At 32.6% G+C, this 57,671-nt stretch carries 43 protein-coding genes and 1 pseudogene (1 of these 44 running past the window's edge); 3 read left to right on the top strand and 41 right to left on the bottom strand.

The window, feature by feature from the left end:
* Positions 1-90 precede the first annotated feature (90 nt).
* The 22 genes and pseudogenes from Q428_RS01505 to Q428_RS01605 form a co-directional block, all read right to left on the bottom strand.
* Positions 91-327, bottom strand: a complete 237-nt coding sequence (locus Q428_RS01505) for a hypothetical protein (RefSeq protein ID WP_035377543.1) — start codon at positions 325-327, stop codon at positions 91-93.
* A 29-nt stretch (positions 328-356) separates the two neighbouring features.
* Positions 357-2,159 (bottom strand): hypothetical protein, encoded by a 1,803-nt coding sequence (locus tag Q428_RS01510; protein ID WP_035377544.1) that lies wholly within the window; start codon positions 2,157-2,159, stop codon positions 357-359.
* 645 nt (positions 2,160-2,804) lie between these two features.
* Positions 2,805-3,776: a TIM barrel protein gene (locus tag Q428_RS01515; protein WP_035377545.1), complete on the bottom strand. Its 972-nt coding sequence runs from the start codon at positions 3,774-3,776 to the stop codon at positions 2,805-2,807.
* Between the two features lie 49 nt (positions 3,777-3,825).
* Positions 3,826-4,866: a DUF3048 domain-containing protein gene (locus tag Q428_RS01520; protein ID WP_051514802.1), complete on the bottom strand. Its 1,041-nt coding sequence runs from the start codon at positions 4,864-4,866 to the stop codon at positions 3,826-3,828.
* A gap of 271 nt (positions 4,867-5,137) precedes the next feature.
* A complete protein-coding gene (locus Q428_RS01525) occupies positions 5,138-5,644 on the bottom strand; it encodes a nitroreductase family protein (RefSeq protein WP_035377547.1) in 507 nt (168 codons plus the stop codon).
* A gap of 17 nt (positions 5,645-5,661) precedes the next feature.
* Entirely contained in the window at positions 5,662-5,787 is a 126-nt protein-coding gene (locus Q428_RS16225; protein ID WP_278244852.1) for a hypothetical protein, read from the bottom strand.
* 201 nt (positions 5,788-5,988) lie between these two features.
* Positions 5,989-6,210: a NifU family protein gene (locus Q428_RS01530; RefSeq protein WP_035377548.1), complete on the bottom strand. Its 222-nt coding sequence runs from the start codon at positions 6,208-6,210 to the stop codon at positions 5,989-5,991.
* Positions 6,211-6,296: 86 nt separating this feature from the next.
* Positions 6,297-6,857, bottom strand: a complete 561-nt coding sequence (locus Q428_RS01535) for a nitroreductase family protein (protein WP_035377549.1) — start codon at positions 6,855-6,857, stop codon at positions 6,297-6,299.
* An 82-nt stretch (positions 6,858-6,939) separates the two neighbouring features.
* On the bottom strand, positions 6,940-7,374 hold the full coding sequence (locus Q428_RS01540; protein WP_035377550.1) for a MarR family winged helix-turn-helix transcriptional regulator: 435 nt from the start codon (positions 7,372-7,374) through the stop codon (positions 6,940-6,942).
* 202 nt (positions 7,375-7,576) lie between these two features.
* Positions 7,577-9,108, bottom strand: a pseudogene (gene galT, locus Q428_RS01545) (UDP-glucose--hexose-1-phosphate uridylyltransferase).
* 20 nt (positions 9,109-9,128) lie between these two features.
* On the bottom strand, positions 9,129-10,577 hold the full coding sequence (locus tag Q428_RS01550; RefSeq protein WP_035377552.1) for a DUF6937 domain-containing protein: 1,449 nt from the start codon (positions 10,575-10,577) through the stop codon (positions 9,129-9,131).
* Between the two features lie 27 nt (positions 10,578-10,604).
* Positions 10,605-12,386: a glycoside hydrolase family 36 protein gene (locus tag Q428_RS01555; protein WP_084478030.1), complete on the bottom strand. Its 1,782-nt coding sequence runs from the start codon at positions 12,384-12,386 to the stop codon at positions 10,605-10,607.
* 38 nt (positions 12,387-12,424) lie between these two features.
* Positions 12,425-13,807, bottom strand: a complete 1,383-nt coding sequence (locus Q428_RS01560; RefSeq protein WP_051514804.1) for an MFS transporter — start codon at positions 13,805-13,807, stop codon at positions 12,425-12,427.
* Between the two features lie 27 nt (positions 13,808-13,834).
* Positions 13,835-14,494, bottom strand: coding sequence for a TetR/AcrR family transcriptional regulator (locus tag Q428_RS01565; protein WP_035377553.1), 660 nt, complete (start codon positions 14,492-14,494; stop codon positions 13,835-13,837).
* Between the two features lie 224 nt (positions 14,495-14,718).
* On the bottom strand, positions 14,719-15,336 hold the full coding sequence (locus Q428_RS01570) for a cyclodeaminase/cyclohydrolase family protein (protein WP_035377554.1): 618 nt from the start codon (positions 15,334-15,336) through the stop codon (positions 14,719-14,721).
* A gap of 54 nt (positions 15,337-15,390) precedes the next feature.
* Positions 15,391-16,650 (bottom strand): imidazolonepropionase, encoded by a 1,260-nt coding sequence (gene hutI, locus Q428_RS01575; protein ID WP_035377556.1) that lies wholly within the window; start codon positions 16,648-16,650, stop codon positions 15,391-15,393.
* Positions 16,651-16,653: 3 nt separating this feature from the next.
* Entirely contained in the window at positions 16,654-17,550 is an 897-nt protein-coding gene (gene ftcD / locus Q428_RS01580; protein ID WP_341348990.1) for a glutamate formimidoyltransferase, read from the bottom strand.
* Positions 17,551-17,686: 136 nt separating this feature from the next.
* Positions 17,687-19,717, bottom strand: coding sequence for a urocanate hydratase (locus Q428_RS01585; protein ID WP_035377560.1), 2,031 nt, complete (start codon positions 19,715-19,717; stop codon positions 17,687-17,689).
* A gap of 40 nt (positions 19,718-19,757) precedes the next feature.
* Positions 19,758-21,440 carry a formate--tetrahydrofolate ligase gene (locus tag Q428_RS01590; RefSeq protein ID WP_035377563.1) on the bottom strand — a complete coding sequence of 561 codons (1,683 nt, stop codon included), beginning with the start codon at positions 21,438-21,440 and terminating at the stop codon, positions 19,758-19,760.
* Between the two features lie 182 nt (positions 21,441-21,622).
* A complete protein-coding gene (locus Q428_RS01595) occupies positions 21,623-22,684 on the bottom strand; it encodes a TolB family protein (protein ID WP_035377565.1) in 1,062 nt (353 codons plus the stop codon).
* 57 nt (positions 22,685-22,741) lie between these two features.
* Positions 22,742-23,644, bottom strand: coding sequence for a polysaccharide deacetylase family protein (locus Q428_RS01600; protein ID WP_051514805.1), 903 nt, complete (start codon positions 23,642-23,644; stop codon positions 22,742-22,744).
* Between the two features lie 91 nt (positions 23,645-23,735).
* On the bottom strand, positions 23,736-24,872 hold the full coding sequence (locus Q428_RS01605) for a clostripain-related cysteine peptidase (protein ID WP_035377567.1): 1,137 nt from the start codon (positions 24,870-24,872) through the stop codon (positions 23,736-23,738).
* Between the two features lie 128 nt (positions 24,873-25,000).
* Here Q428_RS01605 and Q428_RS01610 point away from each other — a divergent pair, with 128 nt between their 5' ends.
* The gene (locus tag Q428_RS01610) at positions 25,001-32,233 is read left to right on the top strand and encodes a DUF11 domain-containing protein (RefSeq protein ID WP_035377569.1); all 7,233 of its coding nucleotides are present in this window, start codon (positions 25,001-25,003) and stop codon (positions 32,231-32,233) included.
* 60 nt (positions 32,234-32,293) lie between these two features.
* On the opposite strand, the gene Q428_RS01615 is transcribed toward Q428_RS01610, so the two are convergent.
* The 5 genes from Q428_RS01615 to Q428_RS01635 all read right to left on the bottom strand — a co-directional run bounded on the left by Q428_RS01615 (position 32,294) and on the right by Q428_RS01635 (position 39,324).
* Entirely contained in the window at positions 32,294-34,153 is a 1,860-nt protein-coding gene (locus Q428_RS01615; RefSeq protein ID WP_423219568.1) for an ABC transporter ATP-binding protein, read from the bottom strand.
* A gap of 1,436 nt (positions 34,154-35,589) precedes the next feature.
* A complete protein-coding gene (locus Q428_RS01620) occupies positions 35,590-37,317 on the bottom strand; it encodes an ABC transporter ATP-binding protein (RefSeq protein WP_035377571.1) in 1,728 nt (575 codons plus the stop codon).
* A 23-nt stretch (positions 37,318-37,340) separates the two neighbouring features.
* Positions 37,341-37,781 carry a MarR family winged helix-turn-helix transcriptional regulator gene (locus tag Q428_RS01625; RefSeq protein WP_035377573.1) on the bottom strand — a complete coding sequence of 147 codons (441 nt, stop codon included), beginning with the start codon at positions 37,779-37,781 and terminating at the stop codon, positions 37,341-37,343.
* A 94-nt stretch (positions 37,782-37,875) separates the two neighbouring features.
* Positions 37,876-38,052: a DUF192 domain-containing protein gene (locus Q428_RS16625; protein ID WP_242847742.1), complete on the bottom strand. Its 177-nt coding sequence runs from the start codon at positions 38,050-38,052 to the stop codon at positions 37,876-37,878.
* A 363-nt stretch (positions 38,053-38,415) separates the two neighbouring features.
* A complete protein-coding gene (locus Q428_RS01635; protein ID WP_035377574.1) occupies positions 38,416-39,324 on the bottom strand; it encodes a transposase in 909 nt (302 codons plus the stop codon).
* A gap of 220 nt (positions 39,325-39,544) precedes the next feature.
* Between Q428_RS01635 and mntA the strand changes: the two genes are divergently transcribed.
* Positions 39,545-39,991 carry a type VII toxin-antitoxin system MntA family adenylyltransferase antitoxin gene (gene mntA / locus Q428_RS01640; protein WP_051514807.1) on the top strand — a complete coding sequence of 149 codons (447 nt, stop codon included), beginning with the start codon at positions 39,545-39,547 and terminating at the stop codon, positions 39,989-39,991.
* A 5-nt stretch (positions 39,992-39,996) separates the two neighbouring features.
* Positions 39,997-40,428 carry a type VII toxin-antitoxin system HepT family RNase toxin gene (gene hepT / locus Q428_RS01645; protein ID WP_035377576.1) on the top strand — a complete coding sequence of 144 codons (432 nt, stop codon included), beginning with the start codon at positions 39,997-39,999 and terminating at the stop codon, positions 40,426-40,428.
* A gap of 246 nt (positions 40,429-40,674) precedes the next feature.
* Here the strand turns inward: hepT and Q428_RS01650 are convergent, their stop codons facing one another.
* The 14 genes from Q428_RS01650 to Q428_RS01705 all read right to left on the bottom strand — a co-directional run.
* Positions 40,675-41,583, bottom strand: a complete 909-nt coding sequence (locus Q428_RS01650; protein ID WP_035377578.1) for a transposase — start codon at positions 41,581-41,583, stop codon at positions 40,675-40,677.
* 371 nt (positions 41,584-41,954) lie between these two features.
* Positions 41,955-42,965, bottom strand: coding sequence for a DUF7309 domain-containing protein (locus tag Q428_RS01655; protein ID WP_035377580.1), 1,011 nt, complete (start codon positions 42,963-42,965; stop codon positions 41,955-41,957).
* Between the two features lie 120 nt (positions 42,966-43,085).
* Complete coding sequence (locus tag Q428_RS01660; RefSeq protein WP_035377582.1) at positions 43,086-43,907, bottom strand: hypothetical protein; 822 nt, start codon at positions 43,905-43,907, stop codon at positions 43,086-43,088.
* A gap of 12 nt (positions 43,908-43,919) precedes the next feature.
* A complete protein-coding gene (locus Q428_RS01665; protein ID WP_051514809.1) occupies positions 43,920-45,047 on the bottom strand; it encodes a restriction endonuclease subunit S in 1,128 nt (375 codons plus the stop codon).
* Position 45,048: 1 nt separating this feature from the next.
* Positions 45,049-46,599, bottom strand: a complete 1,551-nt coding sequence (locus Q428_RS01670; protein WP_035377584.1) for a class I SAM-dependent DNA methyltransferase — start codon at positions 46,597-46,599, stop codon at positions 45,049-45,051.
* A 19-nt stretch (positions 46,600-46,618) separates the two neighbouring features.
* Positions 46,619-49,927, bottom strand: coding sequence for a type I restriction endonuclease subunit R (locus tag Q428_RS01675; protein ID WP_035377586.1), 3,309 nt, complete (start codon positions 49,925-49,927; stop codon positions 46,619-46,621).
* A 577-nt stretch (positions 49,928-50,504) separates the two neighbouring features.
* Positions 50,505-51,566, bottom strand: coding sequence for a PDDEXK nuclease domain-containing protein (locus tag Q428_RS01680; protein ID WP_035377588.1), 1,062 nt, complete (start codon positions 51,564-51,566; stop codon positions 50,505-50,507).
* A gap of 30 nt (positions 51,567-51,596) precedes the next feature.
* Positions 51,597-51,968, bottom strand: a complete 372-nt coding sequence (locus tag Q428_RS01685; protein WP_242847743.1) for a 3'-5' exonuclease — start codon at positions 51,966-51,968, stop codon at positions 51,597-51,599.
* The gene (locus tag Q428_RS14765; RefSeq protein ID WP_242847744.1) at positions 51,940-52,110 is read right to left on the bottom strand and encodes an AAA family ATPase; all 171 of its coding nucleotides are present in this window, start codon (positions 52,108-52,110) and stop codon (positions 51,940-51,942) included. The genes Q428_RS01685 and Q428_RS14765 overlap by 29 nt, the downstream gene beginning before the upstream one ends.
* Before the next feature lie 200 nt (positions 52,111-52,310).
* Positions 52,311-55,382, bottom strand: coding sequence for a restriction endonuclease (locus Q428_RS01690; protein WP_242847745.1), 3,072 nt, complete (start codon positions 55,380-55,382; stop codon positions 52,311-52,313).
* Between the two features lie 20 nt (positions 55,383-55,402).
* Positions 55,403-55,774: a hypothetical protein gene (locus Q428_RS15840; protein WP_242847746.1), complete on the bottom strand. Its 372-nt coding sequence runs from the start codon at positions 55,772-55,774 to the stop codon at positions 55,403-55,405.
* Between the two features lie 116 nt (positions 55,775-55,890).
* A complete protein-coding gene (locus Q428_RS15845; RefSeq protein WP_242847747.1) occupies positions 55,891-56,214 on the bottom strand; it encodes a DNA methyltransferase in 324 nt (107 codons plus the stop codon).
* A gap of 29 nt (positions 56,215-56,243) precedes the next feature.
* A complete protein-coding gene (locus Q428_RS01700) occupies positions 56,244-56,729 on the bottom strand; it encodes a DUF4391 domain-containing protein (RefSeq protein ID WP_051514810.1) in 486 nt (161 codons plus the stop codon).
* 10 nt (positions 56,730-56,739) lie between these two features.
* On the bottom strand, positions 56,740-57,671 hold the 3' portion of the coding sequence (locus Q428_RS01705; protein WP_035377593.1) for a helicase-related protein. Its footprint extends 2,236 nt past the window's final position; only the last 932 of its 3,168 coding nucleotides appear in the window; its start codon lies off the right edge, out of view; it ends in the stop codon at positions 56,740-56,742.

Genomic DNA, 57,671 nt, shown 5'->3' on the forward strand with positions numbered 1-57,671 from the left:
CCCGCCAGAGTCTTGCCGTATACAAATTAAAACTACATAAGTATTATATACAGCTCCCTGCTTCATTCCGAGGTGGGGAGTTTTTGACGCTTACTTATCTACTAATGTTACTCTAAACCCGACTTGTGTACTAGACCATGTATATTGAGATCCAGAACTTACTCCCCCACTACCTCCTCCTCCATTATCTCCTCCAATTGGAGGAGTACCTACATTATTACTTCCTGCTAAAACTATTTGATTGAATTGAGTTAGGAGGAGTGATAGTATTATCAATATTGATAATACTATCCTCATCCTCCCCTCTAATTTATTCTTCAATGACATCTATTTTCACCACCCTCTAAATATAGTTATTACTTGTGATCCTGTAAACTTCCTCTGATGTAATCTGGGTCTAGTCCACCTATGACTATTTGATCATTTAAATACCACTCAAACCCAGCCCTGTCCGTGCGCATATTTAATGCCTTTATATCACTATGGGTGCACATATAAACTACTCCTTTGTATAATACTGGTATTTTTCCATGGTTTGAGAAGTTTACTTTATCCTTTGCTACATAATCATCAAACTCTTCCTTTGAAGTTATTACTCGTGCCCCATATGGAAGTTTTATATTTGAATATGGTGAATTTTTACTAGCCGTTACATTACTCTTCTTTGTATTTGTATTTGTTGTCCCTTTCTTAACTGTTTTTGGTGGTGTCTTTTTATTATTTGTGCTTTGTTTAATTTTACTTGTATCTGCCACCTTCTTAGCCTCTGCTAATATCTCTTTCTCTTCTTTTTCTTTTTGTACAAATTTCGCTATCTCTGAATCTGGTATAGCGTTTAATGTAGCTATATCTGTTCCTAAACCCTTTGCTATTTCTGATTTCAATGCATCTATCTCATGTAAACTCTTATTCTCTTTTTTCCACTTAGCCTCATATTCCTTTAACATTTGTTTCACTTCTACTAGTTTCATTCCATTATCCAATGTTTGATATGGGTCTATAATTCCTGTGGTTCCTTTAGGAAGTTCTACCCAGTTTTCTCCATATGCATATCCATCTTCTGTGTATCCTAATACTTTATCCTCTGAATATGCTACATCAAACTTAGACTCATTCATTTTTCCATATTCAATTGTAGTTTTATATCCCTGTATATCATTTACTGCTAGATGTGTGTCAATTACAAGCCTTATTGCCTCTTCCTTTGTTATTGCCTCATCCCATCTTGACTCGTCTCCTCTCATTAAATCAAGACTCTTTGATATTACCATTGCTTTATACATTTCTTCTTGTAAACCTTCATCTGGGTGCTTGAGCATATATGCCAAGGTGTAAAATTGCCACTTTTCCTTTGGTACCCCATTTTCCTTCAACCCTAATTTCTTTACTAAATCCCCTGCATTTTTTGTATCTTTATATCCCTTATCAAAGATTGTAACTTCTTTAAATAAGTCTGGTAAATATTTGTTTACTACTAAGTAAACTGCCTCTGCCCTTGACATTGTTCCTTTATATGATTTTGCATCTAAACTCTTTGTGGTTGTTTGTAACCAACCATAGTCTGCTACACTTTGTGCATAGATGCTTTTATCTGTTTTGCCTCCTATTGCTAATTCAAATAATTTGTCTGACTCTAGTTTCTGTACTGGTGTTTCTGCTTTAAATACCAATGTGTAAAAATCTTCTCTTGTTATTAATTGGTTACCTTTAAATTCTGTTGCTCCTGGTTCATCTAACAGGTTGTAATATGCGTTAATTGAAGCTATTAATGCTGATACGTCTTTTGTGTTTTTTATGTCTGTATATGCCTTTGGTGCTAACTCTTTTATTTTTAAATTATTTTCTGTGTGTAATAAGTATTGTTCCACAAAGACTGAATTTTTTAGTGCATCTGCTAAGGTTGTATTACCATTCCTATCCCCCTCACTATCTACATAAATACAACCAGATTTTCCATTTACCCCATTTTCAGTTACAATGTTTATGTTTAATAACTTGTCAAATTCCCTTCTAAACTCTGGATGTGTTTTTAACTGGTCTAATTGTATCCAGTTTTGAAGGGATTCTTTTTGAATGTCTTGTTTTGTTTTCATAACTCCATAGTTTGGATTTGCCACTTCCAGTGTTATTGTTTGACCTTTATTGATTAAATTAACCATTTCTTTTTGGCTAGCGTTGTACAACCTGTTAATTGTGATGTCATTACTACAAAGGTAATTATTGGTATAACTATTTTTTTAACTAGCATAAATTTACCTGACATGTATATCACTCTCCTCAAAACTCTATAAATTATAATTAAATTTTTATACTAAAATATCTTTAATGTATTTTTATATGCTAATTAGCCTATAAGTACAAAAACAGCCGACAGATTAAATCTAGGTTTTAAATCTAGGTTGACTGCCGTTATTTTATCTTGTCTACATCTGCGTTAATCATCACTAAACTCCAATAAACAAATTAATTTACTCACACAACTACACCTAAAAATTCAAAATCAATTTTACCCCCCCTAATTTCAATTTTGGACAACTTTTTATACTACCTAATATACCCGTAAAATTAATCTGCTTGAGTTTTAACCAGGTATATATTAATATTAAATTCTTTAAATAATATTAAAAAATTTAATATAATACGTTTAATTCCTTAATATGCTTTAACACAGGTTTGGAAAAGTATAAAAAGAAACCAAGACTAAATAAAAACTGGTTTATTGGTGATTTTTCTGATAAACTATTTTTATGAAACATATACTTCACTCCTGTTGTTAAAGTTTTTTCCAAAATAATTTACATACTCTATTTTAAAGCTTTATCTTGAATTGAAATATATTCTTCAAGCTGTGAAAGGCTGCTGCTTAAAAACTCATAGGTCAGATAATCCGGATTAATATACTCAACTAAAGTTCGTACCTTTGGACTGCTAAAAGGCAAATGCCTGTCTATATTGAATATATGATTAAATACCTCACCATAGGCATTGTAAAAATCGAAACTATTAAATTTAACACTTTTATCATTTAAATACTGAAGTATATAATCTCCTGATAAAGAACAATTTAAATGTAATCCTTTTATATGCTGTTTTAAGTCACCAATCTTTCTTATTGTATCAAGAATATACTCTATCCCTTCCTCTTGATTTTTTAAATATGGATTTGTATTCATAAGATGAGCTGTATCAAGCATAAATCCCTTATTAGGATATTCTATCCTGTTTAACAGTTCCTCAACTATTTTCTTATCTAAAAAAGTTAAGCCGGGCCACCATAGGTTTTCCAAAAGAAGAGTTATTTCCGTCTTTATTCCCCTGAAAATTTCGTTTATAAGTTCAATTGCTGCAGTAGCTACATCAAAATCAGAATAGGTAAATTTATGGGTATATGTATGCTCCAGCTGAACATGACTTACATGGAAAACCACATAGTGTGCCCCTGACATAGATGCTTTAGTTATTTCATCTCTGTAGTGTTCGATAATTGTATCCCTTGTCCTTCCACCGTAATATTTCTCAACGTTATCCATAGTCTTAAATTGATTTATTAACTCACAGTTATTTTCTTTCCAAAAATCTAACCATATTGGGAAATATCTAAGATGAACTCCTTTTATGGTGTTTTTAGGTGGTAGTGCCCCATTCCAATTATTAATATTAAGAACTTCAAAGCCATCTAGATTGTTTCTTTTTAAAAAAGCAGTCATTCTTTCAGAATCGTATTCAAATCTTTTCAAATCAGTTGCAAATGTAGATATGTTTATTAATTTTATCAATAGAGTACATCTCCTTTATTACAGTCAATTTCTTCTGCAGTTTGAATATCTATTTTATTTCTATCTTTGCTGAGTGATCCACTATACACCAATGGGTATTTCCTACATTAAAATATACTTGATTTCCCTTTTCATCTGTAATTTTTGTATTTGATTTTACACCTGCTCTGCTCCATTTTATTTTTATGTATTTACCATTGCTTATTAAAAATCCCTCTCCCTTACCTATCAAATCTATATCAATTCTTCCTTTTTCATCATTTCTATAATTAAGTTTTGCAATTTGTATTATTATATTTTTTGCTGTCAGGGGATTATTGTTGTTTTTATCTATTGCAATTTCACCATTCATATATTTTTTATATAAACCATTTTCAAAAATGTAACTTGTTGTATAAAATCCATTAAAAACTATTTTAATATCATTAGCGTTAGTTAAAGTTTCATTCTTCCAAAAATTTTCATCAAATTCCAATCCACTTTGTGGCTGTCTGATATAGTCATTTTTTTCTATTGCCTTTGTAATTCTGTGACTTGATGTATAAAGATTATGGGGTGCTCTTCTTGATCTATCTCTGTAATAATATGGACCATAAGCAAATTCATTTAAACTCATAAGTCCCTTATTTCGTATAGTTTCTAAAGCATCTGGACTTCCTCCGCAATGGGCAAAGGGAAGATTGTATTCTCTGGCAATATCTAAAAAATATGCTCTGATGCTTCTTATTGGTCCTATCTCATCTGCATTGTTCTTATGAAATAAAGCTATAAACCTTGGTATTCCACCCTCAGCCAGTGTTTCAAATAAAATATCAGCACTTGAAAGCCCAGACTGTGGTCTTGCCGCCCTATGATTTTCAACTACAGCCATAAAAGGAATGTTTTTATATGTATCCTCTTCAATTTCTTCACCAGTATATGGAGAAATCATCATCCTTTTTTGTTCTTTTACAACATTATCCTCTTTTACTTTCTGTTCCTCTGATATTGGATTATTTAATTCTGCACTTTCCTGTTTTTTACAAGAAGAAAAACTAAACACCATTAGCACTGTCACCATTATCCATAAGATTCTATGCCACCTTCTCATTATACATACCTCCAGTTTTATCTATAAAAACATTATTCTACAAAAACAGCTAATTTCCTTCTAACTAAATGGCATTCATACTGATGACATATATTTTGTATTCTTAGACTCCCAGGCATAAAAACATCTCCCTTTAAAGTCTACTTTTCAATTAGTATTCCTTTAAGGCAGATGTTAATCATTTGCTCTGAACAACACTTAAGTGTCCCTAGACTTCGAAATCTCATTTATTTGATCTTCTTTGGCAAAATTCTTTTCAACAACTTTTTCCTCAAAACTTTTCAAAATGCACTCTTGTTTCGTCATATCTATCAATAAATTTATTTTCTTCTCCTTCTGCTGGATAACCTAAAGCTATTACACAATAAGGCTTTAAAGTATCTTGTAAATTAAACATTTTTTTCACATAGTTTACCCTGTCTTCTAATGGAGCTACTCCTAACCATACTGCTCCTAATCCTAATTCTACAGCTTCTAATAAAATATTTTGTGCTGCTGCTCCCATATCCTGTTGCCAATTTTCAGGGAATTTCATTCTATCCTCATTTGCTAATAATACAAATGCTACGGGAGCATCTGCGATAAGCTTTGAGTAAGGACTCATTCCCGAAAGCTTTTTTAAATTATCTTTTTCTTGAACAACTATAAACTCCCATGGTTGTTGATTACCTGCTGATGGAGCCTGCATAGCCGCTCTTAGAAGTTTATCAACCTTTTCATTTTCTACTGGTCTATCTTTATATTTTCTTATACTTCTTCTGTTAAATATTACTTTCATAATGTATCACCCCAAACTTATTTTTCCATCTTTCTTTTCATTTCTTCTACTGTTTCTCCTGCAAAACCTAAATTTTCGTCTTCAAGTTCCTTAATTGTTACTGCTGTAGGGTATAATCCAACTACTGATCCAATATTTTTCATTATTTCTCACTCCATTATCCAGTTATTTTTTTACTAGTATTCTACTTTTTTTAAATAACTTTCTCCCCTTTTAATACTTTCCACATCATTTAAAATTTCCTAATAATTTTTCATTCTCATTCTAAATTGAATTTTAAAAAGAGCCTTATATCTAAACAAATTTGTAGATATAAAGCTACTAAAATAAACTGTTTATATTTTTTATACTCCTATAACTTCGTTTACACCATCAACTTCTTGCTTTAAAGTTTGTTCTATAAGCATTTTTAGTGTCATCATAGATCCTGGACAATTACCACAGGCTCCTTGTAATCTTACACTTACAACACCTTCTTCAGTAATATCAACAAGCTCAACATCTCCACCATCTCTTTGAAGTATTGGTCTAATTCTTTCAAGGGATTTATTAACTAACTCCTTCATAATTACCTCCATCTTTTTCTGTTATATCTTGTAATATTCCAATTCCTATTGACATATTATCAGTAAAACACCGTACTAAACTTTTTCTATCTAATATATTGCACTGTATTTTCTCTTCTTGCTGGTGCATTAGTGGTTCTTACATCTTTATATCCAAGTACTATTGCATAATATGGCGTAAATCCTTCTGGAATATTTAATTTTGCTTTATACTCTGCACCCTTTTCACCATTAAATAAAAATCCTACAAATCCATTCCAGCAAGCTCCTATATCTAAAGACTCTGCTGCAATTAACATATTTTCTGATGCTGCTGCACAATCTACCTGAGGCATCATACCATTATCCATTCCAGAAACTATAATCACAGTTGGTGCTCCATAAAAAATATTAAACTTATCATTATTAGCCATTTTTTGAATTAATTCATCTGGGAAATCCTTTGCAGCTTTTTTAGCTTCAACATTCAATTCTTCTATTAATTCTTTATTTTGTATAACTGTAAAATTCCATGTCTGCTGGTTATGTGCACTTGGAGCATATAATCCTGCTTCAATTATAGCCTGTAATTCCTCATCCTTTATTTGCTCAGGCTTAAACTTTCTTGTAGTTCTTCTTTCTCTTATTACTTTTAATGTTTCATTCATATTAAAAACCCCTTCTCACTAATTTTTATTATTCTTAATATTGTTCGTACGAATACGAATTATTTATTCATAAAAAATGCTTTTACAGCATTTTTTCAACATTAATTAAACATTTATCAATATTTTCTTCAAAAGTTTGCCTTTCATTATTATCAAAATTATATAGCGCTAAATCTAAAAATTCAGCTTCTATATTTTCAAGAGTTTTTTTTATATCTATAGCTTCTTTAGTTAAACTAATATATACACTTCTTTTATCCTCAGAGCACATACATTTTTTAATTAATCCTATGTTTTCATATCTATTTATAATATCAGACAAAGAGGATTTTGATATTTCCCATGTATTTGATATTTCATTAAATAATAATGGACTACCATCTTCAGGAAGTATATAAAACAATGGAATATGATTTTGTAATATTGGTAAACCTTTTTCTTTTATTTTTTGGGAAACAAATTTTTTAGCATTAGAACTAATTTCATTTATCTTACCAATTATGCACTTCTTGTTCATTATCTCACCTTCATTCGTTCGAGTACGAATAAATAGTACCATTTTTATTCTTCTTTGTCAATACTTTTGATATTATTCTAACATATATGGGGACATTTAAGTATTCTTCTGTTTATACTATCAATTTACTTCATTATATGACAATACTGTCCCCTGTAATATAAAAAGAGGATATACAAATTTATATCCTCTTCTTTCTGAACTATTCTTTACTGTCCCTATTTACTGATTCCATGAATTTGTCAAAGGCATTTTGTCCCTCAACATCTCTTTTAAATACTCCTGAATCCTCAAGTACCTTTAAAAACTTTTGCCCTATCTCATTTTTTAAAACCTCTTCCACCTGGTCATGCATAAGGGGTCCATACTTTCTGTTTATTTCTATTGCCCATTCCTTGTGCTTTATTAACTTCTCATTTTTATCAATTTCTAGGAGTTTATGAGGGTTAACTAAATAATCAGTTAGTTCTTTAAACTCATTATTTAATCTTGCAGGTAATACTGCTAATCCCATAACTTCAATTAAACCTATATTTTCCTTTTTTATATGATGCAGTTCCTGATGTGGATGAAAAATTCCATATGGATATTCTTCAGATGTCCTGTTATTTCTAAGGACTAAATCTAATTGAAATCTTCCATCTACCATCCTGGCAATAGGTGTTACAGTATTATGTGGTATTCCATTTGTATGGGAAATAATCCCGGCATCTACATCAGAATAATTTTTCCATTTTAAATAAATTTGATAGGCACTTTCTATTAAATCACATTTTTCCACAGCTTCTAATCGAATAACAGACATAGGCCATTTAATTCTATAACCTTTGACCTTTTTACCATAACCTATGGCATACTCTTTTTCCACTGGAGCCTTTGTCATGGCAAACTCATAATTACCTCCCTGAAAATGATCATGGGACAAAATCGAACCACCAACTATTGATAAATCAGCATTAGAGCCAATGAAATAATGAGGAAATTGTTCCACAAAATCTAATAGACGGCAAAAGGTTTCTCGTGATATTTTCATTGGCTCGTGTTCTCCCTTAAAAACTATACAGTGCTCATTATAGTAAACATAAGGTGAATATTGAAAAAACCAATTTTCATTATTTATAGTAATTGGTATAATTCTATGGTTTTGTCTTGCTGGATGATTTATTCTTCCAGAATAGCCTTCATTTTCTTTGCAAAGCAGACATTTGGGGTAAGAAGTTGTTTTTAAATTTTTTTCTGCAGCAATAGCCCTAGGATCCTTTTCTGGCTTTGATAAATTAATAGTAATATCCAGTTCACCATATTCCGTTTGGGTTTTCCATTTCATATCTTTGGCTATCCTGTCAGTTCTAATATAGTTTGAAGCTTTGCTTAAATTATAAAAATAATCTGTTGCTTCCTTCTTATCTCTCCTATAAATATTGAAGAACGTTGAAATTATTTCTGAAGGTCTTCCTATTAAACATCCCATAATCTTTGTGTCAAATAAGTCCCAGGCGTCAACTCCATCATCCAATAATAAGCCTTTTGTAAAGCCCACTTAAGCATATTCCTGAGTATTGGTTCAGGGGAAGATAATTCTTCAGTATTAATATAAACTTCATTTATGTCCTCTAAGCCTAACACTTCCATTATTTTATTTCTTGTATAAACCACGTCTTCTTTATGAATTAGTTTCTTCTCTAAGCCATATTGCAGTAACCTTTCAATTTCATATGAAATGTCTACATCCATAACCTATCCCCCAGTCTATGCTAGTTTTTAACAGCCAGTTCTACCGCCTTATACGCTCCATTATATATTCCGATTTTATTAGCCTTCAAAATATTGTTTACCAGCATTGTAAGTATTTCGTCGCCATTTATCATTAAATCAAGCATCTGTAATGCTCTTTCCGTGGTTTCACATTCAATTGTTCCATCCCCAACTTCTGCAGCCCTTACTGCCCCCCAGGCTTCATGGCCTCCTACCCTCTTTATAAGAAGCTTGGGTATTGGATAAAATGATAATTCACTTGGTTTTGTAATAATTATATCAGATGATCTCATAAGAAGGTTTGTTGCATATACTGCAGCAAAAATATCCTTATTATAGAAGGCATGGATACCTGTGATATCACTGTTTAATGCTTTTTCTGCAAAATCCCAGGTTTTATTCCAATCATCAAAATATTTCTCACTCATTGACTCTAATGCAGGAATTTCCTGAGATATACCTTCCCATACAGCCTTATGATCTCCAACATTAATGTATAGAACTGCCTTATTTTTATTCACAAGGGGAATTATTTTCTTTATGAGTTCAACAAATATCTCCTTTTGTGCCCCCGCACCGCCAACAGTAAGAAGTATTCTTTTTGCACCTTTGTTCTTTATACGTTCTAATCTTTTTTCACAATCCTTCTCTAAATTAACTACAAGCTCATGGTCAATATAATGGCCTACCTCATATATTTCCCCTTCTGGAATAGGCTTTAAAATTTTCTTACCATCCATACCCTTAAGTGTTTTATATCCTAAAAATGATGAAGGTGTCTGAACTGTATGAATTGAACCCTCAGCAAGATGTAATGCCATTGGCCAATTGTCTGGTATTACATTAACAACTCTCTTTAAACCTGCATGAATAGCTGCCTGAGCTGGCCATACATGTGTAGCCACAAAGGGTATATCCTTTGGTAATTCTTTGTATATTGGCGTCATTAATTCCGAAACCTTCTGATCCATAGCATTATAGGAAAGCTTTTTAAATCCCTCTGAATTTAAAGGTTCCCAGTAATATTTATTAAATAGTGGATATTTTTGGGACCATCTTGAACCCATAGAATAGAGTGAATTTAAATGTGCTATAACCTTTCCACCTGTTGTTTGACTATATGAGTGTAAATCAAACCAATATGGAGTATAACCCATTGAATATGCAGCTGAAGCTATTGCCATAGAAATTCTATAATGACCAAAACCCATTCTGATATTTCCAATTACTATTCCCTTGCTAGTATCTATTTTTTCCGAACCACTTCCAATTTCAATATTCTTTATTCCTAAAAAAGGATATAATGTTTTATTTTCTGTTACTGTCAGATTATATGTTGTATTTGAGTCATCGCCAAATTTTTTAATATATTTTTTCTTGTTTCTAACTGCCTTTTTATATACTTTATCAGAAACCTCGTTCCCAAAAATAAATTTTGACTTCTCCATCCCTAAATCTCCCTTAAAATTTATTGCTTAAAAATTGATTATAAATACTATACTTCTGTGTGGCTGTATCTTAATTATTTTTTCATTAACTAAATACCTATCATCCCTACGTATCAAATTTCCTTTGAACTTACTATTGTATTCCACTGTAGAATTTGATAGGTTAATAAGCATCAAATAACTGTTTTTATCTTCAGTATAAACTACCTCAACTAAACCATTCCTATAAAACTCTTTCTTTTCAATTGTCCTATTTTTTAAGTTTATAATATCATCAAAGGTCCTATTCTTTTTAATATCATAATCCCTAATATTATCAGATGTGAATATCAGGCTTCCAAAAACACTGTTTACTGTAGCTAGGGTCTCTTTCTCTGTTTCAGTAAGCTTTATATTGTTGTTCCTCAATAAAAATACATCTGGGTCATTCAAAAAAGCTCTGCCATTTAAGTGATGCCTTCCTATAGAATTTCTGATTGCATTTAATGTTGAAATTCTTTCTCTGTGAAGTAATCTCATATAGAATTTATCATCCCAATCCAATCCTACATCGCATCCTATTCTGCAGTAATCAACTTTTCCAAATGCAGGCCCTAAAGGAACTCCACAGCCAAGTATAAGCTTATCCATTGCACATTCCCTTAAAAATTCCATTGCCTCAGTCATTATTTGTCCTCTTGTTTTATCCCTTCTAGGAACAAGGCATACAGAATATAGGAAGTCAAGTTTAACCATATCAAAGCCCCATTCTTCTAAAACAACTGAAAAAACTCTCCTTATATAATCTCTTACTTCCTGATTATAAATATCCAGTGCATAAAATTTACTCCAATTGCTGCCTCCAACAACAAATTCCCCGCTACTATCCTTTAGAATCCAATCTTTTTTTCCTTTAAAAATTTCTGAATTTGTTTCACATACAAAGGGGGCAAGCCAAATACCTGCCTTATATCCTTTTACTTTTATAGCATCTGCTATATATTTCATCCCCTTAGGAAATTTATCTTTATCTACTGAAAGCCAATCTCCAACTGCTGTTTGATACCCATCATCAATCTGAAAAATATTTATTTTTTTCTCTAAATTTTTAAAGTTATTTAAATTGTCTATAATGATATCTTCATTTATATTTTGATAATAATTGTACCAACTCGTCCATCCAGTCATAGGTTTCAACTTAGGTTTACTTATTCCCATTAAGTTAAAATATTCATCAAAGACTTCATTTTCTAATCCCTTAAGCCATACGATTTCAAATGGAGTATACTTTTTATCTATCCAAAGTCCATTGCAATCCTTTTTAATTAGTATTTTATTGTTTTTAACATTCTCCTCAATTATGGTAAATCCATTCCTCTCTGATAATGAACCAATTAAATCAATGATTTTACCATTTCTAATATAGGAATAAGTATATCCATGAAAAATTCCTTTTTTCCCCGAATACTTACGAAAAGAATAATCCCCATATTTATCAAAATAATATCTTTTCATTAAAGGTTTGGCCAATTTTGATATGTTATTAAGCTTTTCATCAATAAAAAATTCTCTACTATCTGTCCATGATTGATAACCATTAACAAATATCCTATCGCTACTGGTGAAGATAAAATCTTTACATATAAAAAGGTTTTCAATCATTATTTCTTTATATGGTTCAATTGATAACACTAGTTTCTCATTATTACCAATTTTATCTATCTTAAATTCAGCCCTGAAATCCTTATTGGAAAAGTTGTCCTTAAATACAACTGAATTCAATTCTCCATCTAAATAATAGCTAAAATTTATTTCAATAGGATAAAACATAATCTATACCCCGTTTTCAAAAATTATAGTTTCAGATTTTATATATTCATGTCTTTTTCTTTCTTTGCTTCCTTAGATGATATTCCCTTAATAATCTTCTCTTCGTTGTACATCAATAAAAACACTAAACCAAGTCCGCAAAATACAGCAGCAAAGGCTGCAGTTAATCTTATTCCCAATTCATTACTGCCGTTCCTTTTCAAAAGAAGGAGTGAACTAAGAACAAGCATTGATAACATCTGCCCTATCTTTGACATAAATGTACGTGTTCCAAAAAACATTGCTTCTCTTCTTACACCTGTATGCTGTGCGTCATATTCAGCAATATCTGCTACAACAGCATTTGGTAGAATACCAAATACAGCCATAGGAATGGAGCCTAAAATTACCAAAATATATGCTTGTAGTGTTGTTGAAATAGGTAATTTTCCAAGGAAGAATCCATATACATATACAATTATGAATATGAAGAATGCTACAACCATAAGCTTTTTCTTTCCAAGTTTCTTTGCAGCAAAATTAACAGGGACATAGAAAATAAAAGATCCTACCCCAAGAAGTACTAACAGTATACCTAGCATATCTTCCGGTTTATCAAGTAATATAGTGATATAATATAAAAGAGCATTCTGGAACATTGTGAGGGCTATCCAATATATTAAATCAGAAACAACAAATACTGTGAATTCCTTATTTTTAAATGTTGCCTTTATGGAATCCATCATTTTAAGCTCTGAAGGAACTGATTCACAATATTTCTTTTCATCAATTGAAAATACTGGTATCAATAAAAATATGAGAGCAATAAATGCCAGTATAGAAAAGGCTATTCTTATTGATGTTTCTTTACTGTATCCCATATTTAAAAATATATTCCATAGAGAAGGTGCCTGTGAAGCAACTGCAAATCCTAAAAACCAAGTAACTGAGATATATGTTGAAAGATTTAGCCTTTCTTCAGGTGTATGGCCTAATTCTGATAGAAGTGCAAAATAAGGGGTTACATACATTGTTAAAAATAAATAGAAGAGTAAAAGAGTTATAGCAAGAAATACTGCATTAATGACACTTTCTCCCTTCACAGGAGTCCAGAAGACCAAGACAGTAAATATTGCAAAGGGTATAGCTGATTTTTGCATAAATGAAATTCTTCTTCCTTTTTTAGATCTGCATCTATCACTTAATGTTGCAATCCATGGATCTGTTATAGCATCAAAAAACCTTCCTAACATTGTTATCAAACCTATAATTGTTAAAAATCCAAAAAATACTATCTGTGGAATCACTGCCTGAATTCCCGATTTCCCTGTTGGAATATAATAAAATACCAAATATGTGTTTATAATCCCCGCTAAAAGCGACCATCCAAATTGACCTAATGAATATGCAATTTGTTTTGAAACTGGTAATCTTTCCTTCATTTTTATCCCCCTCAAATTATATTAAAATTAATTACAAATATAGTTCATTGCCATGTCAATTAACAGACTTAATTGCTCCCTTCCTTTAACCTCACTGTCACTTTTAAGAACTGCTCCCCTGAGTATCAGTTTTTGACATAAACTCATTAAAGAATGTGTTATAGTTATATAAAAATCATTACTATTAATTTGTTTTTTAATTGTCCCATCCTCCTTTCCCTTTTCTATGGAACTTAGAATTAAAGACTTTAGAGTAATTATGTTCTTTTCATACTCCTCAAGCTTATCTGTTGAAATCTTCTGATTAACAATGTAGTTATCAAAGTTTTCTAAAAAGACTATTGTTTCAGAGTGATTTTCATATATGTCTATGAAGGAGCTTAATACTTTTCTAACCCTCTCACTGCCACTTAATTTTAGAAAATTTTCTTCATAAAATTCATTATAAAAATTGTTTACCTCTTCCCTCCATAGCCAAGTTGCTGCTTCTACTATAAGGTCTGTCTTAGTTTTAAAATATCTGTATACAGAAGCTATTCCTACTTCAGCTTTTAATGCTACATCTGTCATTTTTGTATTTTCAATACCCTTTTCTTTAAAAACCTCTACCGCTGCCGCTACAACTTCCTCCTTTCTCTTTTCTTTTTGCTCATCTAGTTCCTGTTTTCGCTTATCCTTTAAATTCAACTGTGTGCAACTCCTTTTTTGTTGTTATATTTTGAATTATCTTAAAATACTTTTGATAGTTAAACTATCATCTTAATATATATTATATCATCCGTAAAATTCCAATTCAAGCTGCAAACTAAAAGGCTGTAGTATTAGCAACTAAAAATGCTAATGCCACAGCCTTTATTATTATCACTATTTGTTATTTACTTGTATAATTTATCAAAAATTTCATTTTAAATTTATAATACAACCTTTGCTAAAATATTCTTTTCTACTTCAACCACTTTAGTTTCAAGTTCATTAACTTCCTTTGAAACCTTTTCTACAAACTCCACATCTTTAATGGAACCAAGATTTATTTTCACGTTATAAAGAGCTGATAATACTGCAGTTCTTGCCATCATTGCAGCTACTGCACCATCTGTTACTGCGTTTTTATTTCCCTTTTCAACTACCTTTTCTATATGTTCCATCATGCTGAAGGCTTCCTTTGCAACCTTTAAAGGAACAAGAGCTGCTTCCTTTGTATTTTCCTGTATAGCTGCACTTCTGGCTGCTTTTTCCTCATCTGTATTCTTAGGCAATTTAAATGCATCCATAACTTTATTGAAGGCATCTGAATCTCTGTCAATATCTTCAATAAAACTTTCTCTCAATCTGAAAGCTGCCTTTGCAACTTCTTCCATTTCAGCTGTTACATCTTCATAACCCTTTTTACCTATTGTCAGGTTTGCAACCATTTCAGTTAAAGCAGCTGCTGCACCAGCACTTAAAGCTGCAATACTTCCACCTCCCGGAACCGGTGAGTTTGAAGCTGTCTGAGCTAGAAACTCCTTTACATTCATATCTGCCAACATAATATTTCCTCCTCTGAATAACTCATATTATACTGAATTTCAATATTTAAGTTACTATTTTTCTTTATCAAATACAAGCTGTCCCTTCTTAATAACCTTTTCTACAATACTTACTCCAATATGATATGGTAAAAATTTATAAGATGGGTTTTCAAGAATTATAATATCTCCCTGCTTGCCTATATCTATACTACCGATTTTATCAGCCCTGTCAATGGCTGCTGCTCCGTTTATTGTAAGTGCTGTTATTATTTCTTCAATGCTCATATTCATATGCAATGCTGCAAGGGCAATTACAAGAGGTATCGATTCAGTGAAGCAGCTTCCTGGGTTGAAATCTGTTGCAAGGGCAACTGCACAACCCTTATCTATCATATATCTGCCCCTTGCAAATTCTTCCTTTAAGCTGAATGCTGTACATGGAAGGAGGGTTGCCACTACTTTTGCCTTTGCCATATCAGCTATCCCTTTATCTGAAGCCTGAAGTAAATGATCTGCAGATACAGCACCAATCTCAGCTGCCAATTCTGCGCCACCTAATTGAACTATTTCATCAGCGTGTATCTTAGTCTTCATTCCCAACTCTTTTGCTTTGTTTAAAAGCCTTCTTGACTGTTCCACCGTAAACACATTCTTTTCACAGAATATATCACAAAACTCAGCAAGATCTCTTTCAACTACTGTTGGTAAAACCTTTTCTATTATAAAATCAATAAATTCATCTTCCCTGCCTTTATATTCCTTTGGAACTGCATGGGCACCTAAAAAAGTCTTTGCTATCTCTATTGGATGAACCTTTTCAAGTTCGTTCATAACTTCAAGCTGCTTTATTTCTGTATCATAATCAAGCCCATAGCCGCTTTTTCCTTCTACTGTTGTAACACCAAAGGAGAGCATTGAATTCAACCTTTTTAACCCTATTTTAAATAGTTCTTCCTTTGAAGCCTCAGCTGTTGCTCTGACGGAATTTACAATTCCCCCTCCACGCTGCATAATTTCCATGTAACTGTCCCCTCTAAGTCTCCATGAAAATTCCTCAGCCCTGTTTCCTCCAAATACAAAGTGGGTATGGGAATCAACAAAGCCAGGTAAAACAGCTTTTCCGCTGGCATCTATGACTTCATAATCATTTTCATCATAATTATTAAGTATTTCCTCTGTTGCACCAACAGCCTTTATTATTCCTTCTTCTATTACAACAGCTCCATTAAAAATCAGATGTAAATCAGACATCTCAACTCCTGCTTTAGCCTTAAAACCACTGCAGGTTACAAGTTCATTAGCATTTTTTATAATTAAATTACCCTTTTTCATAGCCTACTCCATAATTCTTGTTTCTAAAACTTGATCCATTGAAAAATCTTCAACACCAAGGTAGTAAACTGCAGTATCTATTAATGCTTCCATTGGTACAAGTCCTATAATCTCGCTGCCAACTATGTTTACACCATATCTTTTAGCTTCTATTCTTATAAGTTCAAAGGCTCTATATAATGAAGTCTTTGTATAGTCTGTCATATTCATAGATACCTGTACGATTCCTCTGTCAGACAGTTCAATTCCTATAGCCTTACAGAATCTAAGTCCTCCGCTTATGTGTCTTACACACTTAGCTATTTTATTTGCAATCTCAAGATTATTTGTATCTAAGTTTACATTAAAGGCAACAAGTGGCATTCTAGCTCCAACCGCAGTAACACCGGCTGTAGGATGAATTTCTGCTGGTCCAAAATCCGGAGTCCATTCAGGTGATTTAATCTTTTCAGCCATTCCTTCAAATTCGCCTTTTCTTATTGTTGCAAGATTTTCTCTTTGTGGATCTGTTGCAGCCTTTTCATATAGGAAAATTGGAAGGTTGTACTTCTCTGATGCAATTTTAGCAACCTCCTTAGCAAGTTCAACTGCTTCTGTCATGCTTATGTTCTTTATTGGTATAAATGGAACAACGTCAATTGCTCCCATTCTTGGATGCTGTCCCTGATGCTTAGTCATGTCGATTACTTCAATTGCAACTCCCATAGCTTCAATAACTGCATCTTTAACTGCTTCTGGTTCTCCAACTACAGTTACAACTACCCTGTTATGATCCTCATCTCTCTTGTAGTCTAAAAGCTTTACTCCATTCTTTCCTCTGAATGGATTTACTATTTTTTCAATTTTTTCTAAATCTCTACCCTCACTAAAGTTAGGTACACACTGTACAATTTTATTCATTCCCATAATCAACACCATCCCTTAATTGTTTTATATTTAATAATTTTCAGTCTTTTCAATATATGGACAGATATGCATGAAACTTTTATCCCCTGCATATCTGTCTTTTAAGATAACGGAGGTTCTTCTAATATAGTTATTTTCCTTCAAAAAGCTTTTCTACTAATCCCTTTACCAGATTATCATCAGCAATATATGGAATTGTAATATGATCAGTTCCCTTATTCAATTCATTGTATTCCATACTTGTTGTCATAGCATTAACATTTCTAGCCCAGTTTCTTCTAGCAACGCCACCCATAACATCCCAAAGCATTGCCTGTTTTATTATCTCATCTACCCTGTGGCTTCCGTCAAGTACAAGGCCAAATCCACCGTTGATAGATTTACCTATTCCAACTCCGCCACCGTTATGAAGTGCAATAAGGCTCATACCCCTTGCTGCATTTCCAGCAAAACATTGAGTTGCCATGTCAGCCATAACATTACTTCCGTCTTTTATGTTAGAAGTTTCTCTGAATGGTGAATCTGTACCGCTTACGTCATGATGGTCACGACCAAGCATAATTGGGCCAACCTCTCCACGTCTTACCATTTCATTGAATTTAAGTGCTATCTTCATTCTACCATAAGCATCCTGATATAATATTCTAGCCTGTGTTCCAACTACTAATGCGTTTTTCTCTGCATCTCTTATCCAAACATAGTTATCTCTGTCCTGTGCCCTTCTTGTTGGATCTATACATTCCATAGCAGCATGATCAGTTTTTATTAAATCCTCATGTTTTCCACTTAAACATACCCATCTAAATGGTCCATAGCCATAATCAAATAACTCTGGTCCCATAATATCTTCAACATATGATGGGAAAATAAATCCATCCTTTTCGTCAACTCCATTTTTGGAAATTTCCTTAACTCCTGCGTCATAAACCGCCTTCATAAATGAGTTACCATAATCAAAGAAATATGTTCCTCTATCAACTAATGTTTTAATTAATTCAAAATGCCTTCTTAGTGTTTTATCTACTAATTTAACAAAGGTTTCCTTGTCCTCTTTTAACAGTCTTGTTCTCTCTTCAAATGTTATTCCCTGTGGACAATAACCACCTTCATATGCAGCATGGCATGATGTCTGATCTGATAGTAGTTCAATTTTTATGTTGTTTTCTACTGCATACTCTAATAAATCAACTATATTTCCATAATATGCAATGGACATTGGCTCCCTTTTGTCGATATATTCCTGAGCTATTTCAAATGCTTCCTTTGCGCTGTCTGTAATCTTTGTTACCCAACCCTGTTTATGTCTTGTTTCTATTCTTGAATAATCAACTTCTGCAATAATTCCAACACCATTTGCAATTTCAATAGCCTTAGGCTGAGCACCACTCATTCCTCCAAGACCTGAGGTTACAAATAGTCTACCTCTTAAATCCTCATCTGGTCCTATTCCAAGTTTCATTCTTCCTGCATTTAAAATTGTGTTGAAGGTACCATGAACTATACCTTGAGGTCCAATATACATCCAACCACCGGCAGTCATTTGACCATAGTTTGCAACACCCATCTGAGCTGCAACATGAAAATCCTTGGAATTATCAAACATACCAACCATTAAACCATTTGTAATAATTACCCTTGGGGCACTTGGATGAGATTTAAATAATCCAAGTGGATGTCCTGATTCTATAACCAGAGTTTGATCCTGTGTTAATTCCTCAAGGTATTTTTTTATAAGTCTGTATTGCATCCAGTTCTGACAAACCTGACCTGTTTCACCATAGGTTACAAGTTCATATGGATAAAGTGCAATTTCAAAATCAAGGTTATTATCAATCATTACTTGAAATGCTTTTCCTTCTATGCATTTCCCTTTATATTCGTCTATTGGTTTAGCCTTTATATTCCCCTCTGGTCTAAATCTATACCCATATATTCTGCCTTTAGTTTTAAGCTCCTCTAAAAACTCTGGAGCTAAGATTTCATGATATTTTTCCGGAATGTATCTTAATGCATTTTTAAGTGCTACCTCTGTTTGTTGAGGTGTTAAATTAAACCCTCTATCTGGTGCTCTTCTTATTCCCTCAACAAATTCAGGCATCTTTGGCAGTTCATCATCAAGTTTAATAGTCATTGCCTTTGAAATGTCAATGTTATTTAGCATATTAATCCCCCTTTTTGAAAAATTACTATATATAGCTGGTTTAGAATAATCCTGTTATCTTTCCATTTTCATCTATATCTATATTGTTTGCTGCTGGAACCTTTGGAAGTCCTGGCATTGTCATTATATCGCCAGTTAAACATACAATAAATCCTGCACCTGCTGATACCCTGACTTCTTTAACTGTAATATCAAATCCACTTGGTGCACCAAGAAGTTCTGGATTATCTGATAATGAATATTGAGTCTTAGCCATACATATTGGAAGCTTGTCAAGTCCTAACTCTTCAAGTTTTTTAATTTCCTTTTGTGCCTTTGGACTAAACACTGCTCCATTACCACCATAAATTTCTCTCACTATTGTATTAACCTTCTCTGGTATAGAAGCTTCCATATCATATAATGGTTTGTAACTTGACTCTTCTCTTTCAATAAGGTTAACAAGTGTGTGAGCCATATCCACACCACCTTCTCCTCCTCTGCCCCAACATTCGTTAAGGGCAACGTCAACACCATATTCCTTACATTTTTTAATCAATAGTTCAATTTCTGCTTCTGTGTCACTGACAAATTTATTAACAGCCACCATTACCGGTAAACCAAACTTTCTTATGTTTTCAACCTGCTTAGCAAGGTTTGCAAATCCCTTATCAAGAGCCTGTAAATTCTCTGAAGCAAGGTCTGTTTTCTTTACACCTCCATGCATCTTAAGGGCTCTTATTGTTGCAACTACAACAACAGCTGCAGGTTTTAAACCTCCATATCTGCATTTGATATTTAAGAATTTTTCTGCCCCAAGATCTGCTCCAAAACCTGCCTCAGTTATTAAATACTCTCCAAGCTTTAATCCAAGTCTAGTTGCAAGTATTGAGTTACATCCATGGGCTATGTTTGCAAATGGTCCGCCATGAACAAGGGCTGGTGTATTTTCCAATGTCTGAACAAGGTTTGGTTTTATTGCATCCTTCATTAACATCGTCATTGCACCATGAACACCAAGATCCTTTGCTGTTACTGGCTTACCTTCATATGTATAGGCAACAACCATCCTTCCAAATCTTTCCTTCATATCCATTAAGCTTGTTGACAAGCAAAGAACAGCCATAACCTCTGATGCAACTGTTATCATAAATCCATCCTGTCTAACAAATCCATTTGCCTTGCCCCCAAGACCTACAACAACATCCCTTAGAGCTCTGTCATTCATATCCAGAACCCTTTTCCAAACTATTTGTCTTGCATCTATATTCAGCTGGTTCCCATGGTTGATATGATTATCTATTGCAGCTGATAAAAGATTATTAGCAGTTGTAATTGCATGCATATCCCCTGTGAAATGTAAATTTATATCTTCCATAGGAACAACCTGGGCATATCCACCACCTGCTGCTCCCCCCTTAACTCCAAAAACCGGTCCTAATGAGGGTTCTCTTAAAGCTATAACAGCCTTTTTACCTATTTTATTAAGTGCCTGGCCAAGACCAACAGTTGTTGTTGATTTCCCTTCTCCTGCTGGTGTTGGGCTGATTGCAGTAACTAAAACTAATTTCCCATCCTCTTTCTCCTTTAATCTGTTTAAAATGTCCAAGGAAATTTTAGCTTTGTATTTCCCATACATTTCTAGTTCTTCATCTTCAATTCCCCATTCCATTGCTAAATCAGCTATTGGTTTCATCTTAGCCTGTTGTGCTATTTCAATATCACTTGGTACCTTAACTTCCATTGCCTACACCCCTTATCCGATTTATCTTTCTATTACCATTATAATAATACACCGTCGCTAAAACGTCTATTTTTTATAATTTTAAGAATTTTAAAAATAGACGATAAATTAAATAAGTAATACAACTCTCATTTTTCAATAAAATATAAACTTTACAAAAATCCTGACCTTTTTTGAGTTTATTATTTTTCTATGAAGTATAAAAGATTTATACATCTTGAGTAGACACGCTCTTGAAAAAATTCAACCACCTTAATTGTTTTCTTGGTCTCTATGTTTTTAATATATATCTCCTGCATTTTAGTATCCCTTTTGTAGTCAGCATATAAAATATGCTTCCCATCCTTTGTAAAAGAGGGTATATAGCCATAGCCTACATTTTCTGTTTTATCATTTTCAAGATTAGATAGTTTTATAATTGTATTACCCTTATCTCCTAATGTAACATAAAGTATTTTTTTACTATCAGGAGACCAGCTTATGCTGCCTCCATAAACTCCATCTTCAACATTGATTTCCTTTATTTCAGAGTTGGATAAATTGATGATATATAGATTATAATTGCCCCTTCTGTCACTTAAAAAGGTTATAAATTTTCCATTTGGGGCTGCCACTGCATTTATATCATTTGAACTAGAGTTTATAAGTCTTGTTTCTATCTTATCATTAAAAGAATATGAGTGAATTTGAAATACGGTTTCAAGCTCTCCCGGTAGTCTCTTTGAATATAAAATTGTGTCCTCATTTAAAAAACTTATATGTTTTATTTCCCCTGACAATCCATCAATTCTTTCTATATTATTTGTTTGCAAGTCTAACAAAAAAACATACTTACTGTTTGAACCCTTTTTATGTGCTAAAAATACAGCTTTATTCCTTTCAGGCGAAAACTCTGGCTGAGAATCCAAGATGTAGTTTTCAGCTAACAAAATGTTTTCTTTTTTATTTACATCTAATAAGTAAATCCCTTCAGAAGTATCATTTTCTGTAAAAAATATTATTTTATCCATCTTTCCCCTTGCAAATTCATATCTTTTATCAAAAAGCATCCTCCTGTTTTTTCTGTCCACATCAATTTTATTAATTTCTCCTGAAGCATTGGCAATTCCATATATCACTTCACCTTCAATACTGGAAAATTCTTCAGAACCAGCCTCCATATCCTTGGATGTTTTCATCTGTATGTACATAGGTATAATCAAAAGAAGGGCTATGAGAAATATTAATATTCTACTTTTTTTCATAAAAACAACCTCCTACAAGGATTATTTCCTGAGGAGGTTAAATTTAAACTGTTATATTTAATTTTTAAATTTTAAGGCTGGTGAAGTCTCTGTCAACACCCTGAATTCATATCCCATAGCTTTTAATTGTTTTATTATTTCTGGTACTGCCTCAGCAGTTGTAGTTCTGACTTCGCTATCGTGAAACAGTATGACAGCCCTCTTTTTATTTTTTACTCCCTGCACAACGTCTCTGACTATTGCAGCTGCTGGCTTAACTCCGCTGACACAATCACCGGCACTTACATTCCAGTCATAATATTCATAGCCATCATTTATCATTTCATCACATAATTCCTTCATATATGTCTTTTTATTTGAATATCTTCTACTTACAAGATTGTTGGAACCACCTGGAAACCTCATGATTCTAGGCTCAAATCCTATAACACTGTTTAGTAGCTTCCCAAGCCTTTCTGTATCTTCCTTGTAAGCATCAATAGATTTATAAATTTTAGAATATCTATGACTGTAACTATGATTTCCTATGGCATGTCCTTCATCTACTATTCTTCTATATAGACTTTTACCATATTCAGTATCATTTCCTATAACGAAAAAAGTAGCTTTCACATTAAATTCCTTTAAAGTATCAAGTATTCTCTCTGTATTATGGCTTGGACCATCATCAAAGGTTAAATATACTACTTTTTTATTTAAATCCACTTTCTCCTTTGGCTTGTCCAGATGATGGCTAGCATTGTCCTCCTTTATTTTTTCTTCCTTTTCCTTCTCAACAGTATCCTCAACATGTATTGGTTGCTTATCCACCTTAACTTCTGTGTTTTGTACTGGTTTATTGGGAACTGCAAAGGTATTGCCGCTTGGCATCAGTTTTTTGATTTCTAAAAATAGTACTGCACAAATTGTTAAAGAAATAATACTGCAAATAATTGTTAAAACCTTAATCCTGTTGTTCATCTTAGCACCCTCTATTCTAAAATTGCATTTTTATTATAACATATCTAAGGCTCTTTAGGTTACAGAAGAGTTAAAATTCTTTACTCTTTCTTTATACATGTAAAGTATTATTTTTACTAAAATTCCACCCTTTTTCTTTAATTAAATTGTTTAATATGCTAACACCTTCCTTTATACTGATATCCGGATTTAAGGATAAAATAAGTCCTAGTAAACTGGAATATGATAGCTTTTGTGGTTTGAATTTCTCTTTATTACTGCTTTTAAAATTGTGGTTATTACTTATTAAATCTATCCAATTATTATTGGTGTAAAATGAAAGATTAAAATTAAAACTATCTATTTCATCTATATGAAAGTTTAATATTTCTATTCCCTTTGCATCCTTGGATTTGCTTAAAATGATTTTATTTATTTCCCTATATATGTTTTCTAGCCCTATTTCTCTTTTCACATCTTCTATATTCTTGTATCCCTTATTTAGCATATCTTTTGCAAACCCGTCACAATAGCTTTTTATTTTCTTAAGTTTAAATCTATTCATATCTACTATCAGCATATTTTCAAAATTCAATTTATCAAGTACCACAGAACTGTGGCTTGTTAACTCCTTTAGATTACTGATAAAGTTAAGATAATCGATTCCTCTGAAATCCCCTTCACCATCATACATTAAAACCTTATTTACATTACTTTTTTGATTTAATTCATAAAGTATTTCAATATAATTCATATAACACATATCTAAAAACAACAAATCTAAACTCTTTTTTGTCTCTGACAATGCTAAGCCAATAGAACTGCACATGTCATCAATTGACATTAAATAGGGATTATCCAAAGTAAAGTCTGTAATGCCACCAAGAATTGAGAAACCATGGGAAGCTATTACAAGAATGTTTTTCCTAGAATTCGATAATTCAAGTCCCCATGATATAAAATTATTAAGCTCTTTGGGATTAGCCATATTAACTGTCCCTAAATCATACTCCCTTATCTTACCATTATAAATATGATATCTTTTAACTCCATTCCAGTTATCATATTTAGTATCGAAGAATTCATATGGTCTGATGATTTTTATGAATTCTCTCTTTTCCCTACCCAGTTCAATAAAAATTTCAACATCACTACTCAAACTATTCTTTATTCTATTAAAGGAATTATATATTTCCGGTTCTATTTCGTTATTACCATCTAAATAAAAAAGAACACTGATACTTTTCATTTTCTATCCTCAAAACTTAATATATAATCTATTATATGAAATTATTTGTAAAAATTTCGTGTGACTTACATCAAAATTAAATTAATTGAATAATATAATATGTATCAATATTTTTTTAGGAGGAAAGTATGGCACTGTCTCCATCCCAATTTGTTGTAAATATGTTGCCGCAACCTTTAAAAATTGTTGTTGGAAAAACTTCTACTTTAAACCTCACCTTTTCAAACACAAGCCTCATAGATAGAGGATATAACCTATACTTTGAACTTACTATACCAGATGGCTTTTCATTTCAATCAAGCAGCGTATCTCCTACAGAAGTTATATCTAATCTAGATGGTACTATCACTGTAAAGTGGGTTAATGTTAAAGACCTTGCTCCTAATGAACTAAATTACAAAGTATCTGTTGAAATAAAATCAGATGAATCCTATAGAAGCACATCACTTCCTGTTCCTTTTGATATACCAGTACCAAATCTAAACCTAACTGCAAAGGTTGATACACTTCCTAGAGGAAACGATGATCCCGGTAATGTAGAGATTATAAAAAGCATTACAAATAATATAATTCCATTAAGATATAACCTGATTAAAAAAGGTCCTGGAAAAATGCCAAAGGGTGCAGGACTTATTCCAACTCCAAATCCACTTTGGCCATTCACCTACACCTTAATACTTGATAACAACACTCGTGAATCATCTAACATAACATTGATTGATAATCTACCAAATGGAATTAGATATTTAAACAACATTACTGCAACAGGGCCTAATGCATCAAGCTTTTTAGCACCAACAGTTACAACCCCAACACCTTCTCCAAACTGTAAAAACTATACGATAATAAATTGGGGAAACAAGATACTTTCAGCAAATAGTACGAACATAATAAACTTTGATACGGCAATATGGGACAAATATACTACAGGCTGCACCGAAAATTCTGGACAAAAAATACCACATGATACTCAATTAATTAACACAGCTATACTTGATGGTCTATCTGGTCCTGTAACTGCAACTTTAACTACTATTGCAAAGGATATAACAATAGATAAATCTATATTAGGTTCCTCAATCACAGATGTAGGTCTTATTACAAATTACAAACTTGATTATAAGGTAAACCAATATGACAATGTAAATAACATTATAATTGTAGATATAATCCCTGACGGAATGGAATATGTTTCAGGTTCTGCCACTCCTTCTCCTTCAACAATTACAGTTAATCCTAATGGAACAACAACCCTGACATGGACTTTAGGTACCCTATCAACTGGTACAACAGGGACAGTTACATTCCAAGCATTAACAAAAGCTACCTATATTAACGGCAATCCTGTTGCATCAAATGATAGCTTAACCAATCAATCAAATGTAAATGGCATAAACTCAAACACACTTTGGCAGACACCTGACAGTTCTTCTGTAACTTCATCTATAAAAAAGCCTTTTATTGATAAACAAATTATTGGATATTATTACAAGGATGGCACTGCAAAACCTTATTCCGTTGCATCACCTGGTGACTTGGTAGAATTTTTTATAGAATACAACGCATCAGATTTAAATGCAACACAACTAAACATCGAAATAGACGATTATGCCCCATATAACATGGGACCTTTACCACCATCACCTGTTATTTATGGTGGTAATGTATCAGGTCCATTTTCACCCTATACTGTTTCTCCCAATGGATTTAGGTGGTCTTTAGGTAATTTATCTGGCGGCTCAATTTGGACTGCAACATTTAAAATACCTGTTTTAAATATACCTCTTAATGCTATAAAAAATAATCTTGCTAAGCTTGCAGGAAGAAACAGTCTAAACCTATCCTATAGTGACAGAGACCAAGTTATAGTTAATTTTGGTACACCAAATATTGAATTTGATAAATCTGTTACAGGTCCTGATGTAAATGCAATTAAGGCGGGAGAAATCTACACCTATACCATCACTATAAAAAACACTCAAACAATTGATAACCTAACAACCGATGCCTTTATGATGACTTTAACAGATGTTATTCCAACAGGTCTTTTATATAATGGCAACTTTTCTGTTACAGGCACAGGAATTTACGACACTCCAACCTTTGTTGGGCAAAATGTTTCAATGCTAATAAGAAAGCTTGCACCTGGAGATAGCCTGACATTTAGCTATGATGTTTTGGTTACAAACTCAGTTGTAAGCGGACAGCTTTATATAAACAAAGCTATCTTAACAAGACCTTATTCACAAATGGATATGTCCTATCAATATCCTGGAGACCCATTTGAAGATTCTACAGTATTAAAAACTGAAAGGCTAAAAATAATAAAAACAATTAATCCTGTATTTGTAAAGGTTGGAGATATCGCAACCTATATACTTGAAGTTACTGTTCCTAAAGGAACTATAGCATATAATGTTAAGGTTACAGACACATTTAAAATACCTGAACAGGTTTATGCAGGAAATGCAACCCTTAATGGAATCCCAATTGTACCAACAGTTACACCACCAAATGTAGTTTTCCCGACTATTCCTATTGTAGATGCAACAGTCAGTGAAGTTAAACTCCTCTACTCATTTGATATTAGGGTTGTTTCTGCTGCACATGTATCACCATTTAGTGAAAACCAACCAGATACTGCAAAGGTTGAATGGCAGATTGACACCTTAGGAACCCCTGCAATTCCTGAGACAACAACTAAAAACCTAATAGTTAAAACTCCTAATATCATTGCGACAAAAGAACAAAGAAACTACACCCTAAATGGAACATTTAGAACTGTTGATTTAAGTTTCAATGTGGGAAATATAATTGAATATAGAATTACTGTAACAAATAACGGACTTGAAACAGCCTATAACACAGTTGTTACAGACGTATTAAATCCACTTTTAAACTTTGTTCCTTTAAGCTTCAATGCAACATTAGGAACTCCCGTATATTCAGCAGGTACAATAACTTGGACTATTCCTGAGCTTCCACTTGGTCAATCAGCTACACTAACCTTCAGAGTTGAGACTTTACCAGGCTTTGCAGCAAACTCATCTACTTCAAATAAAGCAACATTTGTTTATAACACCAACAACAATGGCTATGGAGTAGAATACAGCGGCAACTCCAATACAGTTAACCTTATTGCACCAAACTTAACACTAGTAAAAACTGCATCCCTTCTACAGGCAGAAATAGGTGATGATATAGAATACACCTTAACCGTTACAATACCTTATGGAGTTTATGTGTATTCACTAAGGCCAAGGGATACTCTACCAACAGGACAAAACTATATTGGACCTGCAACAAGACAGCAGGATGACGGTCCTATAAATACTGTTACTCCAACTGTTGTAGGTCAGGTGGTACCCTTCCCAACGGAGCCAGACCTTTACTCATACCCAAATCCTATAACAATTAAATATAGATTTATTGCAAGAGTAATAAGCGGAAACCTTACTCCACCATACACCCAAACTCAGCAAAATCAATCTAGAATAGACTGGGCACTTGTATCAGGAGGACCTTTAATCAGAAATAGAACCTCTAACTTAAATATAACTGTTAGAACCCCAAATATTGTAGTTATTAAAGAACAAAAAAACTTTACCCAAGGTGGAAGCTACACTCAAGATGCTATCTTCTCAAATCCTGATGATACAATATACTATAGAATAACTATTAACTCAAAGGGTGCATCACCTGCCTATAATATAAACCTCAGTGATATTTTAGACCCTAATTTACAATTTGTTTCGATTATAGGTGCATCGGCAGGAACAGCATCCTATTCATCAGGTCCACCTGAAACAGTTAGTTGGAATATACCTGTATTGAATAATGGTTCTTCTGCAACACTTGAATTTTCTGTTAAAATAAAATCTCCAATTGCAGCATCAAACTCAATAACAAATAAAGGAACCTCAACCTATGATTCAAACGATGTAAATCCTGTAACCTATAATGCAGATTCAAACACCACAAGAATATATATACCTGCTCTAATTGTCACTAAAGGGGCTCTACCAACACCTGCAAAAATAGGAGATGAAATAACCTACACCATAACAATCCCTATTCCTGAAAATATTATTGCCTATAATTTGTTGTTAACTGATGTTTTTCCATCAAAGCAGGAATATGTATTAGGTAGCTTTACACGAAATACTCTTCCTGCTACTCCAACAGTTGTAGGAAATACACTAACCTATCAAGAATCAGCTCCTATTTTAGGTCCTACAACCCTTGTATACACCTTTAAAACTATTGTTAAAGAAGGAAAAACAATATCTCCTTATACAGAGATGCAAAGAAACAATGTATCGATAAAATGGAACTTAACTGAAGGTGGTCAACCTGCACCTGTTGTTTCAACATTTGTTGATGTGGAAGTTAGAAGTCCTTATATAAAAATTGAAAAGTGGCAAAAAAACGTAACAAAGGGTGGGGACTTTACTAAAAATCCTCTACTTGATATAGAAGCTGGCGATGAAATACACTACAAACTAACAATTTCAAACCATGGTTTGGCAGATGCCTTTAACATCATAACAACAGATATACTTTCAAGTTATCTGACATACAATGCTGTTGTTCCACCTCCACCCGCAGGTACTGTAACTCACATTGCTGGTACAGTTACTTGGACTGAATCTACTTTAACAGTTGGTGAAACAAAAACACTTATATTATCATGCACAGTAAACTCAATTCCAACACCAGGTGAAGCTGTTGAAAACTTTGCAGAAAGTTTATACGATACAAATACAGTAAATCCATTAACTTTAGGCCCTGTTAAATCAAATATAGTAACCTTTAACTATGCCTATCCCGAAGTTACAAAAGCAGTTAATAAATTATCTGCACTTGTGGGTGAAGAAATTGAGTATACCATAAATGTAACTGTCCCATTGGGAATAAAAATATATGATGTGACGTTAAATGATATACTACCAACTGAACAAAGCTATGTTCCACTTACTTTAACTAAAAATGGCATCAATTTAGGCGCTGCTACTCTAACCTTCCCTGTTGAATCCGAAATAGATGCCTCAGCAGCAGAAGTTAATATAGAATACAAGTTCAGAGCAAAGGTAAACAGCATCACAGCTCCTCCTCAACAAGGACAAATAAATACAGTTACACTTGATTGGAAATATACCGAAACTGGTCCAAGTGGACCACAACAAACAGCAACCTCAACTATTTATGTATCAACTGCAGATTTAATACTAACTAAATCTCAGAAAAACGTAACAACATCACCTCTTAGTCCATTTACTACAGATGATATATATGTAAATGTCGGAAATTTAATATATTATGAGTTAAAGGTTTATAATCCAAATAGCTATACACTAGTTAATGTAGTTGCTACAGAAACAATCAATTCATTATTATCTTATATAGGATTAGCATCAATTGATATAGGAACTTTAACAGTTGATTCAAATAACCTACAATGGACTATACCATCAATTCCTGCAAATACTGAATACAAAGCAGTTATTGCACTGACTGTTGATTCTGGAGGACTTACAGGGCAAAGAATTTCAAATAAGTTTGATGCAACATTCAGCATACAAGGTGCAACTCCTATTGTTAGCTATGGCCCTAAAAACTCAAATACAGTTTATGCTGTTTTAGGTGAACTTTCAGTTCTAAAGTATGCATCAAGTGATAGTTTTAAAGTTGGTGAAATAATAACTTACTTTATTGAAATAACCGTGCCATATGGAACAGTCGCAAAAAATATAATTATAAAAGATACCCTACCTTCTAAACAAACTTATTTAGGTCCTGCAAAATATGACTCTGTAAACTTAGTTCCAAGTTTCTCAAATGGATATATTATATTTACAATTCCACTAATTGATGCAACTCTAGAGCAAAAGAAAATAACAATAACCTTCCCTGCAAGGGTGATTGATGGAAACAACTCAGAACCTTATTTAGAAACACAAAGAAATATTGTTAAGGTAAGAAGTGAAATAGATGAAGAAGGAACCCTAAGCCCAGAAAAAGAAGGATATGTAGACGTTGAAGTAACAAGGCCATATGTTTTTATTACAAAAACTCAAAGAAATATTACACAAGGATTAGGTTATACTACAGATACAATACCTGTTCTAGCCGATGATATACTTGAGTTTAGATTAACTGTCCACAATTTTGGTTCATCAACTGCATATAACATTATTGTTGAAGACATTATATCCCCTTATCTTGAATATACAGGTTATTATGATGCAGCTATAGGAACAGTAAATTATCTACCTCTAATTAGAAAAATAGAATGGAAAATTGATGAACTACCTATAAATACAGTAAAATCTATGGTATTCAGGGTTAAAGTAGTAGGAGGTATTCCTGCAGGTGGATCTTCTTTTAATAAAGCAAGCTTCATATATTCCACAAATAGCATAACTCCAATCACCTACCCTAAGGAAGATACAAATGAAGTTGTTCAAAAATTCCCTGATATTGAAGTAAGCAAAACTGCAGATATTTATTATACCGTTGTGGGAACTATTATAAGATATACTGTCACATTTAAACTTCCAAAGGGCACAAGCATAGTAAATGGACAGTTTACTGATATACTTCCTATTGGTCAGACCTATGTTGGAAATGCAACATTAATGGGGCAGCCAATAGAACCTGTTTTAGTTGAAGCTCAGAAGGTTGTATTTCCTGTTGTTCCTTACGCCTACGCTGAAGAAGATGAATATTATAATTATGAATTTGATGTGCTAATTACAAGTGCTAATCCAAATCCTACTACCTTGATTGATAGTCAAACTAATGCTGCCTATGGAGACTGGTATCTAAAACCCGAAGAAATCGGCCCTGGAATACAAACATTGAGAAATATTTACGTTAATAATTCAAATATCACTTTAACTAAGGAACAGAGAAATAAATCTAAGGAGGGACAGTTTACAACTGATGATATTATAGGTGCCCTTGGACAATCAGTTGAATATAAACTTGTGATAACAAACAGCGGTCCAAACCCCATATACTCAGTTGAGGCACTGGACGTTTTAAGCAGTGATTTAAAATTTATAGAAGTTATCTACGCAGATGGAACAATAACCCATTCCGGTGAACCCAGCAATGGGACGGTCAACATTAGTTTGGACTCTATAAATGTAGGAGAATCCAAAACTTTTATATTTAAAGTACAGATTCTAAGACGCAGCCAAGGTAAGATTGAAAACAAGGCTAATCTTACATTTAAACTTTCACCTGAATCTGAGATAATTTTTGAAGGAGTCGAATCCAATACTGTGGTAATAAACAACAAAGCTTCTGGAAGCCGCGGAGTATCCTTAGAAAAGATTCTTAAGCTCACTAACTAACTAAAATAAGGCTGTGGCATTAGCTTTTTAAATCTGCTAATGCCACAGCCCCTTTTCTATCTATACTGCTTCTTCAATATTTTCATTTGCAAATTGGCTGTTGTATAGGTCTGCATAGAATCCGCCTTTTTCTAGCAGTTCCTTATGGTTACCCATTTCAATTATACTTCCCTTATTCATCACTAGTATCTTTTCTGCATCTCTAATTGTAGATAATCTATGGGCAATTACAAAGCTTGTTCTACCCTTCATAAGATTTGCCATTGCCTTTTGGATTAATACTTCTGTTCTTGTGTCAACGCTACTTGTAGCCTCATCAAGAATCAGTATCTTAGGATCTGCAAGTATCGCACGGGCAATTGTTAAAAGCTGTTTTTGTCCCTGTGAAATATTTGTTGCTTCTTCATTTAATACTGTGTCATAGCCTTGTGGGAGAGTTCTTATAAAGTGGTCAGCATGTGCTGCCTTTGCAGCCTTCACTATCTCCTCCATTGTTGCTCCTTCTTTTCCGTAGGCTATATTATCTTTTATTGTTCCATTAAATAGCCATGTATCCTGAAGAACCATACCAAACATCTTTCTAAGCTCACTTCGTTTTATATCCCTTATATCTACCCCATCAATGCTAATCCTTCCTGAATTTATTTCATAGAAACGCATTAACAGGTTAACAAGGGTTGTTTTTCCTGCACCAGTTGGCCCAACTATTGCAATTGTATGGCCTTGTTCTACGTCTAAGTTCATATCTTCTATTAGCGGTACATCTTCTTTATATCTAAAGCTTACATCTTCAAACTTAACTTCGCCCTTTGGACTTTCTATTACTACTGCATCCTTGCTATCTGGTATTTCCTCTTCTTCATCTAGTATTTGGAATACACGTTCAGCACAAGCAATTGTTGATTGAATAACATTTGCTATATTAGCAGTTTGAACAATAGGCATTGTAAATGACCTTGAGTATTGTATAAAGGCTAAAATATCACCTATACCTAATCTGCTCTTTGTTATCCATATTCCTCCAACTATACTGATGCCAACATATCCAAGGTTACTGATAAAGTTCATAAGTGGGAACATTATCCCTGATATAAACTGTGCCTTCCATCCTGCATCTCTTAGTCTATTGTTTATTGCCTCAAACTCCTGAATTGAATCATTTTCTTTTCCAAATGCCTTAACTATTTTATGTCCTGTATACATTTCTTCAACATGTCCACTTAAGTCTCCAAGTTCCCTTTGCTGTGTTGCAAAATACTTCTGAGACCTTTTTGCTATAAAGGCTGTTGCTATAACATATAGGGGCATTGTTGCAATTACTATTAAAGTTAGAGTTGGGCTTATTGTAAGCATCATTATTATATAACCAATTATAGTTATAACAGATGTTATTATTTGAGTTAAACTTTGTTGCAATGTAGTTGCAATGGTATCAACGTCATTTGTTATACGGCTCAGGATATCTCCATGTGCATGCTGGTCAAAATACTTAAGTGGTAATCTGGAGAGCTTATCATCAACTTCCCTTCTTAAATCACGCACAGTCTTTTGGGCAACTCCCGACATAACAAGCCCCATAATTAAGCTAAAGAGTGAACTTATAATAAACATTGCAATAAGTATTAATGCAATCTTACCAATGTAATTGAAATCATATTCTCCATTTGTTTCTCTTATGGCAGTAATAACTGAATTTATCTGTTCATCAGTAAACTCTATATTTTCCTTTGCATCCTTTGGTGCATTTTCCATGTTTGTTTGCATTTTCTTGCTTAAATCTAAAATTTTCTTTGCAACATCTGCCTTCTCATCTGCATTTGTCAGTGTCTCCAGTTTTGGCAGTGAAATAAACTCTTTAACCGCCTTTATACTTTCAGTATCAAATTTATTTTCAGTACTCTTATTGTCAGAAGTATTCATATCAGGCATTTTATCAAATATATCAAGCATTTGATTTAATACCTTTGTCTTTTCTTCTGAATCAGTTATTGAATTAATCAATGGAAGTTGAAGGAGGTCTTTTACATATGTTAACTGTTCTTTATCCATTGTTTTACTTGTTTCATTATTTGTACTGCTTTCCATATCAGGCATTTTAGCAAATATATCAACAAGCTTGATTACTGTTTGCTTCTTTTGAGTCTTATCTTGAATACTGCTTATAGCTGGAAGCTCAATTAATTCCTTTACTGTTTTCATATCTTCTGAACTCATGGCCTTTTGAGAACTTGCCCCTGACATATCTGGCATACTGCTGAATATATCAATTAATTCTATTAATGTTTTCTTCTTTTGTACTGGGTCCTTAATTTCATTAATCATTGGCAGTTTTAATAGCTTTTGTGCAGCATCCATTGTCTTTTTATCCATCTTATTTGTTGAAGTAGAACTATTACTTGTATTGAAATTCTTTATCTCTGGAATTTTTGAAAGTGCTTTATTCATTGTAGCTTCATCAAGTGTCATGCCTTGTTTTTGATTAGCTCCAGGCATATTCTTTGATAAGCTCAAAAACTTTTTAATTATATTTATCTTTTCATTTGGATTTTTAACAGTTTCAAGTAATGGAAGACTTAATAATTCTTTTGTTGAAGCTAATGTTTTTGCATCCATTTGTCCCCCTGCTGGCATGTTTTGAAGTATATCTATAAATTCAATAGTTGTTTTAATCTTTGTCTGCTTATCTTTGATTGAATCTATCATTGGAAGCTTTAGTAGTTTTTGCATTGCCTCCATTGTTTTAGGATCCATTGGCGGCATTTGACCTGACCCCGGTGGCATTTGCTGCATCTGCTGCATTTGTTGTTGAATTTGGGCTACCAGATTTTTTTGAACAGCTGCCATCTGCTTTGTTATATTATCTACTGCAGCATTTTGTCCACTAACTACACCCTGATGTAATTGAATGGCTATCCCCTTATACATTTCATCCACGGCTTTAACCTGTGCATCTGACATATTTTTGGTTATCTGTTCTACTGCCTTATCCTGTGCCTCTGCCATATTATCAACTATTTTATCAGTTACTTCTACTTGGACATCTCCCATTTTACTCTTAAGCTGGTTTACGCCCTCATTTTGTCCCTTTGCTAGTTCATGCAGCATTTTACGAGACATATAGGCATCTTGTAGCTTATTTAAAGCTTTACTTTGAATTTTAGGGCTGGCTATTGTAAATGATGTACTTGCTATTGCAAATATCAGAACAATTATTAAATTGATTCTATGTGGTTTAAGGTAACGAAGAAGTCTTTTGAAGGTTCCTTTAAAGTCCTTTGGCTTTTCAACGGGTCTTCCAAAGCCCATTGGGTCTCCTCTACGTCCACCAGATGGTTTATTCATTCTTCTATCTTCACTCATGCTATTTCCTCCTCTGAAAGCTGTGAGGATACAATTTGTCTGTAAACATCACAATTTTGTAGAAGTTCCTTGTGAGTTCCCATTCCTACAACTCTCCCCTCATCTAAAACTATAATTCTATCAGCATCCATTATGGTTCCAACTCTTTGGGCAACTATAATTACTGTTGAATCCTTAGTTTCTTTTTTAAGCTCAGCTCTTAGCTTTGCATCTGTCTTAAAGTCAAGGGCTGAAAAACTATCGTCAAAGATGTATATCTCAGGCTTTCTAACTAGAGCTCGAGCAATTGATAAACGTTGTTTTTGTCCTCCTGATACATTTGTACCACCTTGGGCTATTTCATGGTCAAATCCACCATCCATGTTTTCAATAAACTCAAGTGCCTGTGCCACCTTTGCAGCGTGTCTTATTTCCTCATCTGTTGCATCATCTTTACCAAATCTGATATTTTCAGCTATTGTTCCTGAGAATAAAATTGCCTTTTGTGGTACAAACCCTATTTTCTTTCTAAGTGTTTCTTGAGTCATTTCTCTGACATCAACACCATCTATTAAAATACTTCCACTATCTATATCATAAAATCTTGGAATTAAATTTACTAAAGTAGATTTACCAGAACCTGTACTTCCTATAATTGCAGTTACCTCACCTGGCTTTGCTGCAAATGAGATGTTCTTAAGTGCTGGTTCTTCTGCACCATGATAACTAAATGTAACATCCTTAAACTCAATATATCCTCTTCCTTTAAAGTTATCCCTTGTGTTTTCTCTATCCACTATTTCAGGTACAGTATCAAGGACCTCATTTATTCTAACCGCTGCTGCCTGTGCACGGGGAACCATTATAAACATCATTGCAAGCATTAACATTGAGAACATAATTTGCATTGCATATTGGGTAAATGCTGCAAGTGCTCCTAAATCCATGCTGCCTTGGCTTATACGGATACCACCAAACCAAAGAATAGCAAGTGAAGTTAAGTTCATAATAAGCATAATTGACGGCATCATAAATGCCATTATTCTATTAACTTTAATATAGTTTTCTGTAAGGTCAACATTTGCCTCATCAAAACGCTTTCTTTCTTTTTCTACAGTATTGAATGCTCTAATTACCCTGATTCCAGTAAGCTGTTCACGAAGAACAAGGTTTATTTTATCTATCTTTACCTGAACCAGTCTAAAAAGTGGTATCATCTTTGAAGCTATAAATGCAACAACTAAAGCTAGAACTGGTACTGCAACTGCCAGAACCAATGTAAGTGGCCTATCCTTTCTAAATGCCAATATAATTCCACCGGTAGCCATAATAGGTGCACTTATCATAAGACGAAGAATCATTACAGTAACGGTTTGAATTTGCGTTACATCGTTTGTTGTTCTTGTAATTAAAGTTGCTGTTCCAAGTTTGTCAAATTCACTTAATGAATAACTCTCAACTCTTTTAAATATCTTACTTCTTAAAATCGTTCCAAGACTAGACGAGATATATGCTGAAAGGTAGCTTGCAATGATTGAACAGATAACTCCTGCTCCAGCAACCAAAAGCATTATCCCACCAATTTGTAGTATTTTTTGGGTATCTCCCTTCATAACCCCTTTATTGATTATGTCTGACATAAGTGTTGGAAGATACAAATCTCCAATTGACTGTAAAGCCACAAAAATGAATACTCCTACAACCATAGCAGCATATGGCTTTAAAAATTTGTACAATTTCAGCACAGCTATCATCTCCTATCAAAATTCTATCTTTTATTTATCTTTTCAATGTTATCTGCCATCTTTTCTAAAAGGTACTTAAATGTTTCTTTTTCTTCCTCTGTGAAATTTCCAAAACATTGTTCATTTAGAACAGGCATAATCTTTTTTAGTTCCTCACACATTTCTTTTCCCTTGTCGGTTAAATACACCCTCAGTATTCTTTGGTCTTCTTTATCTTGTTTTCTTATAATTAACCCTGTCTTCTCCATCCTGCTTAACATTACAGTAATGGTAGCAGGTTTAATATGAAGCTTATCTGCAATCTCCCTTTGGCTCAGTCCATCATTTTTATATAAAGTAAAAAGCAATGGAGGCTGACCTGGGTATAATTCAAGTTTTTCAAGTATTATATGTAGAAACTGATGATGCACTTTAATAACCCTTATAAAGGATTGGTATAGTCCCTCAAAATTACAAAAATCCATCTTTTTTCCCCTTTCGTGAAATTTAATTAGCTATCTAACTATTATAATAATACTTAGTCGTCTAACTGTCAATAAAAAATAATCGGCAGCCATATCATAAGTTATAAGCGATATGGCTGCCAGTCTCAATGCCACTGAATCTACCTGCCCCTGCCTCTATCACAAAAGAGGCATCCTTTACATACGCAACTTTACCTTTTTCTAATCCCTCTATCTTTTTTATAACCACCATATTTTTATCTAGAAATAATACATCTATGTTAAACTTCATAAAAAATGTATGAATGCTATTGCATGGCTTAAATAATATTGCCTCATGATGCAACAGGCGAGTCGGCTTGATGTCTTTTGCGTTGTCGGTAGTGGGAAACAAGTCAAAGGCACTTTTTGCACTATCGGTGGGCAAATGGGACATAGGCAAATGGGACATATACTTATTGTAGAGGTATGGCTAAATGTATTTATGTACCTTTACACCCTTCTTTAAAATTAAAATTGGTAATTTTCTGATTTATTTTAGGTTAATTTTATATTTTCTTTGTTTTCTTACTATGCTTGTCCAATTTTTATGTTTTATAAAAACACTTATTTTTTAATTTTTTAAAATTAAATTTTAATATTTTGTTTTATAAAATCAAGCATACTCTTTCATAAATTCATATGTAATATTTTTATATTTCTCTTCATCTAAAAGTTTAACTCCTAGGCTGCTAAGCTTTGAAACCCTGCTTTGAGTTATGTTTCCAAGGACGCGGCAGATTTCACTGCATTTTAAGTTGCAAAGGCTCCTCATTAAAAGTACAGCCAGTGCCTTTGCTTCAACTATTTCTCTGCAGTGTTTTGTATGTAGCTTTATTTTTTCAATTCCAAGTTTTGATGCGATAAATTCTAATATTTCTTTAGTTTTAATGTTTCTTATTAATATTGTTCTTTCGCTTCTGTATTCTGTTCCTTCGTTTAAAAATTCTACTTCTTCTTTAAAAACCTTATCAGAGCACTTATATACTAATTTCATATAGCTTTCTCTTGCTTTTTTAGGATTTTTGCTGAACATGCCCATAATAAAACCGTCATCAACAAGTTCATAGGGGTCATGTCTAAGGCCTAGATATATTGAAAGACTTGAAAATTCATATTTCTCTGGGCAGTTTTCATACCCCTTTATATCACAAGGGTTGTTGTGAACATATGCCGATAAGGCGTAGAGATATATTTCACTCTTTACCATTTTACTTTTAAATCTGTCTTGGAATAGATGTCCATGTCTTTTATGTCTGTGGTTAAAATATTGTGCATAGGAGAAATTTATGCTGTGCATAATCCTTGAAATATCTGCTCCGTTGGCATCTATTATCAGATGAAGATGGTTATCCATAAGACAGTAGCCATATACTCTGAATTCATAGGTTTTTTGATATTTTTTTACTAAAGCTAAATAGTTAAGCTTATCTTCATCATCTTTAAATAAATCAACTTCACTTATACTCCTTGCCATTACATGAAAAATGGCGTCTTCCTTCTTTTGCCTTGCCATTCTTGGCATAAGAAAACATCTCCCTTCAAGTTTTACTTTGTAGTTAGTATTTCCTTTGAAGAGAGATATTATTCATCGGTTCCCAACAACACTTATATGTCCCTAGTATAGAATGCTTTAATCTAAATTTATCAGAGAGCTTTGATAAATAAATCTAAAATTTATTAGACATCTTTTATAATATTTGGATATAATAAAAATAACCTCAATTAGTATAGAAGGTGATGTTGTGATAAAATTTGGAAAAGTAGACTTTAGTAAAATTATTAATAACTTTCCAAAACTAAAGAATGTATTTTCTTCCTATGGAGATAAAATTATAGTTGCTTATTTATTTGGCTCATGTCATACAAAGAAAATCACACCATTAAGCGATATTGACTTTGCTGTTCTTTTTGATTATTCTCTTACAAAGGAAGAAATGCAAAAACTAGAACAAGAAATATTTTTAAAGATAACTGATGTTTTAAAGACCGATGAAATAGATTTTGTTATATTAAATAATGCTCCTTTAAGTATGAAATATGGAGTTATAAAGAACAAGGAAATTATATATTACAGCAACAAACTAAAGGTAGTTGATTTTGAAAGTTCTATAGTAACTAGATACCTTGATTTTAAACCAATTAGAGATGAAATTAATAACGAGTTTTTAAGAAAAATGATAGGAGGGTAAGTCAAATGGATGATAAATTACTTACTCAAATAAGGATTTTAAAGCAGTACCTTGATATCTTAGATAAAATCTCCATTAAAACTGAAAAGGAATATCTAGAGGATGAGATACTTAAGGGAGCTGCTGAAAGATATCTTCAACTATCAATAGAAACATGTATTAATATAGGAAGTAGAATTGTTTCCCTTGAACAATTTAATCATAATTTCACTATTCCAGAAACCTATGCAGATGTTTTTAATGTTTTATTTGAGATTGGCCTAATTGATGAAGATTTTTGTAATCAACTTAAAGGTATGGCAAGATTTAGAAATAAATTAGTTCATGTGTACTGGGAGATTGACAATTCCTTTGTATATGGGTTGATAAAAAATAATCTGGAGGATATCAAGAAATTCCTTAAAATCACATCTGAATACATTGTGAAAAACAGTTAACTATTAAGCTTGTTAAGCTTGCGGCCATGGCGAATGGGACATATACTTATTGTAGAGGTATGACTAAATGTATTTATGTACCCTTACACCCTTCTTTAAAATAAAAGTTCGTAATTTTCTGATTTATTTTAGGTTAATTTTATATTTTCTTTGTTTTATTACTATGCTTGTCCAATTTTTATGTTTTATAAAAACACTTATTTTTTAATTTTTTAAAATTAAATTTTAATATTTTGTTTTATAAAATCAAGCATACTCTTTCAAAAATTCATATGTAATATTTCTATATTTCTCTTCATCTAAAAGTTTAACTCCTAGGCTGCTAAGCTTTGAAACCCTGCTTTGAGTTATGTTTCCAAGGACGCGGCAGATTTCACTGCATTTTAAGTTGCAAAGGCTTCTCATTAAAAGTACAGCCAGTGCCTTTGCTTCAACTATTTCTCTGCAGTGTTTTGTATGTAGCTTTATTTTTTCAATTCCCATCTTCGATGCTATAAATTCTAATATTTCTTTAGTTTTAATATTTCTTATTAATATCTTTCTTTCACTTCTGTATTCTGTTCCTTCATTTAAAAATTCAACTTCCTCTTTAAAAACCTTATCAGAGCATTTATATACTAATTTAATATAGCTTTCTCTAGCTTTTTTAGGATTTTTGCTGAACATTCCCATAATAAAGCCATCATCAACAAGTTCATAGGGGTCATGTCTAAGTCCTAGATAAATTGAAAGGCTTGAAAATTCATATTTCTCTGGGCAGTTTTCATAACCCTTTATATCACAAGGGTTGTTGTGAACATATGCCGATAAGGCATAAAGATATATTTCACTTTTTACCATTTTACTTTTAAATCTGTCCTGAAATAGATGTCCATGTCTTTTATGTCTGTGGTTAAAATATTGTGCATAGGAAAAGTTTATGCTGTGCATTATTCTTGAAATGTCTGCTCCGTTGGCATCTATAATTAAATGAAGATGGTTATCCATAAGGCAGTAGCCGTATACTCTGAATTCGTAGGTTTTTTGATATTTTTTAACCAAAGCTAAATAATTAAGCTTATCCTCATTATCCTTAAACAAATCAACTTCACTGATACTCCTTGCCATTACATGAAAAATGGCGTCTTCCTTCTTTTGCCTTGCCATTCTTGGCATAAGAAAACATCTCCCTTCAAGTTTTACTTTGTAGTTAGTATTTCCTTTGAAGAGAGATATTATTCATCGGTTCCCAACAACACTTATATGTCCCTAGTATTTTAGAAAACATCTCCCTTCAAGTTTTACTTTGTAGTTAGTATTTCCTTTGAAGGGAGATATTATTCATCGGTTCCCAACAACACTTATATGTCCCTAGTACTACATATTTAACATTCTTATAATTACACCTACTATATATAGTGTTTTTATTAGATCAAACCGCAATATAAAGTGATATAAAATAGCTATTTTGAATTATGCAATTTCCTCATTTATTTTATTTATTTTATTTAAGATGATTTAGGTATTTAAAAGTTAATAGAATCATTTTAGAATCGCATATATTCATAAAAAGATTCTACAAACTCATCTATTGCTTGTAATTGCCCTGATTGAATAATATCTATTCCCACTTGTTTGCATAGATCAAGTAGAATACTGAACATATAAGTATCTCTAACTATTATTTGTTTTGGCTTTTCTCTTTGGAGAATATAATTTATTATAGTTCCAAATACAATATTAACTTCATCATCTTCTGGTGTTACCATAACTTGTGATAGTAGCATTCCACTTCTTTTATCTGCTAAAATACATAATCTTGGAATAAGTGGTTTATCATAAGTCCTGTCATTTATAGTTGAGTTTAAGTATGCTATATCCAATTCTAATATACAATTATTTGATGGTTGCTTTTTTAATTTCTTTATTAGTAATTGATCTTCTAATGCTGGTACTGGATATTGAACTTCTGGCATAAATACAGGCATTTCATAGTTTATCCATGAGTTACTTTGTTCATCAAATCTACGCATTAAAGTTTTTCCATTCTCAAAATCAATCTTTAGACCTTTATGCAATGCTTCTATTGCCATATATAAGTGCTTTAGAATATCTGTAAGTTCTAATACCTCATTTCTGTCTGGCATATATGGAGCATAGCCTGTTTCAAATACTCTAAAGTATATCCAATTATTTTTTCCTCTAAATTTTAAACCTAATTCTTTTATTATATTTAACTCTTTTTTTGTTAATTCATCTCTATTACCAAAATTACACATAACATTATTCTGATAACGTATCAATTGATGTGATGGAACATCATGACTATTTGCCATTACAAAAAAGTTATGAATAGCATTAATGCCTATATAAGCTCCTATTCCAAAAAACTCTCCACCTCTGCCCATAACACTACATATACACGGCTCATCTTTTCCATATGGCAATATAGTTATTAAATCCATATCCCATAACTCTTCCCAAGGCTTCATTTCCTTAAGCCTTATGGCAATGTCATATAAATCTTTCCATTCTTCTAAAGTTGCTTCAGTTCTCATAATAAATATCTCCAATCTACTATATCTTTTATTTATATTTTTAATTTTTATCAAAACTCAATTCTTCTTCAACTTCCCTTATTGTCCGTTTCGCTCTATCATCCCAGTGTATATATAAATTTATTTCTCTTCCTTTAATTTTTTTACTTCCTCAATAGTCAATCCTGTTTTTTTTGCAATCATCTCTATTGATAAAACATCTAAAAGCTCTCTAGCAATCTCCTTAGCTTTTTCCTTCTTACCTTCTTCCTTACCTTCCTTTTTTCCTTCTTCTATAAGGCTTTTACCTAATTCTGTCATCTTTAACTCCTCCTTTACCTTTTCTAGATCTTTTCCTTCTAAAAATTTATTTGCAAAGGCATATAATATTGATTCAACATCATGTCTATATTCTTTGTCTATATTTTTAACTATCCTTAATGCATTAAGGATCTTATCAACTTTAGGTAAATTCCCACCCATTATAGGTGTAAATGTTAGTGATATTATATCCTGTTTTGTTATATCTTCATTGTGCTCCATCTTATATATAATATCATTATATATCTTATCTCCATCTTTATCTATCATATATATAGCTTTAATCTTAAACTCACTTATACCAGTTATTAACTTATCAGAAACATTTTTTATATTATTTGAATATACAACATAAGTTACTACATCTTTTGCTGTTTGATGACTAAGCAATGCTTCATAAGCTCTAAATCTTCTTAAATCAGCCACACCTTTATCTGTAGTCTGAAATTCAAAGTGAATGTAGGTATCATCCTCCATCAAAAAAGTATAGTCCATAAACATATTCTTTGTTTCCAAAACTACTATCTCTGTAGGTGCTACTTCTTTAACCTTTTTGTTTATACCAAAAAACTTGAGTCCTTCTTCTGCAAATAAGTCCATGGCTCTTTTCATTATTAAATCTTCATAATTTGCTACTGTCATTCTTTCACCGCCTTATTTAAATATTTCACCTTTAAAAGCTCTCTGCATTAATGAATTAAAGTTATCCTCAAGTTCTTTTAAACTCTCCTCCATTTTAAGTTTCAACTTATGGACTTGGTTGGCGAAGTTAGCAAATTTGTTTTGAAGTTCTAAATCTGGCATCAATACTTCTAACCCTTTAATCATTGATAGGTTTAAATTCTTCTGTCTCACACCTCTTTGCTGGCTTTTATAAAAATCTTTTCCTATCTGAATACAATAATATATATAAACTGTATTTACCAATTTCTCATCTAATTTAGCATATGCAATTGCTTGATTGCAGCTACATTCAATCATATTAATTGTAGACTTTAATGCCGCTGTATCGTACATCCCTAATAACAAACTTCCTTTTTCTATAATTTTCGCTGCTGATTCTTTTATAGCTAATTCTGTTACCATCTCAGTACTGCCATAACAATATATATTATTTAGTTCACCTGAAGATAGCCATGGAATATTTCCATTAAAATAATCATTATTAGAACGTGAAGGAGTTCCACCAGTTTTCCAATCACCTAATTTCCCCAACTCAACTTTAGGCAAATTCATTGAATTTAAAACTGGATCCCCAAACATCTCGATAAATTTCGATTTGACTAGTTCATCTAATAACTTAATGGCTTCTATTCTCTTTTCTAATGCTTTTTCAGCACGTTCTAAAACCTCGACTATTTTCTTTTGAGTTTCTATTTTTGGTACCGGTACTTTGGCTTCAGTTAAATTTCCAAGTTTTATATATTTTATAACCCCACCTATAGACTGATTTCTGAGAATATCAATATATTTGCTCATAAAATAATATAAATACTTTGTATCAAAATAAAGCTTATCTTTACTTTCAATAATATACGTTCTTTGATAAGCATCAAATTTCCCATTATAGTATTTAACATTTAAATCACCATTACCAGCAACTAAAACACACTCGCAATCATATGAATAAGTATCTATTCTTAAAGGAGTTATAGAACATGTAAAGAAAGGATATTTACCATTTTCTGAAGATGCATTTGCATCTAATTTACCAGTTTTTATATTGACTAAATCACCTAATTTTTGAATCTTAAACTCATCTATTAAACTCTTACCTGTCATCCTACTTCACCATTTCCTTTATCGCAGCTATATCTTCTAAAATAGACTTTTCCAAAGCTTCAATCTTCTCCAATATAACCTCTGGCTTTTCATACACCACTTCTTCATATTCTATTTCCTTATACTTATTTATTGAAAGGTCATAGTCGTTACTAGCTATATCTTCCTTCTCAACCCAGAACCACTTATCTTCCTTAGTTGGTTCTAAAGTATTATCCTTCTTTACAGCTCTCCATTTTTCAATTATATCAGGAATGTCTCCATCATTATCAAGCTTATTTCTCTTGTCATCTAGTGAATATCCATCGCTCTGCATATCGTAGAACCATACTTTTTTTGTTTCTCCGCCCTTTGTGAATATAAGTATAGCTGTAGATACCCCTGCATATGGCTTAAATACACCTGAAGGCATGGATATTACACCCTCTAGTGCATTTTCTTCTACTAAGGTTTTTCTTATATCTTTATGAGCCTTAGTTGAACCAAATAATACTCCATCTGGAACTATAACAGCACATCTTCCACCTAAATCTAATATTCTATTTATAAGCTTCATAAATAATAATTCAGTCTTAGTGGTTTTAGCTCCTTTTGCAAGTGTTGGATTTATGTCTCCTTCATCTATACTTCCTTTAAAAGGAGGATTAGCCAGCACTAAAGTATATTTATTTTCTTCTTCATAAGCCTTTGACATTGTATCCATTTGACTAATATTGGGGTTATCTATACTATGAAGCATAAGATTCATTGAAGCTATTCTAACCATCGATGGGTCAAAATCAAAGCCATAGAACATCTGAGTTTTAAAATGCTCCCACTCAACACTACTCATCATATCTCCAATTCTATTGTGAAGATTTCCTTCTTCATCAGTAAACACACTTTCTGGCCTTGTATATTTTTCAAGTATATATTCTAATGAATTGATTAAGAAACCCGCAGTTCCACAGGCTGGATCGCATATTTTATCTTCAGCTGATGGGTCCATAAGCTCAACCATCATTCTTATAATGTGTCTTGGTGTTCTAAACTGTCCATTTACTCCTGAGGTTGCAAGCTTTGATAGAAGATATTCATATAAGTCACCTTTTGTATCTGCATCATCCATGTTTATACCATCTATAAGTCTAACTGACTCCTGAAGTAATGATGGTTTAGGTATCATAAATACAGCATCCTTCATAGCTGCTGTAAAGCTTGATTCCTCTCCTCCCATTGACTTTATAAAAGGAAATACCTTTTGAGACACAACATCAAACATCTTTTCTACTTCTAAGTGTTTAAACTCACTCCATTTTAGTAGTTCCCAGCTAAAATCTGCTTCAAATTTCCCATCTTCTTTTAACTTTTCAGTTAGTTCCAGAAATATTGATTTAAATGGTCTGCCTAATCGGCTAGCTTTTTTTTCATTGGCATTATCTGTATCATCTAATCTCTTAATAAATAAAAGATAAGATATTTGCTCTATTACAGTTAAAGGGTTAGATATTCCCCCTGACCAAAAGTTATTCCATAGTTTATCAATTTTACTCTTAATTTCTGCACTTAACACTTTGTTGTCCTCCTTAAATTTAAGATATCACACTCACCCTGAATGGTGCTATCAAATCAAACACTTCATCAGCCATTCTTCCAAATATACCGTCAACTCCATTGGGATTAAAGGATGTATATGGCGGTGCAAACAATGCTGCAAAGGATATTCCTTTATTTTTAGCAATATCATTCTTAATTATTTCTAAAGTCTTAATCTGTGTTGCACTCATCTTATTATGATGCTTTTGAATGAACTCTTCAAACCTTTTATTAAGTTCTACTTCATCAACACCGACAAACTTTCTGATAATACCAACTATATCCTCTTTGTCTATATCAGTTTTACTTGAAAGCTCATCTATACTATAAACAAAATCATCTCCAAATATTGAATAGATACCATCAATCTCAGTTTGAGAAAGCTTTTCTCCTTTTCTAATTTTATGAATTACCAGCTGATCCTTTAATCTATCTTCAATAGCTGTCCTTACTCTTTTTTCGTAAGGTTCCATATTAGCTCCATATAGTACTGAACCTGCACTTATTTCTTTTAGCACTGCTCCGGTATCTTTTATATCAATCATTACAAAATGTCCTGCTGTAGTTCCCTTATGTTTCATTAAATCTCTTAAGTCTATTCTTATCTGCTCTAGCTTTTCATAGCTTAAATTATCCCAGCCTGAAGGCTCTAAAAGCGATTTTATAAGTTCTCTCCTACCGTCAAACTGATTTATATTAGTCTTTAATCTTGCCAGCTTCTCCATTGTGGCATTGATTTCTCTAACCAGTCCATCCTTATCATTATTCTCAAAGCATTGAAGTATTCTATATATTGAATTATCAAATAAGATGGCATCCTGATTGTCCTTTGTTTCAATCCATTGTATCAGTGGAGCTATCTCCAATTTCAGTTTCTTAATAAAATCATCACTTATAGTCTTCCAATATTCCCCTTTTTTAACCTGCTCTATCTTCTTTCTATTTTTCTTTATTTCAATACTCTCTGATGGAAGTTCATCTATATCTATCTTCAGCTTTTCTATAAAGGCATTGCATATATCCACTCTTTTCTTTGACTTATAAACTTCTAAAAGCTTGCACATAAGTTCAAACCTAACCTGTATAGAGGTTTTTTGAGGACTTGGTACAAAGCCTTTAGGATTCATCTCAAAGAATTCAAAGTTTTTATAACAATCAAAAATGACAAACTCTTTTTTATCTATTCCATCACCAAATAAGTTATCACATCTTCTAGTTCCTCTGCCTATCATCTGCCAGAACTTAACCTTAGAATAAACAGGCTTTGCAAATACCAGATTAACTATCTCAGGTACATCTATTCCTGTATCTAATAAATCAACTGAGATTGCTATTCTAGGAAACTCTTCATTTTTGAAGTTCTCTATAAGTATTTCCTTATCCTTAACACCTGAATAAATAACGGCAGTCATTTTCCCTTTATATTGAGGGTACATCTCATTAAATAAAGAATCTAAGAGATTAGCATGATTTTTATTTTTTGCAAATATGATTGTCTTACCTAAGTGGTCTCCAACCTTAATTCCATTATCCATCAGTGTTTTTAATATATATCTATTTGTATCCTTATTGGTTATCTGCTTTTCTAAGGCATCTTTATCGAACTCAAAAACTTCTCCGTCATAGCCTTCTTCATCCACCTGTCTTCTTTGCTCTTCTGTCATTTGACTATACTTTATCCCTTTTCTTAAGAAGTCAGTGGTAGCATCAATTACTCTTGGCTCAATAAGGTAGGGTGGTATATGACTCCAAGCCTGATCTACAGAGAAATTGAAAGTAGGATCTCCATTCTCACAGTCAAATAAATCAAAGGTATTTCTTTCTATAAAATCAACAGGTGTTGCTGTAAGCCCTATAATATGTGCATCAAAGTACTCTAATATATCTCTATAGGTTTTATATATGCTTCTATGGGACTCATCACAAATAATAAGGTCAAAAAAACCTACACTAAATTTGCTGTAATAATTAATCATAGTCTGGTATGTTGAAAAATATAGAGTAGCTTCTCTATTTTCTGAGTTTTTGCCAGTAAACCTGCAGGATATTTGTTCCGGCATAAAGGTTTTGAAACTATTTTTGTCTTCCTTAGCCTGTCTAACGAGCTCGTCTCTATCTGCCAAGAATAAAACTCTCTTAACCCAATTTGCTTCCATCATACCTTTTGTTAATGCTATAACAGTTCTTGTTTTTCCTGTTCCTGTTGCCATTACTAAAAGTGCTTTTCTAGACCCGCTAGAATATCTTTCATATACTCTTTTTATACCCTCAATTTGATACGGTCTTCCAGCAATATTTTTATCAATCTCAACATTGTTCAAATTTTTCTTATACTTATGCTTAAAGAATAACTCTTCTAAATCTTCTAAAGTATAAAATCCCCAAATTTGTCTTGGTTCACTATACTTATCATCCCACATATATATTTCATATCCATTTGTATAGAAAACTATTGGCCGAATTTTATAATCTCTTTCAATAGTATTAGCATATTCAACTGCCTGCTGGCGACCTATAATTGGATCAACTGCGGATTTTTTTGCCTCAACCACAGCAATTGGTTTTCCTTTTTTATTAAAGAGTACATAATCAGCAAAGCCTTTTTTGCCTTCTTCCTTATGATTCTCCAGTGGAAATTCTATCTTCACCAATTCCTTGTTGTTAATATCCCAACCTGCCTCAGCTAACATTATGTCAATAAGTTTCCTTCTGGTTTCTGCTTCATTGAGGTCTAAGCTAACTTCAGTTTCCTTTTCTACAGCTTTATCTTCTTCAGTTACAATAGCTGTTTTTATTTCTTCTTTAATTTCATTTACTTCCTTAATATGCTCTTCTTTAATCTCTTCCTTTTCTTTTACATAGTCTTCAATATTATATACAGGTGCTTTAGTTTCAGCTGCCTTAGGTATTTTGAAGGTTAATGGTTTTATTGAAGTATCCTTTGTTACCTTTATGTAAAACCATGCAGCTACCTTATACATAGAAATCAAACACTCTAAAGCATCCTTTTTATTCTCATAGCCTTCATGGTTAGCCTTATTGCCGTAACGTCTCACTATATCAAAAAGATCTGGAATAGCTCCATTAATACCTGTAGTTCTTAAGAGCTTAATCTTATCATCCTGAGTTGCAAATTTAGGTATTTCAACTTTCAAAGCTGTGAGTATATAATCGATGATTTGCTCTCCAAACATACGCATTTTCAGCATTGTTGCGTTATTATCTGTATGTAGATAATTTTCAGCCTGACTACCTAACTTAGCCAATGTTGTCCACTTATTATTTAAAAACGCAAAATTAGACATCTATATCCCCCTCATCTTAATTTACTCAATTCCCCAATACCCATTCTATCCATTTGAGTTTTTATAATTTTGCATCAGATGGGTAAGCAATTAAAATCAATGTCTAAAGTAACATGAATGATTTTTTGAATAAGGTGATTTAATGTACATCTACTAATTTGTTTATACAATAATATTTTATTCTTTATGAAGAAAGCATTCAATATTTTACATTATTTTCTCTAATTAATAGAAAATTCTATGTCCATGAATTTCTGCAACAGTTTATTATTTCATCTAACTTTATACCAGCATAAAAAAACCAGCTGACATTTATCACTTGTCAACTGGGTAGCACTTTTTACTATTCCCACTCTACTATTGAATATTATCTTGCCTTAATAACTGCTTGTTATTGAGGCTTTTATTATTTATTTTATTTATATTATTTGAGATGATTGAGGTATTTGAAAGTTATTAGAATCATTTTAGAATCATAATAATTATATAGATTTTAAAAAGATTATTATCGTTATCAAATTTATATACTGACATAAATCTTACAAATTAAGTTATATCAAGAACTCTAACATGTTCATCAAGCATCACTATTTTGTCCTCTTTGTTCAAGCTGCAATCTTGCCCTCTGAATTGCCTTATGAAGTTTTTCTTCAAATACTTCCTTCGGTGGCATCTGAGTTAAATACTGAGCTACGTGAATACCACTGTTGTCTAATTCTAAAAGTTCAATTGTCTCACTAGATTTCTCAGCACATAATATTAAGGCAAGAGGACTTTCTTCTCCTTCCATTCTCTCATATTTATTTAGCCACCTTAAATAAAGTTCAACTTGACCTTTATGCTCTGGTTTAAATTCTTCAAGTTTAAGCTCAATGACTACAAGTCGTCTCATTCTTCTATGATAGAAGAGGAGGTCTATATAATAATCCCTATTATCTATTGTAATTCTCTTTTGCCTGCCTAAGAAAGCAAAATCTATACCCATTTCTAATATAAATTTTTCAAGCTCTGCTAATATGGCATTCTCTAAGTCTTTTTCACTATATGTATCTTCAAGCCCAAGAAAATCCAACACATAAGGATCTTTAAAGAATAGGTCGGGAGACATTTTATTTTCTTCTCTAAGCAGCTTTAAATCATTTATGATAGTAAGTTCTGGCTTCTTGGATATAGCAGTCCTCTCATACATCATAGAGCTTATTCTCTCTCTTAGGGTTCTTACACTCCATCTTTCAGTACTGCACATGGTTGCATAGAAATCTCTTTTTAGCTCATCTTTTATTGATATAATTTCCTTAATATGCGACCATGTTAATTGTTGCGACAGTGTAGCGACAATTTCTCCTTTTGGAAAAGCTTCATAGAACTGAACCATTCTAAAAAGATTACTTTTGCTGTATCCTCTACCATATTGCTCAGATAATTCCTTAGCCAAGGCAGCAACTACCTTTTCACCGTAGCCAGCTCTTTCAACTTTAATAATATCTTCCTTTATTGTCTTACCTATATTCCAATAAAGTAAGACAAGTTCAGAGTTTACAGAATGATATACCCTTTCTTTAGTTGTTTCTATAAGGGCAGATACATTATTATAAAGTGAGGATAGTTCCTCAGTAGTATTTATAATTTCTTTAGACATTATAGACACCTTCTTTGTTTTTCGATAATATTATATTTCAGTAAAGACTACCTCATCCACTACTTGGGATTCACGTAATAACTCATAAAACGTCATTATCTGCTCTCTACTCTGAGTTCTCGTTCTATTGAATTTGTCAGTTCTCAAATTGCTAAAAGTGAAGATTGCTCTTCTTTTTGCTCTGGACAGTGCCACAAAAAAAGCACACATATCCTCTTGCTGCTGCTGTCTAAAACTCCAAAATGCCCCATCTTCAAGACCTACAAAAATAACTGTATCGTATTCAAGACCTTTGCTCTTATGTATTGTCATTATAGGAATGGAGTTAACTCCCTTTAACTCCATTACTGCCTGAGTCCAATCTTTAACCTCCCTATATTCTTTCTTTTGTGTTAGTTCCAAACAGTTTTAATAATGATTGAAGTACTTCTGTTTTGCCACTACTGTTTGTCCCAATAAAAGCTGTTAGCTCATTTAGCCTAATAACTTTTTCCGTAGGACCAAAACATCTGAAGTTCTTTAATTTTATTTTACTTATTTCCATAACCATCACCCACTAATACAAAATAAGCTTTCATAATTAATTATAAGTTAAAAACTATAATGTGACTTGAATACATTTTTAGTAAGTATGACTTTTGTTTACTTGTGATAATAATAAAAAAATAGTTTTTATTAAAGAAAAAGGCCTGAAGTCTTGTATATTTCAAAGCCTTTCCCTTCATGCTTAACTGCTCCTTCTCCTTAAGATATCCTTCTGCACCAGCTCTTTAAACTTGTTATAGCTGTTAACCCAATCAAAGGTAATATCTTCTGAAACCTTGGCAAAATGCTTCTTTGCACAATTAATTTTAGCATCTTCACCTGTGTTAGATCCTTCTTTTCCTTATCGCACTTTGTTTCAACTATAAAGTAAAGTTTAGCCGTTAGATCATCTACCTTATGGATAATAGCCCAGTCAGGTGAATAATTTCCATAAGGAGTATCAATTACAATACCACCCTTTTTAAGCTTAGTAAATAGCAACACCTCTGGGTCTTCATCAAGACTCTTAGCAAATTTAAATTCTCCATCACTATCAACTCTTATATACTTATGAAGTGCTCTTTTATAATCTCCCTTGGTTTTATATGCCCTTTTATTGTCTACCATACTTCTTTCAATCTCTTCCACAGAAAATATAGAACTTTCCTCAAAGAGATATCCGTCAATAACTTCATAGTCAATATTTTTAGCCTTAAACTCTGTTAGTTTATCTAATATAGCCTTCATAACCTCATCAAGAACTGCTTGTTTCTGAAGGAATTTTTTGTTTTTTAAACCTGAAATAATCCTAAACAAAGCCTTCCTAGGAAGCATAGTGTGATGCATTAGATAATTAGTAATTTCAAAATCACTCTTAGTAATTTCAATATTTTCGTCACCAAGAGCAAGGCTTACCTTTGCTGGATCATCAAACTTAAACTTCCTAGATTCATCATAATCTCCCTTACCTGTTGCTACTTCAAATTCTCTTTTAAGTGCCTTGTAACTTAATTTCTCATTCAAATCATCAATACATTCTTTAATAAACTGTTCGTTATCAATTTTAACCTGATACATAGTTCTTTTAACTATGCGATTTTTAAGTTCTGTCCATAGTTTTTGGAACTCTGATTCGGTAACAAAGCTATGGTATCCATTAACAACAGGCTCTTCATCCCCATTCTTGATTTCAATTCTGCGGCTTCCTTTATTCTGCATATTATCTATAAATCTTTCTTTGATTTTGATTTCAAAGGTTTTTAGAGTAGGATTTTTAAATTCATAATATAATATATCAGCTGCATCTTTAGTAAGTTCATTGTTCTTTGGATTAATAATTCCAGCTTCCGTTAATTCTACCTTAAAAGCTTCCACTGTTTCTGCTACTATGAATTCCTTTGGCATACCCGCTTCTTCAAGAGTTCTGTATACTATATCATAAGTTACTTCTTCATTCTTAAAACCTGCTTCAATACTAAAATCATTTTGCAGTGCTTCTGCAAAATGGTCATAATAATCATTGGCTATAACAGTTAGTACATTAACATCCTCATCAAAGCATCTATTGCCATGTATATCTACTGGTAATCTAAGTCCACGTCCAATCTCCTGCTTCTTTGCTATTTCTGAGCTTCCCTTTTTTAGCGTACAAAGCTGAAATACATTAGGATTGTCCCATCCTTCTCTAAGGGCTGAATGGGAGAATATAAATGCAAGTGGTTCGTCGAAGGATATAAGTTCATCCTTTTTATCAAGTATGAGCTGAATTCCTCTCTCTATATCTTCTTGAGCCTTCTTATTCATCTCAATTTCATCCTTAGACCAATCAAAACCTTCAATTTCTGTCTCGTTATTCTTCTTATCACGGGCGAAGTATCCTTCTCTTACCTTTTGAACACTTTTGTACTCTGGAAAAAGTTCTGGATACTTTCTAAAGACTTCATTGTATCTTGGGTCAAGGATAATCTTTGCATATTCTTCATCGAATATTTTAGCATACAGCCCTCTGCCATCAGCTGCTTCACTGTCTCGAAAGTTCTTTACAGCATCTATAAAGAACAGTGAAATTACTTTTATTTTATAACCTTTTTCAAGTATTTTTAACTGCTTTTCAAGATGTTTTTGTATTGTCAGCCTTATTTGAATTCTAATCAAATCAAGCTCATCAACATCATAGTTATTCTCTCCTTCCTTAAGGACGAGAACATCATCACCTAAACCGATTTTAAGGCCATTTATTTTATGTGGATCTTCTAATACAACCATATTTTTATACTGAGGAAGTCCCCCTGATAATTCAAATAAAGATGCGTTTTTTAACACATTAAAGGTCTTAAATCTTACACTTCCACCAGGCTCACTATAGAATATTTCTATCTTTGCCTTGAAGTCTTTAGTAAACTCTACATATCTAATGTAATTATAGTCTTTACTTATATTGCTATATATTGTTTTAACTTCTATTTTTTTAACCAAATCCTGTTTATAAGCCTCATAAGAGTCAAGCTTATATATTTGATTATAAAGTTTTTTATGGGTTGCTGAATATCTTAATATAAACAGAGGATTTAGCTCCTCGATTGCACTTAAGGATGCACTCTTTTTCCTGCCGCTGCCCTCAAGTCTTTGTGGTTCATCTATAATAACAATAGGATTTACATACTTTAGTAAATCCCAAAGTACCCTGCCTGTTTCATCTTCTTTTCTTATTTTGTTTGTATCCTTATTGAAGGACTGGATATTCATTATAGCTATTCTTAAATCCCTTGCTTCAACAAAGTCCATAAGCTTTCCTGGGTTATCTGAATCATATACAAAGGCATGCTTTGATATATCAAGACCATGATAAAGGGTTTTTATATGTTCTCTTAGCATCTCTATACTTTTTTCAACACCTTTTCTAATAGCAACAGTAGGTACAACAATTATAAACTTCATAAAGTTATAAGCTTCATAAAGCTCTAAAATAGAACGAAGATAAACATATGTTTTTCCTGTACCAGTTTCCATCTCTACAGTAAAGTTATATCCTGTATCAAAGGTATTGCTTGGAAAGAGCATATTTTTATTCTGCACTTCCCTCATATTATTCAGGATTATACTTGGTCCAATATCAAGTCTATTTCTTACTGGATCCTTTTCACCAAGTCTTTTTATATGGCGTGTTGCACCTCTGTATATTACATCCCCAAGCTCCCTATCCTGACCTTTGAAAAGATCAACAACAGCACTTATGGCTCTACGCTGATATTCCAAGCTTTCATCAAAATTAAAAACTATTTTCTGCGTCATAATCTATCTCCTTTCTGAGCTTAAATAAACTCTACTCTGTAGGACTGTTCTTTTCCTTGATTATGCTTTTTAAGCTGTGCATCAAGACGATTCATTGTATTAAGCTTCAGGGAGATATCATCATCAAAGGCACTATCACGGAATATTACTTTAATAGGCTTTGGCTCTATGGCTGCAATTCCATCAACTATTTTTTCTGTTACCTTTTCTTCTAAACATACAACTATTGCATCAGCAAAAATGTAAGTTCTTTCTCCTATATTTGATAGCTTTTCAATCTTTGAGGTTAAAGGAAAACCTCTGTGGCGGAGCATTATTTCGTAGACTACGTCAATATCAGTAAAGTTAGGATTAAAGTCTAATGCATCCTTTGAAAGTCCCTTTATATACAAGTCTTCAGCTTCTTTAAATGAATTATTATTCCATCGGATATTTGTATCAGCTACTTGAAATACCTTAAAGCCAATATCAAGATTTTCTATTCCTTCTTTGTCTTTAAATTCCTCTTTTATTTTTTCTCCGGCACGCAGATACGTTCTTTGCCAATTTCACATATATTTTTATATCCTGCTTTGTAGGCTTCTGATTTTTCATCACAAGGTTCTGGAAGTTGTACCATTATAAATTTACGATTGCCTCCATCTTCAGCATTAAGCTGCATTACTGCGTGAGCAGTTGTGGCTGACCCTGAGAAAAAGTCCATGATTATATCCCCGTTTTGTGAAGCAATAAGAGTTTTAATTAAATTTATAGATTTTGGGTAATCAAAATATTTTCTATTATTAAATAATTGTTTTAACTCTGAATCTCCATTTGATATATTTGTTATCAAATCTTTAAGCAAAGTTTTTGAAAAACTTCTTAATAAAAGAAAAGCTTATTAACCTTGTTTTTAACTTCATCAAAATCTAAGTATTTTGATATTAATTCTTTTGTTTCATTCCGCAGAAAAATTGATGATACAGGTGTTAATATAATTTCATCTATAACTATCTGGGTATTGTCAAGCTTATTAAGCCTTTTATAGGCAAAACAATAGCTTTCCATACCCCAAGAGTCAAAGAATCTTATTACTACTAATGGTTTTACAACCCTTTGAATAATTTCACCTATAGTTTTTGCACATTTTAAATCCTTAACTTCAACCTCAAAAAACATTATAGCCTGACAATTATGTTCATCATCAATAAATGATGCTATACCTTCTCCTGTAATTTGATATTTTAATTCTATTTGAGTCACATTATCTTTAAAATACTTTTTCTCCTTTTGAGTAAGCTTAGAGGTTGTAAACATCTTTATATCAAACTTTTTATTAACCTCATAGTCTAATGGCAAATTAAACATTTACATGCTCCTACTCTACAACAAGGAAGGATACTAACTCAAAATCGTCACTACTTACATTTTCAAAGCTGTTTTCATATCCTCCAAAGTCAAAAATGCTCTGCTGTGCTTTCTTATCCTCTTCACCCAATATTTCTGATATTGCTTTGTTAAGGAGTTTTGAATAAAAACTCATATCTGCTGCGTTTTTTGTTCTTTTATTGAATCTTTCAATGAGCAATCTATCAGGCTCTGCCTTACCATAAGTAAGCTTTCTAAACTCCTTCAGTGTTTCCCTTGCACTGCTATTTCCAAAATAAACTTCTCCATCCTCTGATACATACATAAGATAGTATGGATACAATGAACTTTCACTCTTAGGCTTTGCTTCATCTTTTAAATGCTTAAAACAGAAGATGCATCCTTTTTTCTCTCCCTGAGCTACAGAATAAACTCCCCTTGGCACCCTTTTTATATCAGGGTTTTCCCTTACAAATCCAGCAAGTTCATAAAGATAATCGTTCATATTTAAGTCAGTAAGGGATATATTATCATTTAAATCTTCTATATCTACAACCTCATTTTTAAGTCTTTCAAGCTGTTTCTTTCTAAAGATAAAGTCATTCATTTCAGGTGAAAGTATATCCTCATCCCCTGTTGATGAAAGATTTGCCGCCATCATTTTACCCTTAACTCGGCTTTCAAGCTGCAAATACTCATTAAGCTCCATATTAGGGAAGAAGTTTATCATAGCTATCTTATCATTTTCGCTTCCTATTCTGTCAATTCTTCCAAACCTTTGAATTAATACAACTGGATTCCATTGTATATCATAGTTAATTACGCAGTCTGCATCCTGAAGGTTTTGTCCTTCAGAAATACAGTCTGTTGCCACAACAACATCAATTTGCATTTCCTTTGGAAGTTCTTCACCAAGCTTGGACTTTGGTGAAAAGTGTTTGA

Origin of the sequence: Fervidicella metallireducens AeB, from assembly GCF_000601455.1 — a bacterium.
GTDB classification, from domain to species: Bacteria; Bacillota; Clostridia; order Clostridiales; family Caloramatoraceae; genus Fervidicella; species Fervidicella metallireducens.

Bases quoted from the DNA above. Each gene is read 5' to 3' on its own strand.
- Q428_RS01550 (WP_035377552.1), bottom strand. From the start codon at position 10,577: ATGGAGAAGTCAAAATTTATTTTTGGGAACGAGGTTTCTGATAAAGTA.
- Q428_RS01595 (WP_035377565.1), bottom strand. From the start codon at position 22,684: ATGAAAAAAAGTAGAATATTAATATTTCTCATAGCCCTTCTTTTGATT.
- Q428_RS16225 (WP_278244852.1), bottom strand. From the start codon at position 5,787: ATGAAAAATATTGGATCAGTAGTTGGATTATACCCTACAGCAGTAACA.
- Q428_RS01560 (WP_051514804.1), bottom strand. From the start codon at position 13,807: ATGAAGGAAAGATTACCAGTTTCAAAACAAATTGCATATTCATTAGGT.
- Q428_RS01530 (WP_035377548.1), bottom strand. From the start codon at position 6,210: ATGAAGGAGTTAGTTAATAAATCCCTTGAAAGAATTAGACCAATACTT.
- Q428_RS01570 (WP_035377554.1), bottom strand. From the start codon at position 15,336: ATGTTGGCAGATATGAATGTAAAGGAGTTTCTAGCTCAGACAGCTTCA.
- Q428_RS01505 (WP_035377543.1), bottom strand. From the start codon at position 327: ATGTCATTGAAGAATAAATTAGAGGGGAGGATGAGGATAGTATTATCA.
- Q428_RS01525 (WP_035377547.1), bottom strand. From the start codon at position 5,644: ATGAAAGTAATATTTAACAGAAGAAGTATAAGAAAATATAAAGATAGA.
- Q428_RS01675 (WP_035377586.1), bottom strand. From the start codon at position 49,927: ATGTCTAATTTTGCGTTTTTAAATAATAAGTGGACAACATTGGCTAAG.
- Q428_RS01610 (WP_035377569.1), top strand. From the start codon at position 25,001: ATGGCACTGTCTCCATCCCAATTTGTTGTAAATATGTTGCCGCAACCT.
- Q428_RS01700 (WP_051514810.1), bottom strand. From the start codon at position 56,729: ATGTTTAATTTGCCATTAGACTATGAGGTTAATAAAAAGTTTGATATA.
- Q428_RS01540 (WP_035377550.1), bottom strand. From the start codon at position 7,374: ATGAACAAGAAGTGCATAATTGGTAAGATAAATGAAATTAGTTCTAAT.
- Q428_RS01590 (WP_035377563.1), bottom strand. From the start codon at position 21,440: ATGGAAGTTAAGGTACCAAGTGATATTGAAATAGCACAACAGGCTAAG.
- Q428_RS16625 (WP_242847742.1), bottom strand. From the start codon at position 38,052: ATGAAGTTTAACATAGATGTATTATTTCTAGATAAAAATATGGTGGTT.
- Q428_RS01680 (WP_035377588.1), bottom strand. From the start codon at position 51,566: ATGTCTAAAGAAATTATAAATACTACTGAGGAACTATCCTCACTTTAT.
- Q428_RS01555 (WP_084478030.1), bottom strand. From the start codon at position 12,386: ATGTTTTATCCTATTGAAATAAATTTTAGCTATTATTTAGATGGAGAA.
- hutI (WP_035377556.1), bottom strand. From the start codon at position 16,650: ATGAAAAAGGGTAATTTAATTATAAAAAATGCTAATGAACTTGTAACC.
- Q428_RS01510 (WP_035377544.1), bottom strand. From the start codon at position 2,159: ATGGTTAATTTAATCAATAAAGGTCAAACAATAACACTGGAAGTGGCA.
- Q428_RS01650 (WP_035377578.1), bottom strand. From the start codon at position 41,583: ATGCCAAGAATGGCAAGGCAAAAGAAGGAAGACGCCATTTTTCATGTA.
- Q428_RS01615 (WP_423219568.1), bottom strand. From the start codon at position 34,153: ATGAATACTTCTGACAATAAGAGTACTGAAAATAAATTTGATACTGAA.
- Q428_RS14765 (WP_242847744.1), bottom strand. From the start codon at position 52,110: ATGGAAATAAGTAAAATAAAATTAAAGAACTTCAGATGTTTTGGTCCT.
- Q428_RS01655 (WP_035377580.1), bottom strand. From the start codon at position 42,965: ATGAGAACTGAAGCAACTTTAGAAGAATGGAAAGATTTATATGACATT.
- Q428_RS01600 (WP_051514805.1), bottom strand. From the start codon at position 23,644: ATGAACAACAGGATTAAGGTTTTAACAATTATTTGCAGTATTATTTCT.
- Q428_RS01625 (WP_035377573.1), bottom strand. From the start codon at position 37,781: ATGGATTTTTGTAATTTTGAGGGACTATACCAATCCTTTATAAGGGTT.
- ftcD (WP_341348990.1), bottom strand. From the start codon at position 17,550: ATGAATAAAATTGTACAGTGTGTACCTAACTTTAGTGAGGGTAGAGAT.
- Q428_RS01690 (WP_242847745.1), bottom strand. From the start codon at position 55,382: ATGACGCAGAAAATAGTTTTTAATTTTGATGAAAGCTTGGAATATCAG.
- Q428_RS01660 (WP_035377582.1), bottom strand. From the start codon at position 43,907: ATGACAGTAGCAAATTATGAAGATTTAATAATGAAAAGAGCCATGGAC.
- Q428_RS01585 (WP_035377560.1), bottom strand. From the start codon at position 19,717: ATGCTAAATAACATTGACATTTCAAAGGCAATGACTATTAAACTTGAT.
- Q428_RS01535 (WP_035377549.1), bottom strand. From the start codon at position 6,857: ATGAATGAAACATTAAAAGTAATAAGAGAAAGAAGAACTACAAGAAAG.
- Q428_RS01520 (WP_051514802.1), bottom strand. From the start codon at position 4,866: ATGAGAAGGTGGCATAGAATCTTATGGATAATGGTGACAGTGCTAATG.
- Q428_RS01665 (WP_051514809.1), bottom strand. From the start codon at position 45,047: ATGACAGGTAAGAGTTTAATAGATGAGTTTAAGATTCAAAAATTAGGT.
- hepT (WP_035377576.1), top strand. From the start codon at position 39,997: ATGGATGATAAATTACTTACTCAAATAAGGATTTTAAAGCAGTACCTT.
- Q428_RS01635 (WP_035377574.1), bottom strand. From the start codon at position 39,324: ATGCCAAGAATGGCAAGGCAAAAGAAGGAAGACGCCATTTTTCATGTA.
- Q428_RS01605 (WP_035377567.1), bottom strand. From the start codon at position 24,872: ATGAAAAGTATCAGTGTTCTTTTTTATTTAGATGGTAATAACGAAATA.